General features: G+C 73.3%; 50 protein-coding genes (2 of these 50 running past the window's edge). 26 read left to right on the top strand and 24 right to left on the bottom strand.

Features of this window, described 5'->3' with window-relative positions; genetic code table 11:
* Both ACZ3ZE_RS11800 and ACZ3ZE_RS11795 read left to right on the top strand, forming a co-directional pair.
* Window positions 1-990: the 3' portion of an MFS transporter gene (locus ACZ3ZE_RS11800; protein WP_467258699.1), read on the top strand. It extends 285 nt beyond the left edge of the window; the window shows 990 of its 1,275 coding nt (coding positions 286-1,275); its start codon lies beyond the left edge, outside the window; its stop codon occupies window positions 988-990.
* Between the two features lie 29 nt (window positions 991-1,019).
* A complete protein-coding gene (locus ACZ3ZE_RS11795; protein WP_442305625.1) occupies window positions 1,020-2,486 on the top strand; it encodes a carboxylesterase/lipase family protein in 1,467 nt (488 codons plus the stop codon).
* 58 nt (window positions 2,487-2,544) lie between these two features.
* On the opposite strand, the gene ACZ3ZE_RS11790 is transcribed toward ACZ3ZE_RS11795, so the two are convergent.
* A complete protein-coding gene (locus ACZ3ZE_RS11790; RefSeq protein ID WP_467258696.1) occupies window positions 2,545-3,312 on the bottom strand; it encodes a metallophosphoesterase in 768 nt (255 codons plus the stop codon).
* 275 nt (window positions 3,313-3,587) lie between these two features.
* Between ACZ3ZE_RS11790 and ACZ3ZE_RS11785 the strand changes: the two genes are divergently transcribed.
* Window positions 3,588-4,280 carry an RraA family protein gene (locus ACZ3ZE_RS11785; protein ID WP_361167741.1) on the top strand — a complete coding sequence of 231 codons (693 nt, stop codon included), beginning with the start codon at window positions 3,588-3,590 and terminating at the stop codon, window positions 4,278-4,280.
* 32 nt (window positions 4,281-4,312) lie between these two features.
* On the opposite strand, the gene ACZ3ZE_RS11780 is transcribed toward ACZ3ZE_RS11785, so the two are convergent.
* Window positions 4,313-4,753 carry an OsmC family protein gene (locus tag ACZ3ZE_RS11780; RefSeq protein ID WP_361167381.1) on the bottom strand — a complete coding sequence of 147 codons (441 nt, stop codon included), beginning with the start codon at window positions 4,751-4,753 and terminating at the stop codon, window positions 4,313-4,315.
* 88 nt (window positions 4,754-4,841) lie between these two features.
* Window positions 4,842-5,597: a type 1 glutamine amidotransferase gene (locus tag ACZ3ZE_RS11775; protein WP_467258692.1), complete on the bottom strand. Its 756-nt coding sequence runs from the start codon at window positions 5,595-5,597 to the stop codon at window positions 4,842-4,844.
* A 265-nt stretch (window positions 5,598-5,862) separates the two neighbouring features.
* On the opposite strand from ACZ3ZE_RS11775, the gene ACZ3ZE_RS11770 reads away from it, so the two are divergent.
* From ACZ3ZE_RS11770 to ACZ3ZE_RS11750, 5 genes are all read left to right on the top strand, one after another.
* Window positions 5,863-6,174, top strand: a complete 312-nt coding sequence (locus ACZ3ZE_RS11770; RefSeq protein ID WP_467258689.1) for a hypothetical protein — start codon at window positions 5,863-5,865, stop codon at window positions 6,172-6,174.
* A gap of 226 nt (window positions 6,175-6,400) precedes the next feature.
* Window positions 6,401-9,490 (top strand): alpha/beta hydrolase, encoded by a 3,090-nt coding sequence (locus ACZ3ZE_RS11765; protein ID WP_361167389.1) that lies wholly within the window; start codon window positions 6,401-6,403, stop codon window positions 9,488-9,490.
* A gap of 119 nt (window positions 9,491-9,609) precedes the next feature.
* A complete protein-coding gene (locus ACZ3ZE_RS11760) occupies window positions 9,610-9,801 on the top strand; it encodes a hypothetical protein (protein WP_361167392.1) in 192 nt (63 codons plus the stop codon).
* A 44-nt stretch (window positions 9,802-9,845) separates the two neighbouring features.
* On the top strand, window positions 9,846-10,676 hold the full coding sequence (locus ACZ3ZE_RS11755; protein WP_361167395.1) for a 2OG-Fe(II)-dependent halogenase WelO5 family protein: 831 nt from the start codon (window positions 9,846-9,848) through the stop codon (window positions 10,674-10,676).
* 100 nt (window positions 10,677-10,776) lie between these two features.
* Complete coding sequence (locus ACZ3ZE_RS11750; protein WP_467258687.1) at window positions 10,777-11,616, top strand: PhzF family phenazine biosynthesis protein; 840 nt, start codon at window positions 10,777-10,779, stop codon at window positions 11,614-11,616.
* 55 nt (window positions 11,617-11,671) lie between these two features.
* Here the strand turns inward: ACZ3ZE_RS11750 and ACZ3ZE_RS11745 are convergent, their stop codons facing one another.
* Both ACZ3ZE_RS11745 and ACZ3ZE_RS11740 read right to left on the bottom strand, forming a co-directional pair.
* Window positions 11,672-12,148 (bottom strand): RidA family protein, encoded by a 477-nt coding sequence (locus tag ACZ3ZE_RS11745; RefSeq protein WP_361167401.1) that lies wholly within the window; start codon window positions 12,146-12,148, stop codon window positions 11,672-11,674.
* A 136-nt stretch (window positions 12,149-12,284) separates the two neighbouring features.
* The gene (locus ACZ3ZE_RS11740; RefSeq protein WP_442305629.1) at window positions 12,285-12,950 is read right to left on the bottom strand and encodes an NADPH-dependent F420 reductase; all 666 of its coding nucleotides are present in this window, start codon (window positions 12,948-12,950) and stop codon (window positions 12,285-12,287) included.
* Between the two features lie 337 nt (window positions 12,951-13,287).
* On the opposite strand from ACZ3ZE_RS11740, the gene ACZ3ZE_RS11735 reads away from it, so the two are divergent.
* The 7 genes from ACZ3ZE_RS11735 to ACZ3ZE_RS11705 all read left to right on the top strand — a co-directional run bounded on the left by ACZ3ZE_RS11735 (window position 13,288) and on the right by ACZ3ZE_RS11705 (window position 21,265).
* Window positions 13,288-15,642, top strand: a complete 2,355-nt coding sequence (locus tag ACZ3ZE_RS11735) for a molybdopterin cofactor-binding domain-containing protein (protein WP_363291745.1) — start codon at window positions 13,288-13,290, stop codon at window positions 15,640-15,642.
* Window positions 15,643-15,673: 31 nt separating this feature from the next.
* Complete coding sequence (locus ACZ3ZE_RS11730) at window positions 15,674-16,153, top strand: (2Fe-2S)-binding protein (protein ID WP_442305631.1); 480 nt, start codon at window positions 15,674-15,676, stop codon at window positions 16,151-16,153.
* 38 nt (window positions 16,154-16,191) lie between these two features.
* Window positions 16,192-16,776 carry a dihydrofolate reductase family protein gene (locus tag ACZ3ZE_RS11725; RefSeq protein ID WP_361167413.1) on the top strand — a complete coding sequence of 195 codons (585 nt, stop codon included), beginning with the start codon at window positions 16,192-16,194 and terminating at the stop codon, window positions 16,774-16,776.
* A gap of 165 nt (window positions 16,777-16,941) precedes the next feature.
* Window positions 16,942-17,934, top strand: coding sequence for an alpha/beta hydrolase (locus ACZ3ZE_RS11720; RefSeq protein ID WP_467258684.1), 993 nt, complete (start codon window positions 16,942-16,944; stop codon window positions 17,932-17,934).
* Entirely contained in the window at window positions 17,927-19,168 is a 1,242-nt protein-coding gene (locus ACZ3ZE_RS11715) for an acyltransferase family protein (protein ID WP_363291743.1), read from the top strand. The genes ACZ3ZE_RS11720 and ACZ3ZE_RS11715 overlap by 8 nt, the downstream gene beginning before the upstream one ends.
* Before the next feature lie 82 nt (window positions 19,169-19,250).
* Window positions 19,251-20,558 carry a sensor histidine kinase gene (locus tag ACZ3ZE_RS11710; RefSeq protein WP_361167423.1) on the top strand — a complete coding sequence of 436 codons (1,308 nt, stop codon included), beginning with the start codon at window positions 19,251-19,253 and terminating at the stop codon, window positions 20,556-20,558.
* On the top strand, window positions 20,555-21,265 hold the full coding sequence (locus ACZ3ZE_RS11705) for a response regulator transcription factor (RefSeq protein WP_361625817.1): 711 nt from the start codon (window positions 20,555-20,557) through the stop codon (window positions 21,263-21,265). Before ACZ3ZE_RS11710 ends, ACZ3ZE_RS11705 begins: the two co-directional genes overlap by 4 nt.
* Before the next feature lie 95 nt (window positions 21,266-21,360).
* Here the strand turns inward: ACZ3ZE_RS11705 and ACZ3ZE_RS11700 are convergent, their stop codons facing one another.
* The 3 genes from ACZ3ZE_RS11700 to ACZ3ZE_RS11690 all read right to left on the bottom strand — a co-directional run bounded on the left by ACZ3ZE_RS11700 (window position 21,361) and on the right by ACZ3ZE_RS11690 (window position 24,155).
* Complete coding sequence (locus ACZ3ZE_RS11700) at window positions 21,361-22,170, bottom strand: hypothetical protein (protein WP_361167429.1); 810 nt, start codon at window positions 22,168-22,170, stop codon at window positions 21,361-21,363.
* Window positions 22,170-23,468: a VWA domain-containing protein gene (locus tag ACZ3ZE_RS11695; protein WP_467258681.1), complete on the bottom strand. Its 1,299-nt coding sequence runs from the start codon at window positions 23,466-23,468 to the stop codon at window positions 22,170-22,172. The genes ACZ3ZE_RS11700 and ACZ3ZE_RS11695 overlap by 1 nt, the downstream gene beginning before the upstream one ends.
* Window positions 23,469-23,564: 96 nt before the next feature.
* The gene (locus ACZ3ZE_RS11690) at window positions 23,565-24,155 is read right to left on the bottom strand and encodes a hypothetical protein (RefSeq protein ID WP_467258678.1); all 591 of its coding nucleotides are present in this window, start codon (window positions 24,153-24,155) and stop codon (window positions 23,565-23,567) included.
* Between the two features lie 209 nt (window positions 24,156-24,364).
* Between ACZ3ZE_RS11690 and ACZ3ZE_RS11685 the strand changes: the two genes are divergently transcribed.
* Both ACZ3ZE_RS11685 and ACZ3ZE_RS11680 read left to right on the top strand, forming a co-directional pair.
* On the top strand, window positions 24,365-25,111 hold the full coding sequence (locus ACZ3ZE_RS11685; protein WP_467258676.1) for a GntR family transcriptional regulator: 747 nt from the start codon (window positions 24,365-24,367) through the stop codon (window positions 25,109-25,111).
* 354 nt (window positions 25,112-25,465) lie between these two features.
* A complete protein-coding gene (locus tag ACZ3ZE_RS11680; protein WP_361167441.1) occupies window positions 25,466-25,921 on the top strand; it encodes a hypothetical protein in 456 nt (151 codons plus the stop codon).
* Between the two features lie 35 nt (window positions 25,922-25,956).
* Here ACZ3ZE_RS11680 and ACZ3ZE_RS11675 read toward each other — a convergent pair whose 3' ends face one another.
* The 5 genes from ACZ3ZE_RS11675 to ACZ3ZE_RS11655 form a co-directional block, all read right to left on the bottom strand.
* Complete coding sequence (locus ACZ3ZE_RS11675) at window positions 25,957-26,688, bottom strand: flavodoxin family protein (protein ID WP_351854453.1); 732 nt, start codon at window positions 26,686-26,688, stop codon at window positions 25,957-25,959.
* 140 nt (window positions 26,689-26,828) lie between these two features.
* Window positions 26,829-28,172 (bottom strand): AMP-binding protein, encoded by a 1,344-nt coding sequence (locus ACZ3ZE_RS11670; RefSeq protein WP_467258674.1) that lies wholly within the window; start codon window positions 28,170-28,172, stop codon window positions 26,829-26,831.
* A 219-nt stretch (window positions 28,173-28,391) separates the two neighbouring features.
* A complete protein-coding gene (locus ACZ3ZE_RS11665; protein WP_363291740.1) occupies window positions 28,392-29,192 on the bottom strand; it encodes an endonuclease I family protein in 801 nt (266 codons plus the stop codon).
* A gap of 92 nt (window positions 29,193-29,284) precedes the next feature.
* On the bottom strand, window positions 29,285-30,814 hold the full coding sequence (locus ACZ3ZE_RS11660) for a hydrolase (protein ID WP_467258672.1): 1,530 nt from the start codon (window positions 30,812-30,814) through the stop codon (window positions 29,285-29,287).
* Between the two features lie 180 nt (window positions 30,815-30,994).
* Complete coding sequence (locus ACZ3ZE_RS11655) at window positions 30,995-31,450, bottom strand: Lrp/AsnC family transcriptional regulator (RefSeq protein WP_361167454.1); 456 nt, start codon at window positions 31,448-31,450, stop codon at window positions 30,995-30,997.
* 111 nt (window positions 31,451-31,561) lie between these two features.
* Between ACZ3ZE_RS11655 and ACZ3ZE_RS11650 the strand changes: the two genes are divergently transcribed.
* Window positions 31,562-32,605, top strand: coding sequence for an asparaginase (locus ACZ3ZE_RS11650; protein WP_361167457.1), 1,044 nt, complete (start codon window positions 31,562-31,564; stop codon window positions 32,603-32,605).
* A gap of 54 nt (window positions 32,606-32,659) precedes the next feature.
* On the top strand, window positions 32,660-34,087 hold the full coding sequence (locus ACZ3ZE_RS11645; protein ID WP_361167460.1) for an aspartate ammonia-lyase: 1,428 nt from the start codon (window positions 32,660-32,662) through the stop codon (window positions 34,085-34,087).
* Between the two features lie 10 nt (window positions 34,088-34,097).
* Here ACZ3ZE_RS11645 and ACZ3ZE_RS11640 read toward each other — a convergent pair whose 3' ends face one another.
* Entirely contained in the window at window positions 34,098-34,745 is a 648-nt protein-coding gene (locus tag ACZ3ZE_RS11640) for an NADPH-dependent F420 reductase (protein ID WP_361167463.1), read from the bottom strand.
* Between the two features lie 153 nt (window positions 34,746-34,898).
* Between ACZ3ZE_RS11640 and ACZ3ZE_RS11635 the strand changes: the two genes are divergently transcribed.
* Window positions 34,899-35,492 (top strand): DUF6197 family protein, encoded by a 594-nt coding sequence (locus ACZ3ZE_RS11635; RefSeq protein ID WP_361625838.1) that lies wholly within the window; start codon window positions 34,899-34,901, stop codon window positions 35,490-35,492.
* Window positions 35,493-35,509: 17 nt separating this feature from the next.
* Here the strand turns inward: ACZ3ZE_RS11635 and ACZ3ZE_RS11630 are convergent, their stop codons facing one another.
* On the bottom strand, window positions 35,510-36,829 hold the full coding sequence (locus ACZ3ZE_RS11630) for a serine hydrolase domain-containing protein (protein WP_361625841.1): 1,320 nt from the start codon (window positions 36,827-36,829) through the stop codon (window positions 35,510-35,512).
* Window positions 36,830-37,038: 209 nt separating this feature from the next.
* On the opposite strand from ACZ3ZE_RS11630, the gene ACZ3ZE_RS11625 reads away from it, so the two are divergent.
* A complete protein-coding gene (locus ACZ3ZE_RS11625) occupies window positions 37,039-38,307 on the top strand; it encodes a phosphoribosyltransferase family protein (RefSeq protein ID WP_467259276.1) in 1,269 nt (422 codons plus the stop codon).
* Between the two features lie 21 nt (window positions 38,308-38,328).
* Here ACZ3ZE_RS11625 and ACZ3ZE_RS11620 read toward each other — a convergent pair whose 3' ends face one another.
* Window positions 38,329-38,913 (bottom strand): TetR/AcrR family transcriptional regulator, encoded by a 585-nt coding sequence (locus ACZ3ZE_RS11620; RefSeq protein ID WP_361167477.1) that lies wholly within the window; start codon window positions 38,911-38,913, stop codon window positions 38,329-38,331.
* Between the two features lie 47 nt (window positions 38,914-38,960).
* Window positions 38,961-39,665, bottom strand: coding sequence for a TioE family transcriptional regulator (locus ACZ3ZE_RS11615; RefSeq protein ID WP_467258669.1), 705 nt, complete (start codon window positions 39,663-39,665; stop codon window positions 38,961-38,963).
* Window positions 39,666-39,766: 101 nt separating this feature from the next.
* On the opposite strand from ACZ3ZE_RS11615, the gene ACZ3ZE_RS11610 reads away from it, so the two are divergent.
* Window positions 39,767-40,939, top strand: coding sequence for an erythromycin esterase family protein (locus ACZ3ZE_RS11610; RefSeq protein ID WP_467258667.1), 1,173 nt, complete (start codon window positions 39,767-39,769; stop codon window positions 40,937-40,939).
* Between the two features lie 315 nt (window positions 40,940-41,254).
* Window positions 41,255-43,564 carry a glycosyl hydrolase family 18 protein gene (locus ACZ3ZE_RS11605; protein WP_442304976.1) on the top strand — a complete coding sequence of 770 codons (2,310 nt, stop codon included), beginning with the start codon at window positions 41,255-41,257 and terminating at the stop codon, window positions 43,562-43,564.
* 39 nt (window positions 43,565-43,603) lie between these two features.
* Here the strand turns inward: ACZ3ZE_RS11605 and ACZ3ZE_RS11600 are convergent, their stop codons facing one another.
* The gene (locus tag ACZ3ZE_RS11600) at window positions 43,604-44,014 is read right to left on the bottom strand and encodes a VOC family protein (protein ID WP_361167488.1); all 411 of its coding nucleotides are present in this window, start codon (window positions 44,012-44,014) and stop codon (window positions 43,604-43,606) included.
* A gap of 44 nt (window positions 44,015-44,058) precedes the next feature.
* On the bottom strand, window positions 44,059-46,830 hold the full coding sequence (locus ACZ3ZE_RS11595) for a SpoIIE family protein phosphatase (protein ID WP_361167491.1): 2,772 nt from the start codon (window positions 46,828-46,830) through the stop codon (window positions 44,059-44,061).
* A 209-nt stretch (window positions 46,831-47,039) separates the two neighbouring features.
* Here ACZ3ZE_RS11595 and ACZ3ZE_RS11590 point away from each other — a divergent pair, with 209 nt between their 5' ends.
* Both ACZ3ZE_RS11590 and helR read left to right on the top strand, forming a co-directional pair.
* On the top strand, window positions 47,040-48,104 hold the full coding sequence (locus ACZ3ZE_RS11590; protein WP_361167494.1) for an enoyl-CoA hydratase/isomerase family protein: 1,065 nt from the start codon (window positions 47,040-47,042) through the stop codon (window positions 48,102-48,104).
* A 163-nt stretch (window positions 48,105-48,267) separates the two neighbouring features.
* Window positions 48,268-50,436, top strand: a complete 2,169-nt coding sequence (gene helR / locus ACZ3ZE_RS11585; RefSeq protein ID WP_467258665.1) for an RNA polymerase recycling motor ATPase HelR — start codon at window positions 48,268-48,270, stop codon at window positions 50,434-50,436.
* Window positions 50,437-50,535: 99 nt separating this feature from the next.
* On the opposite strand, the gene ACZ3ZE_RS11580 is transcribed toward helR, so the two are convergent.
* Together ACZ3ZE_RS11580 and ACZ3ZE_RS11575 are read right to left on the bottom strand one after the other, a co-directional pair.
* A complete protein-coding gene (locus tag ACZ3ZE_RS11580; protein WP_361167501.1) occupies window positions 50,536-51,339 on the bottom strand; it encodes a VOC family protein in 804 nt (267 codons plus the stop codon).
* 127 nt (window positions 51,340-51,466) lie between these two features.
* Window positions 51,467-52,414 (bottom strand): endonuclease/exonuclease/phosphatase family protein, encoded by a 948-nt coding sequence (locus ACZ3ZE_RS11575; RefSeq protein WP_467258663.1) that lies wholly within the window; start codon window positions 52,412-52,414, stop codon window positions 51,467-51,469.
* 135 nt (window positions 52,415-52,549) lie between these two features.
* On the opposite strand from ACZ3ZE_RS11575, the gene ACZ3ZE_RS11570 reads away from it, so the two are divergent.
* Window positions 52,550-53,467, top strand: a complete 918-nt coding sequence (locus ACZ3ZE_RS11570) for a glutaminase (protein WP_361167507.1) — start codon at window positions 52,550-52,552, stop codon at window positions 53,465-53,467.
* 48 nt (window positions 53,468-53,515) lie between these two features.
* Here the strand turns inward: ACZ3ZE_RS11570 and ACZ3ZE_RS11565 are convergent, their stop codons facing one another.
* The 3 genes from ACZ3ZE_RS11565 to ACZ3ZE_RS11555 form a co-directional block, all read right to left on the bottom strand.
* The gene (locus ACZ3ZE_RS11565) at window positions 53,516-54,160 is read right to left on the bottom strand and encodes a maltokinase N-terminal cap-like domain-containing protein (RefSeq protein WP_467258661.1); all 645 of its coding nucleotides are present in this window, start codon (window positions 54,158-54,160) and stop codon (window positions 53,516-53,518) included.
* A 76-nt stretch (window positions 54,161-54,236) separates the two neighbouring features.
* Window positions 54,237-55,682, bottom strand: a complete 1,446-nt coding sequence (locus ACZ3ZE_RS11560; RefSeq protein WP_467258658.1) for a GH1 family beta-glucosidase — start codon at window positions 55,680-55,682, stop codon at window positions 54,237-54,239.
* A 76-nt stretch (window positions 55,683-55,758) separates the two neighbouring features.
* On the bottom strand, window positions 55,759-56,511 hold the 3' portion of the coding sequence (locus ACZ3ZE_RS11555) for a carbohydrate ABC transporter permease (protein ID WP_361167516.1). The gene runs 105 nt beyond the window's last position; 753 of the gene's 858 nt are visible here — the last part of the coding sequence; the start codon falls outside the window, past its right edge; it ends in the stop codon at window positions 55,759-55,761.

The following is a 56,511-nucleotide window of genomic DNA, read 5'->3' as shown; positions in this document are numbered from 1 at the left end:
TGGATGGCGCTCGGCGCCATCGCCTCGACGCTCGCCCTGCTCGCCATCGGGCAGGCCACCGGCCTGCTCTGGCTCACCCTCCTGTGGGTTGCCGTCCAGGTCCTGCTCAACGTGATCCAGGCCCCCATGACCGCGATCCTCGCCGACCGCGTCCCGGCCGAACGCCTCGGCATGTTCTCCGCGTTCATCGGCGTCGGCGGTCAGATCGGCATCACCCTCGGCATCGTCATCGGCGCCCGTTTCGCCGCGAACGTCGACATCGGCTACGCCGTCTTCGCCGCCTGCGTCCTCGTCGTCACCCTCGCCTTCGTCCTCCTGAACAAGGACACCCCGGTCACCGGGGAGCCCGAGCCGTTCGCCCTCGGCGCCTTCCTCAAGGGCTTCTGGGTCTCTCCGCGCAAGCACCCCGACTTCGCCTGGGCCTTCCTCGCCCGCGTCGTCTTCGTGCTCGGCTTCTGGGGCGTGCTCATGTACCAGCGCTACGCCCTCACCGACTACGTCGGCCTCGACGGCGCCGACGTCGACCGCGCCCAGTCGCTCATGGCCGTACTGACCCTCGTCGGCACCTTCGCCGGATCCCTCCCGGCCGCCAGGCTGTCGGACCGCACCGGCCGCCGCAAGATCTTCGTCGGCGGCGCCGCGATCGTCCTCGCCGCCTCCATGGTCGCCCCGCTGATCAGCCCCACGACCACCGCCATGTACGTGTACGCGCTGCTCGCCGGCATCGGCTTCGGCACCTACATGTCCCTCGACATGGCCCTCATGACCGAGGTCCTGCCGGCCGGCGACAGCGCGGGCCGCGACCTCGGCATCCTCAACATCGCCACCAACGTCCCGCAGGCCCTCGGCCCCCTGGTCGCCGCCGGGATCATCGGCCTCTTCTCCGACGGCGCCGACAAGGCCCCCGGCTACCGGGCGCTGTTCCTCGTCGCGATCGGCGTCGTCTTCGTCGGCGCGCTCGCCATCAAGCCCATCAAGAGCGTCAAGTGAACCGTTCCGAGCCCCGACAGGAGCCCTCCATGACCGGCACCCACCCGCCCCTCGTCACCACCACCCGCGGCCCGGTCCGCGGCGAACGCCGGGCCGACGGGAGCCGCCGCTTCCTCGGCATCCCGTACGCCCAACCGCCCGTCGGCCCGCTCCGCTTCGCCGCACCCGTGCCGCCCGAGCCGTGGACCGAGCCGCTCGACGCCACCGCGTACGGGCCGACCGCGCAGCGCCGCCCCTTCGCGGACGTCACCACCATCCCCGAGCCGTCCATCCCCGGCGACGGCGTCCTCAACCTCAACGTCTTCACCCCCGCCCCGGACGCCGACGCGGCCCTGCCGGTCCTCGTCTGGATCCACGGCGGCGGCTACGTCGCCGGCTCCGCCGCGAGCCCCTGGTACGACGGCGCCGCCTTCAACCGCGACGGCGTCGTGTTCGTTTCCCTCGGCTACCGGCTCGGCATCGAGGGCTTCCTCCACCTCGACGACGCCCCCGACAACCGCGGCGTACGGGACTGGATCGCCGCCCTGGAGTGGGTCCGCGACAACATCGCACGCTTCGGCGGCGACCCCGCCAAGGTCACCATCGCCGGCCAGTCGGCGGGCGGCGGGGCCGTCCAGACCCTCCTCGCGGTCCCCTCCGCCCGCGACCTCTTCCGCGGCGTGATCTCCGTGTCCGGCGCCGTCACGCGCCCCGACGGCCCTGAGATCGCCCGCGCCGTCTCGCGCCTCTTCACCGCCCGTACGGGCCTCCCGGCCACCGCCGCCGCCCTCCAGGACCTCGGCGACGACGAGATCCTCGACCTCCAGGACCGCCTCGGCGAGCCGGGGCCGGACCGCGAGGGCCTCCCGCCGATGCTCTCGCTCGTGCCCTTCGCCGACGGCGAGCTGATCCCCGAGCCCGTCCTCGACGCTCTCACCACCGGCGACGGCGGAGCCGGGGTGCCCCTGATGCTCGGCTTCACCGCCCACGAGTTCAACATGATCCCCACACCCGAAGCGGGCCCCGACGGCGCGCCCGTGCCGCTGCCGCTGCTGCTCGGCGGACTCGGCCTCGACGAGGTCCGGGCGGGTGCCTTCGCGGAGACCTACGCGGACACCGACCCGGCCGCCCACTTCGGCCAGGCCCTGACCGACGCGACCTTCCGCGCCCCGTCCCTCGCGGTCGCCGACGCCCGCGCCGAGCGCGGCGAGCCCACCTGGCTCTACCAGTTCGACTGGACCTCGCCGCTCAACGGGCAGTCGTTCCACTGCCTCGACCTGCCCTACGCCTTCGACCTGCTCGACGCGGAGGGCGTCACGGCCGCCGCGGGCGACAACCCGCCGCAGGCACTGGCCGACGCCATGCACCGCGCCTGGGTTTCGTTCGTCTCGGAGCGGAACCCGGGGGAGGGGTGGCCCCCGTACACCTCCGCCGGGCGCACGACGATGCTCTGGAACACCACGCCGGAGGTGGCGGAGGACCCGCTGAAGACGGTCCGCGAGATCTGGCTGGGCTGAGGGGCCCGGCAGGCAGGCGCGCGCCGGTACGCCCGTGTACGGGTGTGCCGGCGCGCCGTCAGCGCACCGGCACGCTCCGGTAGTGCGTCGTCAGCCGGCCGGCGTCGAACACGTGGAAGGCCAGCGCCGGCACCGACTCGTCCCGGTACACGTAGTCGCGCGGGCCGCCGTTCTGCTCCCAGGGCAGCTTGGACGTCGAGACCACGCCGGGCGCGACGAGCAGCGGCCGGCCGGCGAACGTGGTGGCCGCGCCGGTGTGGGCGTGCCCGCACAGCAGCGCGACGACGTTCGGGTGCCGGCGCACCAGCGCGGCGAGCCGCTCCTCGCCGAACTGGCGGAGCCCGTCCACGAACGGGATGCCGAGCGTGGCCGGCGGATGGTGGAACCCCACGAACACGGGGACGTCCTCGGGCGTCCGCGCCAGCTCCTCCGCCAGCCAGTCCAGCGTCTCCTCCTCCAGGAACCCCTCGTCCTTGCCCGGCACCGACGAGTCGCACAGCGCCAGGACGAAACCGTCCGTGCGCAGCACCTGGTTCACCGGCGCCTCCGGAGCCGCGGGCTCCACACCGAGCAGCACGCGCCGGAACACGTCCCTGCGGTCGTGGTTGCCCGGACAGGCCAGCACAGCATGCCGGGAGCCCAGCACGTGCTCACGGATCCACGTGTACTCCGCCTCCGCGCCGTGATCGGCCAGGTCACCGGTGGCGATGACCGCGTCGAACGCGTACGGGAGCGAGTCCAGGAACTCCATCACGGCCGACGTCCGCTCCCTGCTGCGCGGCGAGGCGTCGACGTGGATGTCGCTGAAGTGCGCTATCACGATCACGGTGGCTCCTCTGGTCCTCTGGTCCTCTGGTCCTCTGGTCCTCTGGTCGTCAGGTCCGGTGTTCCCCTGGCCCCCGTCAGTCCTCGTCGCCGGGCGGTCCCGTGGGACCGTATCTCGCCCGCCCAAGGCCCGGCGCGGGCCAACACCCGGTCAATGGCCCTTTCCCGGCCCGCCCGCTCGGCTAGCATCCGGACCGCCCACCCCGCCGAAGGGAGCATCCCGTGAACGAGCCCGCAGAGCCCGCGGAGCCCGCCGACGCTGCCGGCCTCGCCGCGCTGGACAAGCGCTTCGCCGCGCTCGCCACCCCGCTGATCGCCGACGCCTGTGTACGGCTCGGGGAGCCGCTGCGGGCCGCGCCCGCCGGCATCCTGCCCGTGCTGCCCGGCCGCCGGGTGGCGGGCCGCGCGCTGCCCGTACGGCACTACGGCAGTGTCGACGTCTTCCTGGAGGCCTACACCCGCGCTGCCCCCGGCGACGTGCTCGTCATCGACAACGAGGGCCGCAGGGACGAGGCCTGCGTCGGGGACCTCGCCGTCCTGGAGGCCGGGACGGTCGGGATCGCGGCCGTCGTCGTGTGGGGGCTGCACCGGGACACGCCCGATCTGGTGGAGATCGGGCTGCCGGTGTTCTCGTACGGGGCGCACGCGCCCGGCCCGGTGCGCCTCGACCCGCGCGGGCCGGAGGCGCTGAGCAGCGCCCGCGTCGGCGAGCACACGGTCGGCGCGGACGACGTGGTGTTCGCCGACGACGACGGCGTGCTGTTCGTGGCGGCGGACCGCGCCGAGGCGGTACTGGAGACCGCCGAGGGAATCTTCCGCACCGAGCGGAATCAAGCCCGGCTGATCAGGGCCGGGCAGACCCTGCGCGACCAGACCCGCTTCGACGCCTACCTGGAACAGCGCGCCCAGGACCCGGCGTACACCTTCCGCCGGCACCTGCGGGCGATCGGCGGCGCCATCGAGGAGTAGCGGGGCCGGGCGGTGCCGGTGTCCGGCGGGGCTCAGCCGGCCCGGAAGCCGACGGTGCCGTCCGGGAGGATCGCCTCGACCTCCGCGCCGTGCTCCACGGTCCGGCTCACCGTGCAGAACTTCTCGTGCGTGAGCCGCACCCCGCGGGCGAACACGTCCGCCGCCCGCGGGTTGTTGTCGGGCAGCTCGAACTCGTAGCTGACCCGGATCCGCCCGACCCGCCCGTCGTCCTCGGGCCCGGCCACGCCCTCGACCACGATCCGCAGGTCGTCGTGGTCGACGGCCCGCGCCGTACGGTCGATCACCATGCCGCCGCATCCGCCCATCGCCGCGAGCAGCAGCTCGACGGGCGTGAACGAGGGCTGGGCGTCCGCGTCGTCGGCGGCCCCGATGCTCACCTCCGCGCCCCGGTCGTTGCGGGCGGTCCAGGTGCGGTATCCGGTGCGGACGGTCTCGATCCGGTACTCGGCCATGGGCGGCACTGCTCCTCACTGCGGTCCGTGCGCGCGCGTTCGCGTGCGCACGGACCATCCCATCATTCCCGCGCCCCCGGTCACGCCCTCACGCGCGCTCGTGCTCGCGCGCGCCGGGCCCCGGAACGCGCACGCCCTCCGCTTCCGCCGCCTCCCGCACGACGGCGCCCCACGCCTCGGCCATCGCGCCCCAGACCGCGCGCAGCTCGGGCTCGGCTGCCCGTACGGAGGCGATCGCACCGTCCGGGTCCCCGCCCGCCGCTCGTACGGCGGGCCCGTCCGAGCCCGCCCAGTCGGCGATCGCGTCCGACAGGACCTCGGGGTGGAACTGCACGCCCCACGCCCGGCGCCCGACGCGGAAGGCCTGGTAGGGGCAGTCGTCCCCGGTCAGCAGCGGCACCGCGCCGGCCGGCAGGGCCTCGGCCTCGTCCCAGTGCCACTGGGCCGCGAGCGCTCCCTCGGGGACCGCGCCGAGCACCGGATCGGCGTCGGCGGCGGGCAGCCGGCGCAGCGGTACGGCCCCGGCCTCGGGCCCCTGCGGGCGCCGGACGACCCGGCCGCCCAGGGCATGGGCCAGGATCTGCCCGCCGAGGCAGATGCCCAGGACCGGGACGCGGGCATCGACGGCCTCCCGTATCAGCTCCCGGACGCGCGGCAGCCAGGGCGCGGCCGTGTCGTCCTCGCAGTTGGGCGCGCCGCCGAGGACGAGCAGCCCCGCCCAGCCGGCGAGCCCGGCGGGCAACTCCTCGCCGCGCCAGGGGTGATGGACCCGGAGGTCGAGCCCGGCCGCGCGGAGCCGCTCGCCGACCAGGCCGGGGCCGGTGTCGGCCTCGTGCTGGACCACCAGGACAGGGTGTGCGGACAGATGAGTCACGGGCGTCCCGCCTCCACGAGGTGTCGAAGGAACGCCCTTGGCGCGTTCCGTCCTGCCGAGGGTCACCGAAAACGCGTTCCGATGCACCCCGTTCATTCGAGCACGCCGTCCCCCCTCCGCACCGGGCACGGTACGAGGAAGAGGCGTCGCACGCCCGAGGATGAGTACCCGACGCCCGTCCGCCTGAGTACTCCGCACGGTGCTCCACACCCCACGCCGCTGGTGAACTGTCGCCATGAACACGCACACCCCGCGCCGCGCCGCCCAGGACCCCCGCCCCCTGCGCCATGTCACCGCCACGGCCACCGCCACCGGTTCGGCCCTCGCGGTGGCGCTGCTGCCGCTCGTGGTCGGGGCGCTCGTGGCGCGGACCGCCGGGGGTGACCCGATGGTGTCGGTGAACGCCCTGATCGCGGGCGGCGGCCAGCGGGCGCGCCTGTCCCGCACGCAGCTGCGGGGGTGCGGGGGCCGGGCGCTCGCGACGGCGCGGAACACGTGGGGTCAGTCCGCCCGGTGGGCGAGCAGGAAGCCCTGGGACGCGGCGTAACCAGGCGAAGACGGAGGGGAGGTCCGCCCGGCCGCCCCGGTCCGCAGGGCAGGACGGGCGGCCTCGGTCCGCCGGGCAGGACGGGCTGTCTCGGTCCGCCGGGCAGGACGGGCTGTCTCGATATGGCCCTATCAGTCGCCCCTCATGCATCATTGATACGGCAACTGATTCATCTGCGATCGTACTGACTCTCTTTCAGCACCTTTTCTGATTGCGGAGGTTCGCGATGGCGTCCACGCGCGTCCACCTCGTGCTGGTGCACGGGCTGTTCTCCTCCGCGAAGGTGTGGCAGGCGTTCGAGACCCTTCTCGCGGACGACCCGGAACTCGCGGGCTGGGTGAGCGTCCACCCCTTCCAGTACGACTCCCCGTTCGTCCGCCTGCGGCCCGACCGCAGGGTCGCCGAGACCGACGACGTGGCCGACCAGCTGGGCACCTTCCTGGAGACCGAACTGGCCGACGCCGAACGGATCGTGCTGGTCACGCACAGCCAGGGCGGGCTGGTCGTGCAGCGGTTCCTGGCGCGGAAGCTCTGGAACGGGGAGGGCCGCGAGCTCGCGCGGATCAAGCACTTCACCATGTTCGCCTGCCCCAATACGGGGTCCGGTTTCTTCCTCACCGTGCGCAAAGCCCTCCCGCTGTGGCGCAACCCGCAAGAGCGGCAGCTGCGCCCGTTCGACCGGGCGGTGACCGAGGCCCAGCGGACCGTGCTGAGTTCGGTGGTCCACGCCCGCGCGTACTCCGACCAGGAATGCCCCATCCCGGTGCTGGCCTACGGAGGGACCGCCGACGAGGTCGTGCCGCCGATCGTGGCCCGCGGCGTCTTTCCCAAGGGCGGTGTGGTCACCGCCGACCACTTCAGCATCGTCCAGCCCGCGGACCGCAAGGCCTCCGCCTACCAGGCCGTCCAGCGCGCCCTCCTCAAGGTGGCCTGGGAAGCACGGGAGGAGCAGCGGGAGCAGCGGGAGCGGGCGGAGCGGGAGCTCCAGGACACCGAGGAGCGTCGTCGCGCCCAGGGCACCGCTGCCGGAGCGCTCCCCGCCCCCACCACCGCGTCCGCCACCGGAACCGGCACCGCTGCCGGCACCCGCTCCCTCCCTGTCGACGGCTCCGCCCCCGGCCCCGGAGCGCCGGGCACCCCGCGCCCCCCGGCCGCCCTCGCCGTCCCCCCGACGCCGCCGCCCCCGGACCTCACCGTCTTTCCTCCGCCGCCGTTCGGGCAGCTGGCCGACGGGCAGCTGAAGGGCAAGGACCGGCTCGGCCTGGTCGCCCATCTGCTGTCCGAGGAGGCCCGTCGGCAGGTGCACGTGGTGGCCGGGCTCGGCGGTTCGGGGAAGAGCCGGATCGCCCTGGAGGCCGCCGACCGGGCCCGGCGCGCCGGCCACCGCGTCTGGTGGGTGTCGACGCCCGAACTCAGCCTGCGGATGCGGATGATCGCCGGCGATCTGGGCGCCCCGTCGATCACCGTGGAACGGGCCTGGCTCGTGGGCACGGCCATGGACCTGGTCTGGACCCTCCTCGACGACTGCCCCGACCCATGGCTCCTGATCTTCGACAACGCCGACGACCCGGAACGCCTCGGTCCGGCCGACGGTCCGGTGTCCCGGGGCACCGGATGGCTGCGCACCCCGAAGAACGCCAAGGGGACGGTCCTCGTCACCAGCCGGGTGCGCAGCCGGAACGCCTGGGGCGCCGCCAGCCGCATCCACCAGGTCCTGCCGCTGGACGAGAACGACGGCGCCTCCATGCTGCTCGAACGCACCGGCGGCCTCGGCGGCACGAACGAGGACGCGCGCCGTCTGTCACGGCAGCTGGGCGGGCTGCCGCTGGCCCTCCGCCAGGCCGCCGACGTGATCAAGGCCGTCCACGAGAGCCGGATCCGGCTGGACAGCGACATCAGGGACTTCGAGAGCTTCCGCCGCGCGGTCGAGCCCGGCGTCGACACCGCCGCCGGCCAGGACGGACCCCAGCTCGGCGAACTCCTCGGCCGGGAGATCGTGGAGAAGGTCTGCGGGATCGGCCTGGACCTGCTCACGCAGCACGAGCTGCCGCAGGCCCCGACCCTGCTCAAGGTGTTCGCCTGCCTGAGCACCGCCCCGATCCCCTACCGCTGCCTGCTCTCCGGCCCCGCACTCGCCGAATCGCCGCTCTTCCCCGGCACCGGCACCGCCGGTTCGCTGAGCCAGGCGCTGAAGGGCCTGGAGGAGCTCGGCCTCGTGGACGCCTACGAGCGCGAGGACGTCGCCGACCACGACCTGGCCGGCCTGCTCACCCTGCACCCCGTCGTGCACGGCGTGCTGCGCGAGGACGAAGAGGTCCGCAAGCGGCCGGCCGACCACTACGGCCTGGCCCTGCGCATGCTCCTGGCCGCCACGCACCTGCGGAACCCCGACCACCCCGCCAACTGGCCGCTGTGGGCCGCGCTCTCCCCGCACGCCCTGGAGGTCGCGCGGACCTGCCTGCTCGGCGACCTCAAGCTGAACGACCGCACCGTACGCACCGAGGCCCTCGAACTCGCCCGCCTGACCGCCCGCTACCTCATCGCCGCCGGACTGCTCGGTCCGGCGTACACCCTGGTGCTGCCGCTGATCGAGCGCTGCGCCTCGTACGGTTTCCACCGCGACGACCGCGAGATCCTCGGCCTGCGCCACGAACAGGGCCGCATCCACCTCGACCGGGAACAGCTGAGCCAGGCCGAGGAGGTCCTCGCCCTGGTCGTGGCGGCGCGGACCGCGATCCTGGGCGAGGACCACGCCGACACCCTCGCCAGCCGCCACAAACTGGCCCGCGCGATCAACGAGCAGGCAGGGCGGGAGGGCGAGGCGGAGGTCCTGCTGCGCTCCATCGTCGAGGCGGAGAACCAGGTCCGCGGACCCGAGCACTACGACACCCTCGTGGTGCGCCACACCCTGGCCCGGACGATGCTGGCTCGCGGCACGCACCGCGAGGCCGAGGCGGAGGCGCGGGAGATCCTCGCCGTCAGCCGCCGCAACCACTGGCCGCCCGCCACCCCGGAGACCCTCCGCGTCCGCGAGACGCTGACGCACGCGCTGCTCGCGCAGGCCCGCGCGGAGGAGGCCGAGGAGGTCATCGGCGGGGCGTTGGGCGACGCCTCCCAGGCACCGGACTCCAACCTCGTGATGCGACTGCGCTACACGCACGTGCTCGTCCTCCTGGGGATGCGGGGGCGTACCCCCGAAGCGGTGAACACGCTGCGCGCGCTGGTGCGCGACCTCGACCGCGCGGTGACCTCGGACCATCCGCTGTCGGTGCAGGCCAGGGCGCTGCTCGACCGGCTGCGGGAGATGCCGACCTGAAACCTCCGCGCTCCGGAGAACGTCGGGAAAGCCCGCCGGGCCCCGCGGGGTTGCGCGTAGCCTGACGGTGCCTCACGCTGAGTGACGCGTCCCTTGCCGAAACGTTCGGAGGTCCGCCGATGACTTCTCGCCCCGCCGACTCCTACGACGACCAGTCCCCGACGTGGGGTGCACCGGGGAGCGAGCTGGAGGAGATGCAGGCCGAGTTCGGCCGGCAGGTCGCGATGGAAGCCCTGGAAGCCGGACGTCAGGCACTCGAACTCGACGCGAAGACCGCGTTCCGCACCACCAGCGGAGCACATCCCGGATAGGCGCCGTCGTTTCCGTTGTCTTCAGAAAGTCGGGGGGCCGACGCATGACCACAGGGAACTTCACGCAGGACCTGCCGTCCACCGCGTCGCACGATCCGTTCTTCCGCGCCGCCACCACGCCCGCGTTCACCCGTGACCTGCTCGCGGGCCTCGCCGCCGGCCGGTACGCGGCTGTCCGGGTGCCCGGTTTCCTGTCGGAGGAACGGTGCGCGGAGGTGCTCGCGGCACTGGAGGAGAGGGCCTTCGACTCGTACGGCAGCGCCCGCGTCCAGCCGCGGGTGATGCGCTTCGGCGTGGGCATCAGCGACCACATGGCGGCCGGCGGGGTGGCCGACAGCTACTGGGAGGCGCTGGAGCGCCATCACGACGCCTGGCGGGGGCTCGGGCTCTCCTTCGATCCCTTCGCCCTCTGCCGGGAGGGGCTCGGCGCGCACTGGCCGGGCGGGGTGGCGGTCGGTCGCCGGGGCGGGCGGGAGCTCGGCGACGGGGTGGCCAGGGAGCCCAACCAGGGCTTCCGGGTGCACTTCGACGACTCGCTGCGCGAGTACGAGCACGATCTGCTCGACGTACCCCTGATCGGCCAGTTCGCGTTCAACCTCTACCTCAGCGTCCCTCCGTCGGGCGGCGAGACGGTCCTGTGGCGCCACCGCTGGCAGCCCGAGGACGAGACGTACCGGCTGCCGGCTTCGTACGGGTACGACGAGGCGGTGGTGCGGGACGCCGAGTCGCTGGAGATCACGCCGAACGTCGGCGAGGCGCTGCTCATCGACCCGCGCTACTTCCACGCGGTACGTCCGAGCCGGGGAGCCCGCAGAATCGCACTGGGATTCGCGGTGGGCCTCGCGGCGAACGGGCAGCTCCTCACGTGGGCCTGAACATGCCCCCCGACTGGCCTGTTGACAGCGGAGCGCCAGTCAATGCGACCTGCCTGCAAGGGCTTTGACGGTCGTGTGACGGAGCGGATACGTTCGGGCGATGGACATTCTGCGCTATGTGGCCTTCAGCACCGACCCGCTCGGCGGGAACCCGGCGGGTGTGGTGCTGGACGCCGCAGGCATCGACGAGGAGACGATGGCCGCCACCGCGGCGGAGGTCGGATACTCGGAGACGGCGTTCGCCGTTCCGCGCGCCGACGGCGAGATCGACATCCGCTACTTCAGTCCGGAGGCCGAGGTCCCGTTCTGTGGCCACGCGACCATCGCTACCGCCGTCGCCCACGCACACCGGCACGGCGTCGGCGAGCTGCTTCTGCACACCAAGGCCGGGCCGGTGCCCGTCGCCACGTCCACCCGGCCGGACGGCTCCGTCGTCGCCACCCTGGTCAGCGTCGCTCCGCGCACCGAGGAGATCGACGACGCGGACCTGGCCGAACTCCTCGCCGCACTGCGCTGGTCCGCCGCCGACCTCGACCCCGCCCTGCCGCCCCGGGCCGCGTACGCCGGCGCCTGGCATCCGGTGATCGCGGCCGCCACCCGTGCCCGGCTCGGCGACCTCGCCTACGACATGACGGCGCTCGGTGCCCTGATGGCGCGCCGGGACTGGGTCACCGTCGCCCTGGTCCACCGCGAGTCGGACACCGTCTTCCACGCCCGCAATCCGTTCCCGCCCGGCGGCGTCGTCGAGGACCCCGCGACCGGTGCGGCGGCCGCCGCACTCGGCGGCTATCTGCGGTCCCTCGGACTCGTCGACCTGCCCGCCGTCCTGACCGTTCACCAGGGCGTGGACATGGGGCGTCCGAGCCTGCTCACGGTCGGGGTCTCGAACGTTCCGTCGAGCGGCATCGAGGTGACGGGCACGGCCGTTCCCATTGGCTGAGTGGCCCGCCGCCCCCTCGGTCGTTCCCCTTGGCTGAGCGGGCCGCCGCCCCGCCTCACACGGTGCCGTCCTCCGCGACCTCCAGCACGATCTCGATCTCCACGGGCGCGTCGAGCGGCAGGACCGCCAGGCCGACCACGCTGCGCGCGTGCCCGCCCGCGTCGCCGAACACGTCGAGGAGCAGCTCGCTCGCCCCGTCCACCACCGACGCCTGCCCCAGGAAGCCGGGGGCGGAGGACACGTATCCGACCACCTTCGCCACCCCTGTCACCGCCTCCAGCGGCACCACCGCGTCGGCCGCCGCCAGCGCGGCCAGCGCGCACTGGCGGCTCAGCTCCTTCGCCAGCTCCGGCGACACCTCCGCGCCGACCCGTCCGACCGCGGTCAACTCGCCGCCCGTCAGCGGGATCTGGCCGGCGAGGAAGACCAGGGCGCCGCTGCGTACGGCGGGTACGTAGGCCCCCTTGGGGGCACTCGCTTCCGGCAACTTCAGACCGAGCCCGGCGAGCCGCTCGCGGATGTCCTTGCCCATGGCCCCTCCTGGTGGACGGTGACGACTCATCGTCGCACCGCACGGCACCCCGGGGGACCGCCTCGGCGGTTGTGGCGACGGGACCGGCACGATTCTGCTAGGGATCGATCCGCTGGGAGCCGACGGCGGCCTTTCGTCAGCCGCGGAAGGACTCCGGTCGTTCCGGCGACGCCTCCGCCAGGGCGCGTTCGACCGCCTCGACGCCGGCGCGCAGGCCGTACACGGGGGTGTCGGGCTGCTGGCGCCAGGAGTCGTCGATGCCGCCCGCGTCGACCGTGTCGAAGCCGAGCTCGTCGATGAGTTCGCGGATCGTCTTCTTCGCCTGCTCGTCGTCGCCCGCGACCGGCAGCGCGATGCGCTCGGGGTCGCCGGCCGGGCGATGACGGTCGAGGATGTCCTGGGCGTACGTGCCGTTGAAGGCCTTGATCACCGGGTGGCCCAGGTGACGTTCGGTCCAGCGGCTCTCGGTCAGGCCCTCGTCCTCGATGGCGGCGATGCGGCCGTCGCGCTCGCGCGGGTAGTAGTTGCCGGTGTCGAGGACGACGAAGCCGTCCGCCGCCCCGTCGAACAGGCCGGTCGCCGGGAGGTCGGGGATCGCCTTCAGCGGGATCGTGACGACGACGATCTGCGCGCCCCGGGCCGCCTCCGAGACCCGGACGGGGGTCGCCCCGGTCTCCTCGGCGAGGGCGGCGAGCGTCTGCGGGCCGCGGGAGTTGGCGACGGACACCTCGTGCCCGAGGGCCGTGAGTCGGCGGGTGAGGTTGCCGCCGATGTTGCCTGCCCCGATGATGCCGATCTTCATGAGCGTCTTCCTTTCGAGCGGGTGGCGCGGTTCGCCGCTATGGGAGTGCGCAACTGGGCGACCCCGCCCGCTATTCCCCGCCGAGGGCGTGAGAACTTGGCGTGCCCCGGGTGAAGCCGGGCCGTTCGGGCCCCGCCGCTGGCCCGAACGGGTGATGATCCACCGGGCGGCGCGCAGCGTCATCCGCACCCTTCGCATCATCCGCACCCTCCGCGCCCGCCCACTCCGCAGCACGCAGCACGCAGCACGCAGCACGCAGCACGCAGCACGCAGCACCCCGTACCGCATCACCCCTCATCACCCCTCACCCGTCACCCCCATCGAAAGGGCAGCGCCGATGACAGCGCAGGACCGCGCCGCACAGCACGGGCAGGAGGCCGCGCCGCCCCGCGGCATCGGCCGGCGTCGATTCCTCGGGTACGTACTGGCGGCGCCGACCCTCACCGTCGCCGCCCAGGTCGGCGCGGAGGTCCTCGCGCCCACGCCGGCCGAGGCCACCGTCCCGGCCGTCGTGCCCTCCCTTCCCGGGCCCGCCGACATCTACGACCTGAACGACATGCTCACGCACGCCGCCCTGCCGACGGCGAACCTCATCACCATCCGGATCGACCCCGACGGCACCGCCCACTTCGCGCTGCCCCGCGCCGAGGTCGGCCAGGGCATCACCACCTCCACCGCGATGATCATCGCCGAGGAGCTCGACCTGCCCGTCGAACGGATCAGGGTCACCCTCGCCGACGCCCGCCCCGAGCTGCTCTTCAACCAGCTCACCGGCGGCTCCAACACCACCATCTCGACCTTCACCCCGATCCGCGTCGCCGCCGCCGTCGCCCGTGGCCGGCTGCTGCGGGCCGCCGCGCTGGAACTCGGCGAGGTCGTCGGCACGCTCACCGCCAAGGCGGGCGTCATCACCTCCGCCGCCGGGGTGAGCCTCACCTACGGCGACCTCGCGGTGAAGGCCGCCGCGCTCACCGACACGCAGGTCTCCGTCACCCTCAAGGACCCGGAGAAGTTCAAGGTCATCGGCTCCGGACGGGGGAGGGTCGACGCGCTCGAAGCCGTCACCGGGCGCAAGAAGTTCGCGATGGACGTCCAGGTGCCGGGCGCCCTGCCCACGATGGTCTGCCGGCCGCCGACGATCAACGGCACCGTGCGCTCGGTGGACAACCTCGCCGAGGTGAAGGCCATGCCCGGCGTCACCGACGTCGTCGCGGTCTCCACCGGCGTCGCCGTCCGGGGCCGTACCTTCGGCCAGTGCATCGACGCCGTCCGTGCCCTGAAGGTCACCTGGGGGCCCGGCACCGCAGAGGGCGCCTCCGACGACACCGTCCTCCAGGAGCTCCGCAGGGCAGAACTGCCGCTCGTCGTACCACCGTTGGATCTGCTCACCAAGTCGGTCGACGCCCGCTTCACCTTCGCCTTCGCCAGCAACGGAGCCCTGGAGACGAACTGTGCCGTCGCCGACGTGCGCCCCGGCTCCGCCGAGATCTGGGCGAGCCTGAAGTCGCCGATCGTCGCCCAGGAGAAGATCGCCCTCCAGCTCGGCCTGCCCGTCGGCGCCGTCACCGTCCATGTCACCGAGGGCGGCGGCTCGTTCGGGCGCAAGCTGTTCCACGACGCGGCCGGGGAGGCGGCCGAGATCTCCCGGAAGATGGGCAAGCCCGTCCGGCTCATGTGGCACCGCACCGACGACTTCCGGCAGGGCCGTACGCACCCGATGGCCACCTCCCGGGTGCGCGCCACGTACGCGCTGGGCGAGGTCCTCACCTACGAGCAGCGGCACACCTCCGTCGCGACCGACTTCGGGCACGGCATCGGCGAGGTCATCACCTCCGAGGCCGCCCGACTGCCCGTCGCGAACCTGGCGTTCTCCGAGACGATGTTCCAGCTCACCCAGGCGAGCCCGTACCACCTCGGCGTCACCACCCAGCTCCTCAACGAGGTCGACCACGGCTTCAACACCGGCTCCATGCGCAACATCTACTCGCCCAACGTGCGCTGCGCGCAGGAGCTCGTCCTCGACGAGCTCGCCAAGAGGATGGGGCAGGACGCCCTCGCCTTCCGCCGGCGGCTCCTGAAGGACGAGCGGGCGCGCGCCGTGCTCGACAAGGTCGCCGAAGTGGGCGGCTGGGGGCGGCGGATGGAGCCCGGAACCGCGCAGGGCATCGCCGTCCACCCCGAGTACCACGCCTTCGTTGCCGTCCTCGCCGAGATCGACTGCCGGCCCGCCACCACCGGGCGGAAGGTGCGCGACGCCTACACGGGCCCGCGCGTCACCAAGGTCGTGTGCGCCGTCGACGTCGGCCTGGCCGTCAACCCGCGCGGCCTGGAGGCCCAGATGATGGGCGGCATCATCGACGGCATCGCCCTCACGCTCACCTCCGGACTCCACCTGAAGGACGGGCACTTCCAGGAGAGCAGCTGGGACAACTACTACTACACCCGGCAGTGGAACACCCCGCCCGAGCTGGAGATCATCGTCATGCCGCCGACGGGCGACAAGCCCGGCGGCGCCGGCGAGCTGGCCGTCGGAGCCGCCGCGGCCGCCGTCGCCTGCGCCTACGGCCGGGCCACCGGCACGATGCCGACCACCTTCCCGGTCAACCACGCCGAGCCGCTGCCCTTCACGCCGGCGCCGACCGTCCCGCCGATCCCCGCCTCCCCGACCGACGGCCGCGCCCGCGCCCTCTGACGCCGATCTCCGGCAGGAACCAGGAGCCACCGTGCCCCAGCACACCTTCATCCTCAACGGCAAGGCCGTCACCGCCGAGGTCGAGGACGACGTCCGCCTGCTCTGGGTGCTCCGGGACGTCCTCGGCGTCACCGGACCCAAGTACGGCTGCGGCGTCGGCGTCTGCCAGGCGTGTACGAGCCACCTCAACGGCCGCGCCTTCACGCCCTGCGCCGTCCCGGTGAAGGACCTCACGCCCGCCGACGAGGTCACCACCATCGAGGGCCTGCCCGCGACCGTCGGCAAGGAAATCCACCCGATGCAGGAGGCCTGGCTCGACATCGACGTGGCCCAGTGCGGCTACTGCCAGCCCGGCCAGATCATGACCGCCGTGGCGGCCGTACGCCGCGCCCACGAGGCCGGGCGCGAGGTCGACGAGGCCGATCTCGACCAGATCCGCAACATCTGCCGCTGCGGAACCTATAACCGTATCCGAGAGGCCATCAAGGAGGGCGCCCGCCGCATGGTCTGACACGGCCGGGGCCCTCGCCAACGAGAGGGCGTGCCCCAGTGCCGGGAAAGATCGTTCTGTTCGCCGGAGTGTCCCTGGACGGCTACATCGAGGGACCGGACCACGACATCGCGTGGCACCGCGTCGACGAGGAGCTGCACCTCCACTTCAACGAGCAACTCGCCGCCATGGGCCGGTTCCTCAGCGGACGCCGCACCCACCAGCTGATGGCCGACTTCTGGCCCACGGCCGACGCCGACCCGGCGGCCTCCCCCGCCACGCGGGAGTTCGCCGGGATCTGGCGCACGATGCCGAAGACCGTCTACTCCACCACCCTGGACCACGCCGACTGGGACACCACGGTGGTCCCGCGCGTCGACCCGGCCGAGGTCCGCGCCCTCGCCGCCGCGGCCGACGGCGACCTCACCCTCAGCGGCGCGAACCTGGCCGCCGCCTTCCGCGAGCACGACCTGATCGACGTGTACCAGATCTACGTCCACCCCGTCCTGATCGGCCGCGGCACCCCGCTCCTCACCCCGACGGACATCACCACCGACCTCCGCCTCGACGCCACCCGCGCCTTCCCCAACGGCGTGGTGATGCTGCGGTACGAGAGGGCGGACGCCGGGGCGGCGGGGGAGTGACCCGCTGACCCCGGGGCCCGGGCCAGTCCGAGGCGCCGTCCCCGAACGGACTACCCGTCATACCTGAGAGCTACCCCGAGGTTTGGCTCTCCGGCGGGACGCCGACCACAAGCCGCCCTTCGTACCTTCGGTGCCGGATCGACAACCGGTACGGAAGGAACACCCATGGCGCCCCTCCCGCGCGGCCCCCGCCGCGCACCCTCTCCCGGACGACTGCGCCGTACCCTGCTCGCCGCGCTCGTCACCGCCGCCGTCGCGCTGCCGGTCGCCGGGGCCGCGCGGCCCGTGGACGTGCCCGCCCCCGCCCCCGCGCCCGCCCGGCCGCTGGCCTCGGCGAGCTCCGCGGAGCTCGCCGCGCGGTACGCGAACGGGCGGGCGACGGTACGGGCGGCCGAGCGGAGCGCCGAGACGTACGGGGCGCGCAAGCGGGCCGCCTCGCTGCACGCCATGGCCGCGCCGGGGCGCCAGTTCCTCTCCTTCGACGGCCGCGACGGCGGCCGCGCCGCCGAGGTCGTCGGCGACCTCGCCGCGGCCGACCGGATCGCGGTGCTCGTCCCCGGGGCCGACACCGACCTCGACCGCTACGGACGCTTCCGCGCCGGCGCCGTCGCCCTGCACGACGCGCTCGGCGCCCGCCCCGGCGCCCGCGCCGCCGTCGTCGCCTGGCTCGGCTACCGCACCCCCGCCACCGGCAGCACCGCCTCCCTCACCCCCGGCCGCGCCGACCAGGCGGCACCCGCGCTCCACGCCTTCGTCGACGAACTGCGGCGGGCGAAACCCGGCGCCCGCATCACCCTGCTGTGCCACTCGTACGGCTCCGTCGTCTGCGCCCGCGCGGCCTCCGGGCTCCCCGCCGACGCCCTCGTCCTCTACGGCAGCCCCGGCACCGGCTCCGACACCGTCGCCGACCTGCACACGCGGGCCGCCGTCTGGGCCGGGTGCGGCGCCGCCGACTGGATCGGCGACGTCCCGCACGTCCGGCTCCCGCTGCTGCCGGGCTCCGAACTCGGTTTCGGCGAGGACCCCGTGGCCGCCGGCTTCGGTGCCCGCACCTTCGACGCCGGCGACGGCGGCCACAGCGACTACCTCGTCCCCGGCTCCGTACCGCTGGAGAACATCGCGAGGATCGCCGACGGACAGGAGCCCCACCATGCCTGAGCGCACCCGCCGGATCGGCAGCTCCCTCCGCACCGTCGTCGACCGCGTCGAAGCCGCCACCCCGCCCGGGCGCGACCGCGCCCTCGACGCGCTGCGCGGACTCGCCATCCTCGGGGTGGTCCTCGGGCACTGGCTCGTCACCGCCCTCGTCAGCGACAGCGGCACCCTCCGCGCCGAGAGCCCGCTCGGGCACCTCCCCGAATTCACCCCCGTCTCCTGGGTGTTCCAGACCCTCGCCGTCTTCTTCCTCGTCGGCGGATACGTGGCGGCGCGCGGTCACGCCGCCGCCCGGGCCCGCGGCGAGAGCCACGGCCGCTGGATCTCCGGCCGACTGCGCCGCCTGTTCCGGCCGGTCGTCCCGCTGCTCGGCGTCTGGACGGTCGCGACGGGCGTCATGCTGGCCTGCGGGGTGCCCTGGCAGACCCTCCACACGCTCGGCAAGCTGGTGCTCTCCCCGCTGTGGTTCCTGCTGGTCCTCGCCGCGCTGACCGCCGCCACCCCGCTCGTGGCCCGGATCCACCCCCTGTGGCCGCTCGCCGTCGTCCTCCATGTCGACCTGGTCCGCTTCGGGTTCGACGGACCCGACGCGCTCGGCTGGCTCAACCTGCCCGCGGGCTGGCTCGTCCCGTACTGCCTCGGCACCCTCCTCGCCCGCCGCGGCCCGCTCAGCCCCGGCGCGGCCTGGGGCCTGCTGCTCGGCGGCGCCGCCGCCACCGGGCTGCTCGTCGCCTTCGCGGGCTATCCAGGCTCCATGGTCGGCGTGCCCGGCGCCCCCGTCTCGAACCTCAACCCGCCCACCCTCGCCGCCGTCACCTTCGGCCTCGCCCAGTCCGGTGGCGCCGTGCTGCTGCTCGGCCCGCTCCGCCGCGTCCTGCGCCGCCCCGCCGCCTGGGCGGCCGTCGCCCTGCTCAACCTGTGCGCCATGACCGTCTTCCTCTGGCACCAGACCGCGATGATCGCCGTCACCGCCGGCGGACTCCTCACCGCCGGATTCCTCGGCCACGGACCGCTGACCGGACTCCACACCGTCCCCGACGGCTACGTGTGGGTCCTCGCGCGGCTCGCCTGGATACCCGTCTTCGTGTGCGCCCTGCTGGTCTGCGGGGCCGCCTTCCACGCGTACGAGCGCACCACGCGGCGCCCGGGCCGTCCACCCCGCCCGAGCCGGGAACCCCGACCGCCCCACCGGGCCGAACAGCGGACCGACGTCCGGACGGGGGCGGCACATGCCTAGGCTGGGGCAGCACCATGATCATCCGAACGGCCACGAGCACGTGTACGGCGGCCACGACCACACACACGCCAGGGGGAGCACAGTGAAGGACGCGACACGGTGGGAGGGCGCGCTGCGGGCCGTGCCGGTCATCCTGCGCGCGGACCTGTGGACCGCGCGCCGCGATCCGCTGCCCCGCAACCGCTGGCTCAACTGGCTCCCGCACGCCCATCTCGTCCTCCTCGCCGCGCTGCTGGGGATGTGGAACCTGAACCTCAACGCGCGGGGGTACATGGACCAGGTCCCCGGCAGCGTCCCGATGATCGTCGTCGCCCAGACCGCCGCCCCCGTCCTCGCCCTCACCCGGCCCGCCGCAGGCTGGTGGCTCTCCACGGCCGCGCTGATGGTGTCGGTGACGCTCACCTCCTCCGTCTTCGGCGCCGAGTGGCCCTGGAACGCGGGCGCCATCGCCCTGCACACCCTCGTGCTGCTGCTCCTCTCCCTGCGCGTGCGGCCCGTCGCCGCCGCCACGGCCCTCGGCGTCACCCTGCTCACCGGCCTCGGGGCGCTCACCCCCGGCGGCGTCCCGCATCTGCCGACGCTGTGGTCGGGCACCGTCGCCTTCGCCAGCGCGACCGTCGTCGGCGCCTCCCTGCGCGCGACCCGTGTCTCGCGCACCCGGCTCGTCGAGCAGGAGGAGCTGACCGCGGAGGAACGCGCCCGGCGCGCCCTGCTCGAAGAGCGCGGCCGGATCGCCCGCGAGCTCCACGACGTCGTCGCCCACCACATGTCCGTCATCTCCATCCAGGCCCAGGTCGCCCCGCACCTGGTGGAGAACCCGTCCCCGGAGCTGCGCGAGAACCTGGCCGGCATCCGGCAGAACGCCGTCGATGCCCTCACCGAACTGCGCCGCGTCCTCGGTGTCCTGCGCGGCGACGGGGCGGCGGGCGACGCCGCGGCGGGCGTACGGCACGCCCCGCAGCCCACGCTGGAGCGGCTGGGCGACCTCCTCGCCAACGTCCGCGCCACCGGCCTGGACGTCACCGAGGAGACCCTCGGAGAGGCCCGGCCGCTCTCCCCGGGCACCGAACTCTCCGCGTACCGCATCGTCCAGGAGGCCCTGAGCAACGCCATGCGGCACGCGCCAGGCGCCCGGGCCGCCGTGGCCACGCACTACCACGCCGACGGACTGACCGTACGGATCACCAACACGGCTGCCACCCGTCCGGCCGGCCCCGTACCCTCGGGCGGGGGCAGGGAGCCCGGGCACGGGCTGCTCGGCATGCGGGAACGCACCGCCATGCTGGGCGGCGAACTCGCGGCCGGACCCACCCCCGACGGCGGCTGGGACGTCACCGTCACCCTGCCCGCACCTCTCCACGACCCACCCCGCACGAAGGACGCTTCATGACTGACGGCAGCGGCGGCAGCGCCCCCGGCGGCTCCGGCCGCGACATCCGGGTGCTCATCGCCGACGACCAGGTGATGGTCAGGCAGGGCTTCACCGTCCTCCTGAACGCGGAGCCCGGCCTCCACGTCGTCGGCCAGGCCGTCGACGGCGCCGACGCCGTCGCCAAGACCGCCGAACTCGCCCCCGACGTGGTCCTGATGGACATCCGGATGCCCGGCACCGGCGGCCTCGAAGCCACCCGCATCCTCACCGCGCCCGCCGACGCCACCGTCAAGGTCCTCGTCCTCACCACCTTCGACCTGGACGAGTACGTGTACGAGGCACTGCGCGCCGGCGCGTCCGGCTTCCTCCTGAAGGACGCCTCCGCCGAGGAACTCGCCCAGGCGGTACGGGTCGTGGCGCGCGGCGACGCGCTGCTCGCCCCCAACGTGACCAAGCGGCTCATCGCCGAGTTCTCGCGGCTCAGCCCCACGCCCCGCTCCCCGCTCATGGACCGGGTCGGCGCGCTGACCGAGCGCGAGACCGAGGTGCTCACGCTCATCGCGCAGGGCCTGTCCAACGCCGAGATCGCCGGACGGCTCGTGGTCGCCGAGCAGACCGTCAAGACGTACGTGAGCCGGATCCTCACCAAGCTGTCGCTGCGCGACCGTACGCAGGCCGCCGTCCACGCGTACGAGACGGGCCTGGTCCGTCCCGGCGGACTCTGACGACGGCCCCGGGGCTCGCCCACGGTACGGACAGCACTCGGCCCCCGCCGCTCGTACAGGTACGAGCGGCGGGGGCCGAAGCGCGAACGGGAACGTCAGGCCGTCGGAGGGACGTGGCCCGGGCGGCCCGAGCCACGGGTCAGGACGTAGCCGCCGATCCCCGCGAGGGCGGCCAGCACACCACCGGCGGCCGTCCAGATCCAGCGGTCCGACCACCAGCCCGAGGACCAGCCGTCCTCGGGCGCGCGGGCCTCGACCGTCTCCGGCGTGCTCGCCCCCTGCACCAGCGGCACGGCGAGCGCGCCGTCCGTCGCGTACGCCCCGCCCTTGTCGAGCGAGGTCGCGGCGAGCCGCGCCGAGAACGGCTGGCCCAGGTCCTCCTCGGGGAGCCCGGTCACCGTCAGGCGGACGAAGTAGCTGCCCGGCAGCGCGTCGTTCGACCAGGTGTCCGCGGCGGCCCGGACGGGGCGCAGCACGCAGGTCAGCTTGACCGTGGCCGTCTCCTTGGCCGCGAGCCGGCTCTGCATCCCGTACATGCACGGCTGGCGCCTGCGCAGCCCGTCGTACACGTCGATCCGCCAGGCGGAGGAGCCGTGCCGCAGAGCGGCCTCGGGCAGGGTGACCGTCGCGTCGACGGTCGGCCGCTCGCCGGTGTCGGCGGGGAACACCCAGTACAGGTAGTCACCCGTGGACGCCTGCGCCGTGGCCTCCTGGCCCTGCCGGAAGAAGGCGGCGGTACGGAAGGAGGTGCCGGCCTCGGTGGGCCCGGCGTCCGTCGCCGAGGCGCTCGGGCTGGGCGTCGCCGTGTCGGCGGACCCGGCCGGGGCGGCCGGGCCGAGCAGGGCGGCGCCCGCGAGCGCGAGGCCCGCCGTCAGCCGGCCGAGGGTGCGCGGGGTGATCGGCATCAGTGGGTCCTCCAGACCGCGAGGCGCCAACGGGACAGCCAGCCCCAGAGCAGGCCGCCGAGGAAGCCGGCGAGCGCGAGCGCGCCGAGCAGCCACCAGCCGCGGCCGAGGCCGAACGAGGCCACGTCGGAAGCCGAGGCGGGGCCGTCGACGACGTCGATGGCGAGCTCGACCGGCATGCCCGGGGTGGTCTTCACCGACGGGGGAGCGGAGAAGGAGTTGCTGACCTGGAGGCAGACGACCTCGGCGGCCGGCTTCGCGTCGCCGTCGCCGAAGCCCTCGTCGAGTTCGGCCTTCGGGTAGCGCAGACCGGTCGAGACGACGTCGGTGCGCCCGTCGCCCGCCTCGGCGCCGCGGACGATCTCCCGGCCGTGCACGGTGACGGCCCGCATCAGCACGCCGTAGTCGTTGTTCACGGCCCGGTCGGCCGAGATGCTCACCGAGGCGCGCAGCTCCTGGCCGGGCAGGACGTCGACGCGGTACCAGCGGTGCCGGCCGATCGTCTGCCGGTCGGTGTACAGGCCCGGCTTGAGCGTCGGGGCGTCGGCGCACCGCTCGGCGCCGGTGGTGGCGACGGGGGTGACGACCGGGTCGGCCGCGCGGTCGACCAGCTGCCGTACGCGTCCGGAGAGTTCCTCGGTGCGGTGCACGGAGGTGTAGGTGCCGCCGGTGGCCTCCGCGATGCACATCAGCTGGCGGCGGGTCTTGGCGTCGGGGACCAGACCCAGGGTGTCGATGACCAGGTGGATGCCCTTGGCGGCGATGTCCCGGGCGACCACGCACGGGTCGAGCGGGGCGCAGGTGTCCTCGCCGTCGGTGATGAGCACGATCCGCTTGGTCGCCTCGCCGCCCTTGAGGTCCTCGGCGGCGCCGAGCAGCGCCGGACCGATGGGCGTCCATCCGGTGGGGGCGAGGGTGGCGACCGCAGTCTTGGCCTCGGTGCGGTCCAGCGGGCCGACCGGGTAGAGCTGGCGGGTGTCCTTGCAGCCGCGCTTGCGGTCCTGGCCGGGGTAGTCGGCGCCGAGGGTGCGTATGCCGAGCCGGACCTCCTCGGGGACCGCGTCCAGGACCTCGTTGAAGGCCTGCTTCGCGGCGGTCATACGGGACTGCCCGTCGATGTCGCGCTGGCGCATCGAGCCGCTGACGTCGAGCACCAGCTCGACCTTGGGGGATTCCTTGGGGGAGTCCGTCGCCGCCGGGCCGTCGTCGGCGGCGGCACTCGTCGGGAGGAGCCCGACGGCCAGGGCGGCGAGCAGCGCGCCGCAGGCCCCGGAGGCCAGCCGTTTTCTCGTGATCATCGCAGGATCGTATGGACGATCGTCCGACAATCCAAAACCGGGCCGGAGCGAGGCCGGTGAAAGGGGGTCAGGACCGGTCGAAGGGGTCAGGCCGGGTCAGGACTGGCTGTTGAGGAAACCGATGAAGGTCGCGCCCCACCAGCCCACCTGGCTCACCGTCGCGGCGCCGGCCGAGCGGACGAGCAGACGGCGCGGCACGGCGCCGTCCCCGCGGAACCGTTCCAGGAGCTGGCCGAGGCGGTGCGCGTACAGGCCGTTGAGGGTGACGGCGAGGACCAGGCCCAGCTTGACCAGGGTGAGCGGGGAGCCGAGGTCGGGCCGGAGGAAGAGGCCGGTGACGGTGAGACCGCCGAGCCCGGCCCAGATCGGGGTCTGGAGCGTGCAGGCGGTGTCGAGGACCCCGGCGAGCGGTCGCCGCCCGGTCAGCCACAGCACCGCGAACCAGTCGACCGCGAGCACCGAACCGAGCCCGACGACGAGGCTCGCCACGTGCAGGAAGCGGGCGGCGGTCTGGAACGTGACACCCGCGTGGACATGCCCGGAGGTCCAGCAGGAGGCGGCGAGGAAGGCGGCGGCGAGCGCGCCGACCGCCGCGAGGAGCCAGCCGGGGGTGAGCTCGTGGGGCGCAGCCGCGTCCGCCGTCGCAGTGGGGCTGGTGCGGGGTGGGCGCGGCAGGGTTCTCGGCACGGCGGGAGTCTTTCGGGTGGGGGACGCCAGGGGGCGTCGATCCGGAGGTTAGGTAAGGCGAAGCTAAGTGTCTTCATTGTGCACGTCAAGTGGATCAGGGGAGGTCAGAGCGGGGACGGGGGTGGGGCCGGCGGTGAGGCCGAGGCCGGGGTCGTGCCGGAGAGAGCGCGCGGGTGGCATACGGTAAGGGCTGAACACCGGGAGGACATATGACCGGGGCGGGATCAGGGGCGGGGCCGGGATCGAGGCGAGGAGCGGGGCGAGGACCGGGGCCGGGCGCACGGAAGAGCGACTCGGCCGGCGCCCCCGCCGACGCCACCGTCCCCTCCGGGGGCTGGCTTCGCGACCAGGTCTGCGAGGGGCTGCGCGACCGCATCATCACGGGCCGGCTCAAGCCGGGCGACCGGCTCGTCGAACGCGAGGTGGCCGAGGACTTCGGCGTCTCACGGGTCCCGGTGCGGGAGGCGATCCGCATCCTCATCGGCGAGGGCTTCCTGCGGACCGCCTCGCAACGCCGGATCGTGGTCCGCGAGATGACCCGGCAGGACGTCGACAACCTCTTCGACATGCGCGAGGCGCTGGAGGTCCTGGCCGTCCGCCGCGCCGCCGAACGCCGCACCCTCACCGAGCTCGACGCACTCGCCCGGCTGCTCGCGCGGGCCCGCGCCGCCACCGACTCCGGGGGCCCCGAGGACCTGTCCCGCGCGAACGCCGCCTTCCACGCCGAGATCGTGCGCATGTCGCGCAACGACCTGCTCGTCACCGCGCTTGAGTCCCTGGAGGGCCGGCTGCGCTGGCTGTTCCAGCAGGTGGACGAGCCGGGGGCGCTGTGGGAGGAGCACCGTCTGCTGTTCGAAGCGATCGCCGCGGCGGACGCGGACGCGGCGGCCGCCTACGCGCTCCACCACGTACGCCACTACCGCGAGGTGGCGGTGCGCCTCCTCTTCACTCCCTGAGACCGGCGGAGTCGAGCCCTGCCTTGTTCGCGGAGCGCCCTGTACGTCTCTGGCGCCGACCGGCCACGGCCCCGGCCCGGCGCTTACTCGCTCGACCCGGCTTGACATCTCACTCACCGCATTCGCATTCATTGACCGATCCACTGTGGATCGCATTCATCATTGAATCGTGCGCGAAATGCGCGATCCTGCCGACTTGCGATCAGGATTACGGAGTGCTGCTCTGGAATAGGCAGGGGGTGAAGGGCGAAATGACTCGGGCCCGAATGGGTGGCGTTCAGCCGGAGCAGGGGGGACACCGCGTCGGGTGACGACGGGACGCCCCGCGCTGCGGCCCGCTTTCGGAGGTTCACGATGACACAGGTCTCTTCTGCCCGCATTCCACTACGCCAGCTCATGGCCGTGCTCTTGACGGCCGCTCTGACGCTCTCCCTCTCGGTGGTGCTCAGCGTCACCTCGGCGAAGGAAGCAGTCGCCTCATGCTCCGCCAACCGCTTCGACGGAACATGGCGCTCGTCCGACGCGAGGCTGAAGCGTATCGACATATGGCAGGGAGAGGACTGCCACCTGTACGCCAGAGCCTGGTCCGTCTGCGAGAACGACGCGTCGCGTATCTGCAGCTGGGGAAACAGGAGAATGGGAGACAGCCCCGATCCGAACTTCCAGTTCGTCGGATACAACTGGAGCGACGCCGATGAGGTGCTGCAACTGCGAATGCAGGACACGTCTCAGATCTCGGTGTGGGACAACACCGACTACCACAGTGGTCAGAACGTCAACTTCACGGTACCGATGCACAGGAGCAGCTGACGTCCACCGGTCCTTCGACCCGTTCCGGCCCGCGCTCAACGGTGCTCGGGATTCTCGAAGTCGAACCGGCAGCCGGCGTCCCACTCGGAGCGCTGGTTTCCGTGGGCGGGGATGCCGCCAGCGTCCTTGAGCATCCTCGCCAGGTGGAGCTGGTTCCACGTCATGAAGGTCGTGTTGCGGTTCGTGAAGTCGTTGTCCGGCCCGCCGGAGCCGGGGTCGAGGTACGACGGTCCAGGGCCGGCCTCGCCGACCCAACCCGCGTCCGCCTGCGGCGGAATGACGTATCCGAGGTGCTGGAGGCTGTAGAGGACGTTCATCGCGCAGTGCTTGGCGCCGTCCTCGTTGCCGGTGATCAGGCAGCCGCCCACGCGGCCGTAGTAGGCGTACTGACCGCGCTCGTTGAGGATCGACGAGCAGGCGTACAGACGCTCGATCACCTTCTTCATGACCGAGGAGTTGTCTCCCAGCCACACAGGCCCCGCCAGGGTCAGGATGTCGGCGGCCATCACCTGCGAGTAGATCACCGGCCACTCGTCCGTCTCCCACCCGTGCTCCGTCATGTCCGGCCAGACACCGGTCGCGATGTCGATGTCCACCGCCCTGAGCACCTCGACCCGCACGCCCTGGCGCTCCATGATCCCGGTGCTGATGTCGATCAGCCCCTGTGTATGGCTGCGCTCCGGGGAACGTTTCAGGGTGCAGTTGATCACCAGGGCGCGCAGGTCGGCGTACGACGTCGTTGAGTCCGGCACGGAATCCTCCTCCATACGCTCCGGCAGTCCGGATGCGAAGGCACCGGAGACCTCCCGGCACAGCTCACCAGGCCTTCGCCCCGGGCGCTCGTGGAGCTGGGCCGGTTGCCTGACAGCCTGCCCTCCGGTCCGCCGGCGAGGGGGCGGGAGCCAGGTCACCCCTCGCTCTCCGGCGCCTCCCCGACCTGGCCCGTCACCAGCAGGCTGCCGTCCGGGGCGCGTCGGGCGAGGGTGCCGGTGCGGAGGTAGCCGTTGGGGGTGAAGGTGGGGGAGGTGGGGGTGCGGTAGTGGCCGCGGGGGGTGTAGGGGCCGCGGGCCAGGAGGTGGCCGGGGGTGCCGTCGGGGACGTCCTCGCCGGCGGCGTCGACGATGCGGAGCTGGTCGTCGGGGGAGAGCGGGTGGCCGTGGGAGGTCGGCGCGGTCGTGGTGGGGCGGGTGAGGGTGAGGACGCCCTCGGGCAGGGCGAAGACCTGTTGCAGGCGGCACGCCAGTGCGGTGGCGACACGGTCGGCGGTCGCCGGGGGGAGTGGGGCGCCGTCGATCTGCAGGAGGCGCAGGCTGCTCAGGTCGGCGGGCTCGGTCGTGGGGTGTGCGGCGAGCCAGGTCTCGGCGATCGCCGGAGTCACCGAGGTGAGGGTGACGCGCTCGCGTGCGATGGCCGGCAGGCACTCGGCCGGGTCCGGGGCGTCGGCCAGCACCACGGTGCCGCCCGCGATGAGGGTGCCCAGGATGCCGGGGCAGCCGAAGGCGAAGGCGGAATCGGCCGGCAGCGCGGCGAGGTACACGTCGTCCTCGGTGAGCGAGACCAGCTCGGCGGCGGCCCGCGCCTGGTAGGCGTAGTCGTCGTGGGTGCGCGGGACGAGCCGGGTGCCGGCGGGCATCAGCAGTGCCACCTGGCCGGCGCTCTGGGCGAGTGCCGGCTCGGGCGGGGCGTCGATCGAGTCCAGCGGGCTGTAATGGCAGCCCGCCGGGTCGGTCGTCAGACCGCCGCCGAACGGGGAGGCGGTGCCCGGCGGCTCGTACGTGAACACCCGGCGCAGGAACGGCCCCTGGGCGGCGATCTCCGCCACCATGGCCGTGTGGTCGAAGCCCGCGTGCGTCGCCGGGCCGACGTAGCCGGTGGCCTGCGTCAGCTGGACCAGGTCGGAGACCTCGGGCTCGCGGTGGGTCATCGGGCAGAACACCGGGACCACACCGGCGCGCATCAGCGCGAACACCGTGACGACGAACTCCGGCACGTTCGGCAGCTGCACGACCACCCGCTGACCGCGCCGCAGCCCCCGCAGCCGGAACCCGGCGGCCATCCGGTCCGCGCGCCGGTTCAGCGCCGCGTACGTGACGCGCGTGTCACCGTGGACGAGCGCGGTGCGAGGGCCGTGGTCCAGGGCCCAGCCGCGCAGCAGGTTGTCGAGCGTGTTGCCACGCCAATGCCCGGCCGCCCAGTAGTGGTCGACGAACTCCTCGGGCCAGGGCGTACAGCCGTCAAGCAGGGTGGTCATGTGCTTCCTTCGGTGCCGGTCCCTCGACCGGACGCGTGGACACGTGCTGACCTTGGCATTTCAGGCTGTCCTCGCCCCTCGGGGCAATGCGTCGTCCCGACCATGGATGCCGGATGCCCTCGGCGGAACGTCCAAGCGCCCTTCGGAAAGGGGCTGCTCGGCATCGGCTCCCCGGACCGGAGGCGCGCCGGATCGGCGCGCCTCCGGTCCGGGTCCGCTCTACCAGATCGCCTCGACCCACTCCGGGTGGTCGATGAACGGGTTCCGGTTTCCCTGGTAGCTGTTGAAGATGACGTCGTTGCGACGCTCCTCGAACGCGCTTGGCGGGTCCTGCTCGTTCCACTGCTTCAGGACCGACAGGCGGCCCATGAACGGGACGCTGCCGTTCGTCGTCGAGTCGTTGGGCTCCAGGTCCGCCCACGCGTCGTCGCCCTCGTAACGGACGGCCATGTAGAGGATCATGCGGGCGACGTCGCCCTTGTCGGCGTCGCGCGGCTCGAACGAGTTGCTGTCCGTGTAGCTGCCCGGCGCGCCGCTGACCGCGGTGCCGCCGTTGTCGAAGTCCTTGTTGCCGCGGGTGCTGTTGACCTGGACGTCCGCCGCGCGCAGATGGTGCAGGTCGGTGCCCGGGCCGGCCGAGGTGCCGAAGTTGCCGTGCGACTGGGCCCACACGTGCTCGCGGTTCCAATTGCCCACGGCGCCGCCGTTGAGGGTCTTGCTGCGCGAGGTGCCGCTGTAGAGCAGGATCACGTTGGCGGTGTTGTTGGGGTCCTGGTCCGTGACCTTCAGCGCGTTCCAGACCGCGTCGTACGAGATCTTGCTCTGGCTGCTGATGATGGTGTGCAGCGAGGACTTCAGGCTCGTGCCGGTCTTGCCGACCGCGTTCTGGTAGTACGTGGCGTCGTACGCGGTGGTCGTGGCGCTCGCGGGGGTCGCGGTGAGCGTGGGGAACGTGAGGCCGACGACGGCGGCGGACAGCGCTGCCCACACCTTCCATCTGCCTATGGACGCGACGGACATGGGGGGTCCTCTCTGGGGGCGGGGGGTGGTGGTGTGCGTGGTGCGTCGTGCGTGGTGGCGTGGTGCGGTGTGACTCGTGCGGGGCGGGTGGGTCAGCCCACGGTCAGCGCGGTGTCGTCGATGACGAACGAGGTCTGGAGGGTGGAGCCCTCCGTGCCGGTGAACTTCAGCGTCACCGTCTGGCCCGCGTACGCCGCCAGGTCGAAGGAGCGCTGGACGTAGCCGCTCGACGCGTTGAGGTTCGAGTAGGTCGCGAGCGTGGACAGCACCGTGCCGCCGCTGTTCAGGACCTGGACCTTCAGCGTGTCGTACGCGGTGGTCGTGGTGGTCTCCGCCGTGTCGATGCGCGTGAAGAAGCCGAGCGTGGCCGTCGTGCAGCCCGCGGGGATCGTCACCGTCTGGGCGAGGGTGTCGGTGTGGGCGGAGCCGTAGCCGCTCAGCCACGCCTTGTACGAGCCGGTACGGGCCGGGCGCCCGGTGTCGTTCGTGATGACCCCGGCCGAGCCGGTCCAGGAGGTGTCGCCCGACTCGAAGCCCGGGTTGGCGAGCAGCTGGCCGGTGGTGCAGGTGCCGCCCCCGCCTCCGCCGCCCCCGCCGGTGGTCGCCTTGGAGAGCCAGTCGGTGGCGTTGAGGGCGAGCGCCGCGTTGGTGCCGGCGGTGTCGTTCCAGCCGTCGTACAGCGTGTTGCCGGACTGGCCGGTGCCGTCGTCGATCGGCGAGCTGTCGCCCCACACGGCGACGCGCCCGCTGCCGAAGGTGCTCGTCGCGAAGAACGCGCCGGTGTTGCCCGAGGAGCCGGTGCGGTAGACGAGACCCTTGACGCTGGGGTTGTCGGCCGGCTTGAGGGTGGCCGTGGTGCCGCTGCGGATGATGCTGCCGGTCACCTTGCCGAAGCCGCCGTTCAGGACGGGGTCGGTGGTGTCGGCGATCGCGCGCGGGTTGTCCGTCTGCACCGTTCCGGTGTCGAGCGTGAAGCCGAACGGGTCAGTGTTGTCGACGCCGTTGTCGGACATCAGGTCGTTGATGATCTCCAGCGCGTCCCAGCCGTCGTTGTTGCGGTCGGCGTCCGCGTGGTCGGAGACCAGGAACAGACCGCCCCCGTTCTGGACGAACGTCAGAACCGCGGTCTTCTCGCTCGCGCTGAGCCGCACATTGGGCTCGGGCAGCACGAAGGTGTCGAAGTTCCGCAGGTCGGTGGCGGCCGTGGTGCCGTACGTGATGGTGCCGCCCGAGGGCAGCGTCTTGAGCGCGTAGCGGCCGGTCCTCTGCAGCGCCACGCCCCAGGCCGAGAGGGCCCCGGTCCAGTCCTTCTCGGTCGTGGGCGAGGCGTTCTGGGTGAGCGGGTCGGGCTGGCCGGTGCCGATGATCCAGTCGGCGTTTCCGGCGGTCTCCGCCTTGGAGTTGTCGAACAGGACGCGCAGCGGGGCGGCGGCGGTCGCGGTCGCGGTCGCCTGCGAGGCGGTGTCCGCCGCGGGCGCCGCCGACGCGGGGGCGGCAGCGGCGGCGAGGAGGGCGCTGAGCGCGCCGAGGGCGGTCAGGGTGGCGAGGCGTGCGGTCGCGGGGCGTGCGGTCGCGGTGCGGTTCGTCGCGGTGTGGCGGGTGGACCTTCTGAGTCCGAGCATCCGTCAGACCTCCGTGAGGGGAAGGGGCGATGTGGCGGAAAGGCGGTGCGGGCGCCCACTCTGCGCGCGTAGAACGTCGGGGATCGGACGCCCAGATCACGCGCGGTTGAACCGTACATGACCAGATCCCGCCCATGGAATGCCTTGCTCCACCCGGAGATCGACGTTTCCGGCGGCGGATCAGCGCTCGACCGGGAGGCCCCTGGGCTCCTTGACCCGCTTCATGATGATCTGCGAGTTCACCTCCGTGACCCCCGCCAGCGTCGTCAGCCGCTCGATCCACAGCCGCTCGTACGCGGCGAGGTCCGCGACCGCGATCCGCAGCAGACAGCCGGGGCTGCCGAAGAGGCGGTATGCCTCGATGACGTCCGGGATGTCCTGGAGGGCCTCCTCGAAGGCCTCGACCGTCTCCCGGTCACGCTTCACCTCGACCGAGACCAGCACCTCGAAGCTCCGGCCGACCGCCGCCGGGTCGATGACCGCCCGGTACCCCTGGATCACGCCGTCCTGTTCCAGCTGACGGACCCGGCGCATGCACGGGGAGGGGCTGAGGCCGATGCGCTGGGCCAGCTCCTGGTTGCTCAGGCGGCCGTCCTCCTGAAGCTCACGCAAGATCTGGAGATCGATTCTGTCCATGGCGCAATTATCCCCTAAGGAGTTCATGATTCCGGGGAGAAATCGCAATCGCCTTGCGGGCGGATTGACCTATCGTTGCGGCGTACTTTTCAGGGAAAGGGATGTTCGGGTATGAAGTGGACGCGCGACGCCAGGCCTCGCCGCATCGTGGTGATCAGCACCGGCGGCACCATCGCGAGCCGCTGGACGGGCAGCGGCTACGCCGCCGACGCCTCCGGTGACGACGTCGTCGCCACCGCGGCCGTCCCCGACGGCGTGCACGTCGAGGTCCTCGACCTCTTCAACGTCAACAGCTCCCGGATGACCACCGACCGTCAGCTGGGCCTGCTGCGCGCCGTCCACGAGACGCTCGCCGACCCCGGCGTCGACGGCATCGTCGTCACCCACGGCACCGACACCCTCGAGGAGTCGGCCTTCTTCCTGGACCTGCACCACTCCGACCCGCGCACCGTGGTCTTCACCGGCGCCCAGCGGCCCTTCGGTACGGGCGACGGCGACGGCCCCGGGAACCTGTACGACGCGCTCCAGGTCGCCGCCACCGTGCACGGCCTCGGCGTCCTCGTCGTCTTCGACGGCCTGGTCCACGCGGCCCGCGGCACGGTCAAGACCAAGACCCTCGCCGCCGACCCCTTCGCCGACCCCTCCGGCGACCGGGTGGGCCGGCTCGGCTTCGGGCAGGTCGACATCGAGCGCGAGCCCGTACGGCCGGCGCCCCTGCCCGTGCCCGCCGCCGGGGCGGCCGCCGTGCCCCGCGTCGACATCGTGATGCACCACTCCGACGGGGATCCGGTGCTCCTCAACGCGGCCGTCGCCGCCGGGGCGCGGGGTGTCGTCCTCGTCGGCACCGGCGCCGGCAACGCCACTCCCGAGATAGCCGAGGCCGTCGCCGACGCGGTGTCCCAGGGTGTCCTCGTCGTCCTGTCCACGCGGGTCGCCTCCGGGCCGGTCGCCGAGGTCTACACGGGCGGCGGGGCCGTCGATCTGGCCGCCGCCGGCGCGGTTCTCGCCGGGACGCTGCGGCCCGGTCAGGCGCGGATCGCGCTCCTGTCCGCCCTGCTGGCCGACGTGGCGTCCCCCGAGCGGCGGGTCTCCCTGCTCCGGACCCTGCTGGAAGGGCCCGTACGCCCCGAGCCCGCGCTGGCCGCCGCGCACTGACCCACCCCCCGCCGTCGTCCGCTCTCCCGCCTCCACGCGTAAGGTCCTGCCACCGTGATCCCCGCACAGTCGTCGTCCGTCCGTCGTGAGCATGATCTGCTCGGTGACCGGGATGTTCCCGCCGACGCGTACTGGGGGGTGCACACGCTGCGCGCCCGGGAGAACTTCGCCATCACCGGTGTGCCGATCTCCGTCTACCCGCAGCTCATCGACGCGCTCGCCGCCGTCAAGGAGGCCGCCGCCCTCGCCAACGAGGAGCTCGGTCTGCTCCCGGCGGAGAAGGCCGGCGCCATCGTCGCCGCCTGCCGCGAGATCCGGGGCGGCGCGCTGCACGAGGAGTTCGTCGTGGACGTCGTCCAGGGCGGGGCCGGCACCTCGACCAACATGAACGCCAACGAGGTCGTCGCCAACCGTGCGCTGGAGCTGCTCGGGCACCCCAAGGGGGCGTACGCGTTCGTGCATCCCAACGAGGACGTCAACCTCGGGCAGTCCACCAACGACGTCTACCCGACGGCCATCCGCATCGCCGCCATCGGTGCCGCGCGTGAGCTGCTGGTCGCCATGGCCGTGCTCCAGGACGCCTTCGCCGAGAAGGCCGTCGAGTTCGGCGGTGTCGTGAAGATGGGGCGCACCCAGCTCCAGGACGCGGTGCCCATGACGCTGGGCCAGGAGTTCTCCACGTACGCCGTGATGCTGGAGGAGGACCGGGGGCGGCTGGCCGAGGCGATCGAGCTCATCCACGAGATCAACCTCGGCGCCACCGCCATCGGCACCGGCCTCAACGCGGCCCCCGGCTACGCCGAGACCGCCCGGCGGCACCTGGCCGAGCTGACGGGCCTGCCCCTGGTGACCTCGGCCAACCTGGTCGAGGCCACCCAGGACTGCGGCGCGTTCGTGCAGCTCTCCGGGGTGCTCAAGCGGATCGCCGTGAAGCTCTCCAAGACCTGCAACGACCTGCGGCTGCTGTCCTCCGGGCCGCGCGCGGGGTTCGGCGAGATCAACCTGCCGGCCGTGCAGGCCGGTTCCAGCATCATGCCGGGCAAGGTGAACCCGGTCATCCCCGAGGTCGTCAACCAGGTCGCCTTCGAGGTGATCGGCAACGACATGACCATCACGATGGCGGCGGAGGGCGGCCAGCTCCAGCTCAACGCCTTCGAGCCGGTCATCTTCCACGCGCTGTCCAAGAGCATGACCTCGCTGCGGGCGGCCTGTCTGACCCTCGCCGAGCGTTGCGTCACCGGCATCACCGCCAACGTCGAGACCCTGCGCGCGAGCGTCGAGAACTCCATCGGCCTCGCCACCGCCCTCAACCCGCACCTGGGCTACACCGCGGCCACGGCGATCGCCCAGGAGGCGCTGGCCACCGGCCGCTCGGTCGCGGAGCTGACCCTGGAGAAGGGGCTGCTCCCGCCCGAGCGGCTCGCCGAGCTCCTCACCACCGAGTACCTGACGGGGACGACCGGCGGCGTGCTGGAGCTCTGATCCCGGGCCGTCAGGCCTTGAGGATCCCGAAGTTGAAGTCCGCGGTGCCCAGCGTGCCCATCAGGCGCAGCCACAGCGGCAGCAGCAGTTCGGTGCCCCGGGCGCCCGACAGGTCGCCGAGGTCGACGATCCGGGCGTCCGGCCAGCCGAAGGACTTCAGGAGGCCGGTGACGGCCTCCTTGGCGGCCGGGTCGTCGCCGCAGACGAAGACGACGTGGTCGCCGGGGACCCGGGACGGGTCCACCATCACCGTGTTCGTCATGGTGTTGAGGGTCTTCACGACCCGCGCGTCGGGGAACGTGCGCTGGATCTGCTCGGCCAGGCTGGTGCCGTCCGGGGTCGCCACCTTCGGCGGGAAGCCCGCCGAGAAGTCCAGCGGGTTCGACACGTCGACGAGGACCTTGCCCGCCAGGTTCTCCGCGCCCGCCGCCTCCAGCGCGGCCAACGACACCAGCCCTCCGGTGGCGTTCACCACCAGCTCGGCCCCGGCCGCCGCCGCGGCGAACGTGCCGTGCGCGGCGTCGTGTTCCGCCGCCCAGGCCGTCGCACCCTCGTGGTCCGCGGACCTGGAGCCGAGCGTCACCTGGTGTCCCAGTGCGACCAGCTTGCTCGCGAGGCGGCGGCCCACATCACCGGTACCGAGGACGGCGATCTTCATGCGCGTGTGCTCCTTCGTGCTGTCGGGGAACTCGGCACGACCGTAAGCCCTCGTGAGCGCGGTGTGGGGATCTTCGGCGTCCGGATTCAAGGAGGGGATGCGCAAAGCCGACATTCATATCAATATCGGTATGAATGTGGATGGAGTTGATGTATGCAGGCCGTCACCGACCTCGATGTCCTCGACCGTGAGGCCGCCGCCCTCCTCGACACCGCCGCCTGGCAGGAGATCGTGGCGCGCTGGCCCCAGGCACCGCCGGTTCCGGAGGAGGCCGGCGACTGGCGGCGGCTGCTGTCCGTCCCGGTGGACCGGCTCGTCGCGGACGCCCTCGACGCGCTGCCGCCCGCCGCGCCCGCCGAACGGGCGCTCCCGGGCAGACTCGGCGCGATCCTGCCCGACCGGCTGCACGTCTGGCGCCGGATCGGCAGCCCCGACGTCCGGCCCTCGGTCCATCTCGCCCACGCCCGGCGCGTCCTGACGGAATGGGGCTGGCAGAACACCCCGTACAAGCTCCGCGACGTGCGGGGCGCGCGGTGCGTCTGCGGCGCCATGCTCGCCGCCCACCGGCTCGGATACGGCAGCGCCCCCACCATGAACGAGGCGGGGGCGTGGATGCTCGAAGAGCTCCGCTCGCGCGGCTGGACCGAGCTCATCGGCCCCTGGAACCGCGCCCCGGGCCGTACCGCGGCGGACGCGCTCGCCCTGGTGGACGCCACGATCCGCCGCGCGGCCCGGGTGGGCCGTTAGGGCCTGTCACCCGGCGTTCAGCGCACCGGCCACCGGTCGACCAGCGGCGGCACCACCGGTGCCGCCGGGGCGGCGCTCCGCAGCCCCGCCGGGGCCGGGGCGCCGCTCAGGGCGCCGTCCACGTACCCGTACAGCGCCGGCGTGATCAGGTCCGGCAGCGGCTGCCCCTGCTCGTCGAAGCGCTGGTATTTCATCAGGTTGTACGCGATGGAGACCTGGCGGCGTCCGTCCTCGGTGGAGAGCGCCCAGGTGCCCGCGCCGAAGACCGCGCCGTCGTGGCCCCAGTACCAGTTGCCGCTCGGCATCCTGAGCGTGTAGATCCCGAGGCCGTACCGCATCAGGGCCTCCTCGCCCGGCGCCGTGTCGTACCCGGGGACCGTCGTCCTCATCTCCCGCAGCGCCGCCGCGCCGAGCAGCTTGCCGCCGAGCAGCTTGCGGTAGAAGGTGTTGAGGTCGTCGGTGGTCGACACCATCGCCCCGGCCGTGCTCGCCCACGACATGTCGTACGTGCTGTAGTCCCGCGGCGGGTCGATCATGCCGAAGAACGACTCGTACATCCCCGCGTGCGGGCCCTTGAGGGACGGCGAGGACGGGTAGTACGTGTGGCGCAGGCCCGCCGGGCGGATCACGTGCCGGGTGATGTACGCCTCGGCGTCCTGCCCGGTGACCTTCTCCAGGATCAGCCCGGCCAGGATGTAGTTGGTGTTGGCGTAGCCGAACTTGCCGCGCTCCCGCACCGGCGGGGCGGCGAGGCCGAGCCGGGCCAGCTCCTCGGGCTCGATGTGCCGCAGCCGGTTGCGGTCGAGTGTGGCGCCCGGGTCCTCCAGGATGCCGGGGAAGGCCGGCAGGACGTAGTCGGCTATGCCGCTCGTGTGGTTGAGCAGCATCCGCACGGTGACCTTCTCGCCGCGCTCGCCGGTGACGAGTCCGGGGAGGTAGCGGCCGACGGGCGCGTCCAGGTCGATCCGGCCGCGCTCCACCTGCTGGAGGACGGCGACGGACGTGAAGCTCTTGCTGATGCTGCCGATCCGGTGTTCGAAGCCCGGGGCCATCGGGCGCCCGGTCGCCGTGTCGGCGACGCCGGTGGCGCCCCGCCACCGCTCCGGGCCGTTACGGACCGAGGTGAACGCCCCGTACATCCCGGCGTCGCGGAAGGCGTCGAGCGACGCGCGCAGCGCCTCGCGGTCCAGGGCCGGCGTGTGGCGGGCCGTCGCCGTGGCCCGCGGAGTCCCGGAGCTGTCGGCCGCCTGGGCCGGCAGCACCCCCAGGGACAGGGTCAGCAGGGCGGTCGCGGCCACGGCCGCCGTCCGTGCCGGGTGCGTCACGCGTAAACGCATGGAAAGAGTCCCCTCCGTCGTTCCGTCCGCACCCGGGATCCGGGCGCGGGCCGTCCATCCTCGCCGCCCGCCGCCGGGACCGCGTCCGCCCCCGGGACGAGCACGATCATCGGAACGCATGACGCCGAAAGGGCTAGCCTGGGTGTATGGGCGGGGCTCTGACCAGGCTGTTCCTCCGCGGAGACGCGGACCGGGAAGGCGGGCAGGACATGTACTTCACCGACCGCACCGACGCCGGCAGGCAGCTCGCCGCCCGGCTCACCGGCCTCAAGGGGCAGGACCTGGTCGTCCTGGGACTGCCCCGTGGGGGAGTGCCCGTCGCCGCCCAGGTCGCCGACGCGCTCGACGCGCCCCTCGACATCTGCCTCGTACGGAAACTCGGCGTGCCCTACCAGCCGGAGCTCGCCATGGGGGCGATCGGCGAGAACGGCGTCCGCGTCCTCAACGACCGGGTCCTCTCCGACGCCGGGGTCTCCGCCGCCGCGCTCGCCGAGGTCGAGACCCGCGAACGCGCCGTCCTGGAGGAGCGTGCCAGGCGCTACGGGACGGCCCGCGGCTTCGCCGACCCGAGGGGCCGCACCGCCGTCGTCGTGGACGACGGCCTCGCCACCGGCGCCACCGCGCTCGCCGCCTGCCAGGTGGTACGGGCCCGGGGCGCCGCCCGGATCGTGCTCGCCGTGCCGGTGGCGCCGCACGACTGGGCCGCGCGGGTCGCGGGAGCGGCGGACGAGACGTACAGCGTGCGCGAGCCCGAGTCGTTCTACGCGATCGGGCAGTTCTACGACGACTTCACGCAGACCACGGACGAGGAGGTCGTCGCCTGCCTGCTGACCCGCCGGGGCGGGCGCGCCGAGGCGGCCGAGGTACGGATCCCGCTCGGCGGCACCGAGGTCGGCGGGCGGCTCACCCTGCCCGAACGGGCCACCGGGATCGTGCTGTTCGCGCACGGCAGCGGCAGCAGCCGGCACAGCCCGCGCAACCTGGCCGTCGCCGACACCCTCGACCGGGCCGGCCTCGGCACCCTCCTCTTCGACCTGCTCACCGAGGCCGAGGCGGCGGACCGCGCCAACGTCTTCGACACCCCGCTGCTCGCCCACCGCCTGCGCCAGGCGAGCCACTGGCTGACCGGCCGGTTCGGCGCCGGCGCCCTGAGCACCGGCTATTTCGGGGCCAGTACGGGCGCCGCCGCCGCCCTGTGGGCCGCCGCCGAGCCGGACAGCGGGGTCGCGGCGATCGTCGCCCGGGGCGGGCGCCCCGACCTCGCGGACGAGCGGCTGCCCGAGGTGACGGCGCCCACGCTGCTGATCGTCGGCGGCGCGGACCCCCTGGTCCTCGACCTCAACGAGCGGGCCCAGCGGCGCCTGCGCTGCGAGCACCGGCTCGTCACCGTGCCCGGCGCGGGACATCTCTTCGAGGAGCCGGGGGCGTTGGAGCGGGTGGGCGAGCTGGCGGCGTCCTGGTTCGCCGAACGGCTCTGAGACCGGCCTCCTGCCCGCGGGTCAGGCTGCCGAGCCGCCGACGATACGGTCGACGGCCGCCGCGATCAGGGTGTCGCGCTCCTCCTCCGAGAAGACGTCGGGGAGCGTGAGCTGTTCGACGATCAGCCAGTTGAAGGCCAGCATCAGCAGCTTGACGGCGGTTCCGTCGCCGGGCAGCCCCGAGGCCTCGTGGTAGGCGACGTTGGCCTCGACGTCGGCGCGCACCCGCTCGGTGAGCACCTGACGCAGCTCCGGGCGCCGGGTCGCCTCCAGGCGCAGCTCCAGGAGGGCGAGATAGCCGGTGCGGAAGCCGCTGACCCGGCCGACGAGCTCCTTCATGAGCACGGTGTACGTGGCGAGGTCGGGGCTCGCCGTCCGCTGCCGCTCGATGGTCGCCTCGTCCGGCTGGAGCCGCTCGTAGACCCGGGCGCCCGCCTGGGTGAGCAGGTCGTCGCGGTTGGCGAAGTAGTTGGACGCGGTGCCGGGGGGCACGGCGGCCTCGGTGTCCACCGCGCGGAAGGTGAGGCCCCTGGCCCCGTCCCGGGCGAGCACCTCGATGGCGGCGTCGACGAGCGCCGCCCGGCGCTCGGGGTTGCTGCGGGCCACCGGCGTCACTCCTGTTCCTCGGCATGGCTTGTACTCCGGGGAGAGTACTACGGCTGGAGTGGAAGGCGTTCCAGGTAGCGGCCGAGGCGCGCGGCCGCGTCCAGCATGGCGAGCCGCCGCGCCGTGAGCCGCGCCTCCCAGCCCTCCAGGGTGGCGGCGAGCGCCCGCGTGCCGCCCGCCGTGCGGATCTGCCGGACCACCTCGGCGATCCCGTCCAGCGGGTAGCCGCCGCGCCGCAGGAGGTGCGCCAGCTCGGCGTCCCGGACGTCCTCCGGCCCGTACGCGCGGTGCCCGGTGGCGGGGTCCCGCGCGGGGGCGAGGATCCCGGCGGCCTCCCAGTTGCGCAGGGTCGCCCGGGTGACCTGGAGCCGGTGCGCGAGCTCCCCGACGGTACGGGCTCCGGTCGCGGCCCCGGGGTGCTCGGGCGGGTGTTCCAGGAGGTGTTCCACCGCGCCGCGCACCGCGTCGAGGGTCTCCCGGTCGCGGAGCGACTGGGCGTGGCCGCGGTCCACGGCGGTCAGGGCGGCGTCGAGCGCGCCCGCGTGCAGCGCGTTCATGATCCGGCCGCCGGTGGCGTGCCCGTACGCCCGGACGAGGGCGAGATAGGCGTCCAGCGCCGCCGCGTGCGCCTCGGTGTAGATCCGGTAGCCGCTGGGCGTGCGCGCGGCGGGCGGGAGGCAGCCGTCGGCCTCGTAATTGCGGACCGCCTGGGTCGAGATGCCGTGCCGACGGGCCAGGTCGGTGGGTCTCACGATGCTCCTCGATTCGAGACTTCGCGGCGTGACCGGCGCCGGATGGAAGGGATGAGCCGCACAAAGTCTCCACCGGGCTTTCAAGGATACGGTGGAGGTTCATGAGCCACGACATCCAAGACCTCGTCACCCCCTCCTGCACCCTCCTGGGACTCGGTGAACCGACCCACCAGGAACCCGCCTTCGGCCGGGTGCGCAACGCCCTCCTCGCCCGCCTCGCGGACCGCGGCTTCCGGTCCGTCGCCCTGGAGACCGACCGCGTGGCCGCGCTCCGCGTCGACGCCTACGTCCAGGGCGGCCCGGGAAGCCTCGACTCCGTCATGGCCGAGGGCTTCTCGCACGGCTTCGGCGAGCAGGCGCCCCACCGCGAGCTCGTCGCCTGGATGAGGGACCACAACGCCGCCCGCCCGGCGGCCGAGCGGCTGGCCTTCCACGGCTTCGACACCCCGACCGAGAACTACAGTGCCCCCAGCCCGCGCGCGGCCCTGGAGCACGTCCTCGACTACCTCGGGCTCGCCCCCGGCCTCGGTGACACCCTCGCCGGGTTCCTCGGCGAGGACGAGCGCTGGAGCCGTCAGGAGGCCGTCCTGGACGCCGCGCAGTCGCCGGGCGCGACCGTCGGGGCGGCGCGGGCGCGGGCCCTCGCCGACGACCTGGTCACCGCGCTCCACTCGCGCGCGCCCGAGCTGATCGCGGCGACCTCGCTCGCCGCCTGGCGGCGCGCCCGGACGCACCTCACCGCCGGGATCGGCCTGCTGCGCTACCACCGGCAGTGCGCCGAGCCCGGCGACCGCAACGCGCGCATCACCCGCCTGCTCGCCACCCGGGACGCGCTCATGGCCGAGAACCTCCTCGCGATCCGGGACGCCGAGGAACTCAGGGGCCCGACCGTCGTCTTCGCCCACAACCTGCATCTGCGGCGTACCCCGAGCACGTGGAGCACGGGCGGGACCGGCGCGACCTGGACCTGCGCGGGCGGGATCGTGGGGGCGCTCCTGGGGGACCGGTACGTGTGCGTCGCCGGGAGCGTGGGCCGCAGCGAGGCCCTCGGGCTCACGGACCCCGAGCCGGACACGTACGAAGCCTTCCTCCAGGGCCGGGTGGACGGCCGGGGGCCGATCGTCCGCGCCGACGAGGTGGGCGGCGGGCGCGAGCGGACCGGGACCGACCCGGCCAAGGGCTACTTCCCGCTCGACCGGGCGACCCTCGACGGCTTCGACGCGGTCCTGCACCTGCCCGACGCCGGGGCCGTCGCCGCGCCCGCGCGGGTCTGACGGGCGCCCGCCCGGCAACCGGCCGCCCCCGCGAGAGGGGCGGCCGGGCCGTGCGGACACGGTCCTGCGTGGAACGGCGGTGCCGAGCCGGGGGCGGGGCCGGCCCACACCGGCACTGTCCCCGACCCGCCTCCACGGTGGAGTAGACCACTGGGCGACGTCAAGCGTCCCGCGCCGCGTTGACGCAATGGTCCGTACCAACTACGGTGCGGTTGGCTCCCGTTCGGCGGTCCCACAACCGCAAGGCCGCACCCGAGCCCCCACACGGTCCCGCGACGCGCTCCCGTTCCCCACACACGCGTCCAGGGAGACCCGATGGACACAGACCGGAGAAGCCGCCGCAGACGGCCGCACCACGGCAGAGGACTCCTGGTCCTGCTCGCCGCGCTCCTCCTCCCGATCGCCGCACTCGCCGGCCCGGCTGCCGCCCCCGCGCACGCCGCCGGCGCCCTCACCGCCGGCTTCACCTCCGAGAACAACGGCAGCTGGTGGCGCGGCATCCTCGTCATCCGCAACGGCACCACCACCCCCGTGAACGGCTGGACCCTGGAGTTCGACCTGCCCGCCGGGGTCAGCATCAGCTCCCACTACAACGGCGAGGCCACCGTCACCGGCCGCCACGTCACCGTCCGCAACGCCCACTACAACGGCACCGTCGCGGCCGGCGGCTCCACCGAGCCGTACAGCTACTGGTTCGTCGCCACCGGCCCGCAGACCGCGCCCACCGGCTGCACCGTCAACGGCGGCAAATGCGACGGCAGCCCCGACGTGCCGCCCACCGCGCCCGGCACCCCGCACGCCACCGCCGTCACCGTACGGACCGTGAGCCTCGACTGGACGGCCGCCTCGCCCGGCGACCACACCGTCACCGGCTACGAGATCCTCTCCCGGGGCGCCGTCGTCGCCACCACGAGCTCCACCTCGGCCACCGTCACCGGCCTGACCCCGGCCACCGCGTACACCTTCACCGTCCGCGCCAAGGACACCCGCGGCAACACCGGACCCGAGAGCCCGCCCCTCACCGTCACCACCGTGGACCCGGCGAGCGACCCGAACCCGCCCACCGCCCCCGGCGCGCTGCGCTCCACCGCCACCACCGCGTCCAGCGTGAGCCTCGCCTGGAACGCGTCCGCCGACGACAAGGGCGTGGTCGGCTACGACGTCTACCGCGACGGCACCCTCGTCCGTACGGTCCCGGGCACCGCCCTCACGGCCACCGTCAGCGGCCTCGGCCCGGCCAACCGGTACACCTTCACCGTCCGCGCCCGCGACGCCGCCGACAACGCCTCGCCGCCGTCGAACGCCCTCGCCGTCACCACCGCGGACCTGGCCCAGGGCCGCCACCTCAAGGTCGGCTACTTCGCCCAGTGGGGCATCTACGGGCGCCAGTACTTCGTGAAGAACCTCGACACCTCCGGCGCCGCCGCCTCCCTCGACGTCGTCAACTACGCCTTCGAGAACATCGACCCCGTCAACCTCACCTGCCTCGCCGGAGTGACCAAGGGCGTCGGCTCCAACCCCCAGGACCCCGACCAGGGCACCGGCGCGGGCGACGCCGACGCCGACTACGCCCGGCCCTTCAGTGCCGCCCAGTCCGTCGACGGGGTCGCCGACGACGGCTGGGGCAAGCTGCGCGGCAACTTCAACCAGCTGAAGAAGCTCAAGGCCAAGCACCCGAACCTGAAGGTGGTCGTCTCCCTCGGAGGCTGGACCTACTCGAAGTACTTCTCCGACGTCGCCGCCACCGAAGCCTCCCGGCAGAAGTTCGTCCGCTCCTGCGTCGACGTGTGGATCAAGGGCAATCTGCCCCTCTACAACGGCGCGGGCGGCGAAGGGGTGGCCGCGGGCGTCTTCGACGGCATCGACCTCGACTGGGAGTGGCCCGGCTCGCCCGACGGGCACCCCGGCAACCACTACGGGCCGCAGGACAAGGCGAACAACGCCGCCCTCGTCGCCGAGTTCCGCAAGCAGCTCGACGAACTCGGCGGCGAACACCGCCTGCTGACCGCCTTCACCCCCGCCGACCCGGTCAAGATCGGGCAGGGCTGGGACCTCACCACGGCCGCCACCGCCCTCGACTACGCGATGGTCCAGGGCTACGACTTCCACGGCGCCGGCAGCGACAACTCCTGGGAACCGAACCGCACCGGACACCAGGCCAACCTGTACACCGACACCCAGGACCCCTACGGCTTCCACTTCAGCGTCGACGAGGCGATCAAGCCCTACCTCGCCGCCGGGTTCAACCCCCGCAAGCTCACCCTCGGGATCCCCTTCTACGGCCGCGGCTGGCAGGGCGTCACCGACGGCGGCGCCGCGGGCGAATGGCAGAGCGCGACCGGAGCCGCCCCCGGACAGTTCGCCGAGGAGGCCGGGGTACGCGGCTACGCCAACCTGCTCGCCTCGGTCCCCGGGCTCACCGTCCGCCACGACGAACAGTCCGGCGCCACGTACGGCTACACCGGCGCCGGCGGCCAGTGGTGGAGCTTCGACGACGCCTGGTCCATCGGACGCAAGACGACCTACCTGAAGTCCAAGGGCCTGCTCGGGGTCTTCATCTGGGAGATGTCGGGCGACACCCCCGACGGCACCCTGATGACCGCCCTGCGCACGGGACTCGGCTGACCGCCCCGCGCACCGGACACGGCCGACCCGGCGGGCGGGTCAGGACTCCGTGACGACGAGCTCCACCTCGAACCCGTCCGCGTTCTCCAGATAGGCCGCACAGGTCTGTTCCCCGCCGGCATGCGGATGCCGGTCGGGGAACAGCAGCCGCCAGCCGCCCCGGACGGCCTCCTCGACGAGCCGGTCGAACTCCGGCCGCGCCGCCACATGGAACGCCAGATGGTTCAGCCCCGGCCGCAGCCGGTCGTGCGCGTCCGCGCTGAGCGCCGGCGACTCCTCCACGACGAGGTACGTGGCCCCCAGCCGCCAGCTGCGGCCCCCCTCCCAGCTCTGGAACGGCACGTAACCGAGCGAGCCGAGCAGCGGCCCGAAGGAGGCGACGGCCCGGCCGATGTCGGGCACCCAGAGCTCGACGTGGTGCAGGGTTCCGGTGGCGACGGGGCCGGTCACGCGTTCCTCCAGAAGGCGGGGTCAGCCCGCACCGTACCCCGCCCTCACCAGGCCAGATCCTCCAGGGCGTCCGGGTCGAGCAGCGGGGCCACGATCTCGCCGCCCGGCTGGTCGGGAGCGATCGGCAGCTCGGCCCAGATGGTCTTGCCGCGGCGCGCGTAACGGGTGCCCCAGCGCTGCGCGAACTGGGCCACCAGGAACAGGCCGCGGCCGCCCTCGTCCGTGTCCGTCGCGTGCCGCAGATGCGGCGAGGTGCTGCTGCCGTCCGACACCTCGCAGATCAGCGCCCGGTCGTACACCAGCCGCACGCGGACCGGCGGCTTGCCGTACCGGATCGCGTTGGTGATCAGCTCGCTGAGCACCAGCTCCGCCGTGAACCCGACCTCCTCCAGACCCCACGAGGCGAGCCGCGCCGCGGCCTGGTTGCGGACCGGGGAGACCGCCGACGGATCGCCCGGCACCTCCCACTCGGCGATCCGGTCCGCGGGGATCCGCCGGGTGCTCGCCACGAGCAGCGCGATGTCGTCCGCCGGCACCGGGAACAGCATCGCCGCCAGCACGTCCGCACAGGTCTGCTCGGCGGAGCGGTCCGGGCGCGACAAGGTCTTCCGCAGCAGCGCGAGACCGGTGTCGAAGTCCCGCGACCGGTCCTCCACGAGACCGTCCGTGAACATCACCAGCTTGCTGCCCGGTTCCAGCCGCAGCCGGGCCGACTCGAACGGACGCTCCCCGAGCCCGAGGCCCAGCGGCAGCCCGGCCGGCAGCGCCGGGAACTCCACACTGCCGTCGGGCCGCACGAGCGCGGGCCCCGGATGCCCGGCGCTGGACATCGTGCAGGCCCCGGTGGTCGGGTCGTAGATCACATACAGACAGGTCGCGCCCGTGCTGCCCTCCGCCGTGCCGTCCCCGTCCGGCTCACGGCCGTCCTCCGGCCCTGACTCGTTCTCCTCGCCGAGCCGGTCGATCAGCTCGTCCAGATGCCCCAGCAACTCCTCCGGCGGCAGATCGAGCGTCGAGAAGTTGGCCACCGCCGTCCGCAGCCGCCCCATCGTCGCCGCCGCGTGCACCCCGTGCCCCACCACGTCGCCCACCACCAGCGCCACCCGCGCCCCCGGCAGCGGGATCACGTCGAACCAGTCGCCGCCCACCCCGGCCGTCGCCGGCAGATAGCGGTGCGCGACCGTCACCGCGCTCTGGTCGGGCAGCACCCGCGGCAGCAGACTCCGCTGCAACGCCACCGCCATCGTGTGCTCCCGCGTGAACCGGCGCGCGTTGTCGATCGCGAGCGCCGCCCGCGCCGCCAGCTCCTCCGCGAACGACAGGTCCTCCTCGCCGAACGGCTCCGCGGTGTCCGCGGCGCGCCAGAAGTTCGCCATCCCCAGCACCACCCCGCGCGCCAGCAGCGGCACCGTGAGCAGCGAGTGCAGCCCGTACGCCAAGGCCTGCGCCGCGCCCTCCGGGTCCTGCTCCCGCCAGCCCTGCGCCGACGCCAGATCCGCCTGGAGCACCGCACGCCCCTCGTCCAGGGCCGACGCCATCGGCGTGCTCGGCACCACGAACCGGATCAGGTCGCCCACCGGCTGCAACGGCGACTCGGCGTGGATCCCGGTGAGCGCGGTGCGGCGCATCTCGGTGAACGCCCCCGAGGGCTCCTCGCCCCGCACCACCGGGTCCAGCAGCTCCACCGTCACGTAGTCGGCGAACCGCGGCACCGCCACCTCCGACAGCTCCTCCGCCGTCCGCACCACGTCCAGCGTCGTGCCGATCCGCGTCCCCGCCTCGTACAGCAGCCGCAGCCGGCCCCGCGCGACCTCGGCGCGGCCGGTCAGCGCCGCCAGCTCGGTCGTGTCGCGCATGGTCATGACGGAGCCGCCGTCGGCCGCGCCGTTCCCGGTCGGGCGGACGTTCACCGCGAGCAGCCGGTCCCCGGCGGGGTGCACCTCGTCCGTCGCCGCCTCCCCGGACAGCAGCAGCGCCGCCGTACGGGGCTCCAGACCGAGCTCCGTCACATGGCGCCGCTCCGCGTCCTCGGGCAGCTTGAGCAGCCGGCGGGCCTCGTCGTTGGCGAGCAGCAGCCGCCCGTCGGCCGCGACGATGACGACACCCTCCTTCACCGAGTGCAGGACCGCCTCGTGATGCTCCTTGAGCCGGGTCATCTCGGCCGGGCCCAGGCCGTGCGTCTGGCGCCGCAGCCGGGCACTCACCAGACCGGCGCCTCCCACCGCGATCGCCAGACCGCCCGCCGCCGCGCCCAGCAGCACCGGCAGCCTGCCCTGCACGGCGTTCCCGACGGTCTCCACCTCGACGCCGCTGGTCACCATGCCGACCACGGTCCCGTCGGCGGCCCGGACCGGCACCACCGCCCGCACCGCGTCGTGCGGCGCCCCGTGGAAGATCTCCGTGAACGACTCCCCGGCCCTGGCCCGCGCGATGTCCCCCTGCGCCCGCTGCCCGATGAGGCTGGGATCGGAGTCGGTGTACCGGGCCCCGTCCGGCGCCAGCACCGCGACGAAGTCGACGCCGGAGCCGCGCCGCGCGGCCTCGGCACGGGACTGGAGGACCGCGGTGGGATCGGGGGAGTGGAGCGCTTCGGCGAGCCCCGGCGCGTGCGCGAAGGCCTCGGCGACGGCCAGCGAGCGGTTGCGGGCCTCGCGCTCGCTGTCGTACCGCCCCTGCAGGACGAGCGCCAGCGCGGCCGCCGCGATGATCAGCAGCGCGATGAGGGCCTGCAGGGCGAAGACCTGGCCCGCTACGCTCCGCAGCCCCGTGGGCCGTCCCTTGGGGCCGCCGGCGGACCGGTCAGCGCCTCCCGTCACGGTGCGCTCCTTCCCGCCCTTTCCATGGGGCGCCTCCTTCCATGCTGCCCCCGCTGTGACCGGCAGGGGAAACGGACGGGCCGAGAGGCCCTGTGCGCGGGCCGGGCGGGCCGTTACGGTGGGTGGAAGATCGTTTCGCCCCTTGGCGTACCGGCCACCCGGCGGGACCGATCGCCCACCGCCCGTCACCGGCAGGAAGCAGCGACACCATGTCCCACGGCACCGCCGACCCCCGTGAGCCGGACGTGCTCGTGCACACCGAGGGCCGCGCAGGCTTCCTCACCCTCAACCGGCCCCGGGCGATCAACGCCCTCACCCACGCCATGGTCCGCGCCGTCGACGAGGCCCTGACCGCCTGGGAGCACGACCCCGCCGTCGAGACCGTCGTCATCCGGGGCGCGGGGGAGCGCGGACTGTGCGCCGGCGGGGACATCCGGGCCATCCACGACGACGCCCGCGCCGGCGGCACCGCCACGCCCGCCTTCTGGCGCGACGAGTACCGGCTCAACGCCCGCATCGCCCGCTACCCCAAGCCGTACGTGGCGTTCATGGACGGCATCGTGATGGGCGGCGGCGTCGGCGTCTCCGCGCACGGATCGGTACGGATCGTCACCGAACGCTCCCGCGTCGCCATGCCCGAGACCGGCATCGGCTTCGTCCCCGACGTCGGCGGCACCCACCTCCTCGGCCGCGCGCCCGGCGAACTCGGCACCCACCTCGCCCTCACCGGCACGCAGGCCGGCGCCGCCGACGCGATCCTGGCCGGTCTCGCCGACCACTTCGTACCCGCCGCCGAACTCCCGGCCCTCGCCGCCGCGCTCACCCGGCTCCCCGCCGCCGAGGCCGTCGCCCGCTTCGCCCGCCCCGTACCGCCCGGCGAGCTCGCCGCCCGGCGCCCCTGGATCGACGCCTGCTACGCCGCCGACACCGTCGAGGGCATCGTGGAGCGCCTCTCCGACTCCGGCGTGCCCGAGGCCAAGGAGACGGCCACCGTACTGCTCGGCCGCTCGCCCACGGCCCTCAAGGCCGCCCTGGAGGCGGTCCGCCGGGCCCGCCGGCTGGACTCCCTGGAGGCCGCCCTGAACATGGAGTACCGCCTCTCCTGCGCGGCGCTCGCCTCGCCCGACCTGGTCGAGGGCATCCGCGCCCAGGTCGTCGACAAGGACCGCGACCCGCACTGGACGCCGGCCACCCTCGCCGAGGTCACGGAGCAGGACACCGCCCGCTGGTTCGCCCCGCGGGCGGGCGGCGAACTGGGCCTGACGGAGCACTGACCCGGACCCGGGCGACCTCGGGGCAAAAAAGAAAGGCAAGGAGGTGAACGCTCTCCTTGCCACTCTCAACTTATAGCGCACAGGGGGGCTTGCGGCAAGGCCCCCTGCGTACCGCAGAATCGCCCATCGAGGCCAGGACCTGCGGAAATGGGAGATCCACTCAGTGCAAGCGTCGTCATCCGTCCATGACCACCCCCTGAACACCAGCGCGTTCGCCCTTCCCGAGAACCTGTCGGCCAAGGCCGACCCGGGGCTCATCGCCGCCGACGAGCGGCACTTCGCCGCCGTCGCACGAAGCCTTGAGGCGTCGATCGCCGAACTGTCCGACAGCCTCGACGAGCTCCGCAGGGCGCCCGGCGGCCTGGGCCGGGAGGCGATGGACCGGGACGCCGAGATCCACCGGCTCACCGCCCGGCTGCGCGCCCTGCGCCGCTTCGGACTCGACCTGTGCCTCGGCAGGATCGTCACCGCCGACGACGCCGAACCCGTGTACGTGGGACGGCTCGGCCTCACCGACGCCGAGGGCCGCAGGCTCCTCATCGACTGGCGCTCGCCCGCCGCCGAGCCGTTCTTCGCCGCCACCCACGCCCACCCCATGGGCCTGGCCAGCCGCCGCAGGTACCGCTGGACCGCCGGCCGGATCGCCGACTACTGGGACGAGGTGTTCACGGCGGACGGCTTCGAGGGACACGCCGCCCTCGACGACCAGTCCGCGTTCATCGCCAGCCTCGGCGGCAACCGCTCGTCCCGCATGCGCGACGTGCTCGGCACCATCCAGGCCGACCAGGACGCCATCATCCGCGCCGGGTCGCGCGGCGCCCTCGTCGTCGACGGCGGCCCCGGCACCGGCAAGACCGTCGTCGCCCTGCACCGGTCCGCCTACCTCCTCTACTCCGACCCGCGCCTGAGCCAGCGCAGGGGCGGCGTCCTCTTCGTCGGCCCGCACCAGCCCTACCTCACCTACGTCTCCGACGTCCTGCCCAGCCTCGGCGAGGAGGGCGTCCGCACCTGCACCCTGCGCGACCTGGTCGCCGAGGGAGCCACCGCGCCGCCCGAGAACGACCCCGAGGTGGCCCGCCTGAAGGCGTCCGCGGAGCTCGTGAAGGCGATCGAGAAGGCCGTCCGGTTCTACGAGGAGCCGCCCACCGAGGGCCTGCGGGTCTCGACCGACTGGTCCGACCTCTGGCTCGGCGCCGGCGACTGGGCGGAGGCCTTCGAGGCCGCGGGGCGGGGCACGCCGCACAACGAGGCGCGCGAGCAGATCTGGGACGAGCTCGTCTCCATCCTCCTGGACAAGCTGGACGAGGACGTCCCCGAGGAGCTGTTCCGCAAGGCGCTCCGGGCCGACCAGGAGCTCGTCGGCACCCTCGACCGGGCCTGGCCGATGCTGGAGGCGGCCGACATCGTCGGGGACCTGTGGTCGGTCCCCGCCTATCTGCGCCTGTGCGCGCCCTGGCTCACCCCCGACGAGGTCCGCACCCTGCGGCGCGCCGACGCCCAGGCCTGGACCGCCTCCGACCTGCCGTTCCTGGACGCGGCCCGGCAGCGGCTCGGCGACCCGGGGTCCTCGCTGCGCAAGCGCCGCCACGACGCCGCCCTGGCCGCCGAACGCGAGCGGATGGCCGGGGTCATCGACAACATCCTCGCCGCCGACGACGACGGCGAGGGCGCGGTGACCATGCTGAACGGGCGGGACCTGCGGGACAGCCTGATCGACGAGAGCGCCCTGCCCGGCGCCGAAGTGGACCGGCTCGCCGGACCGTTCGCGCACATCGTGGTCGACGAGGCCCAGGAACTGACCGACGCCGAATGGCAGATGCTGCTGCTCCGCTGCCCCTCCGGCAGCTTCACCCTGGTCGGCGACCGCGCCCAGGCGCGGCACGGCTTCACCGAGAGCTGGCAGGAACGGCTGGAGCGGATCGGCCTCGACCGGATCACCATGGCCTCCCTGAGCATCAACTACCGGACGCCGGAAGAGGTCATGACGGAGGCCGAGCCGGTGATCCGAGCCGCGCTGCCCGACGCCAACGTGCCGACCTCCGTGCGCAGCAGCGGCATCCCCGTCGTCCACGGCTCCGTCGCGGAACGCGACGCGATCCTCGACGCCTGGCTCGCCGCCCACGCCGACGGGATCGCCTGCGTCATCGGGGACCCCGCCTTCGAGGCGACGTCCCGGGTTCGTTCGCTCACCCCGACACTGGCGAAGGGGCTCGAGTTCGACCTGGTCGTCCTCGTCGACCCGGACGCGTTCGGCGAGGGGGTGGAGGGCGCCGTCGACCGCTATGTGGCGATGACCCGGGCCACCCGGCAGCTGGTCGTCCTCACGAGCTGACCCGTACGGCGGCCGATCCGTACGGCGGCCGATCCGTCCGTCGGACCGGTCGGCCGTACGTACGGCCGACCGTTAGGCCGCCCCGTACGGCCGACGCCGTCACGGTTCCGTTGCCGCCGGGTTCTCGTCCAGGGTGAACAGGCCGCCCTGCGGGTCCCGTACGGTGGTCTGCCGGGCGGACAGGGACCGCCAGCCGTCGTCGGCCTCGGGGACGAGCGAGCCGCCGTGTTCGAGGACCGCGGCGACCGCCCGTTCCAGGTCCGGCACCCAGAAGTGGACCAGCCAGCGCGGGCGGCGCTGCGGCTGCTCGGCGGTGGCGTCCGCCGGGCCGCTGTTCAGACGGGCGACGGCGTCACCCTGGCGGCGCAGGACGACCTGGTCGTCCTCGTAGGACACCTCGAAGCGTTCCGTGCCGTCGTCGAGCCAGTCCAGCACCCCGCCGTAGAAGACGGCGGCGTCGAAGGCGTTGCGGGTGTGCAGCTCCAGCCAGGCGGGGGCGTGCTGCTCGCCCACCCGCCAGCGGGAGGAGATCCGGCCCTCCCAGACGCCGAAGGCCGCGCCCTCCGCGTCGGTGGCGAGCGCCGCCCGGCCGCGCGGCGGGAAGGCCACCGGGCCGACCCCGACGGTGCCGCCGCGCTCGCGGATGCGGGCCACCGCCGCGTCGGCGTCGGCCACCGCGAAGAACGCCGCCCAGGCCACCGACACCGCCATCCGGTCCGCCACCTCGCCGATCCCGGCGACCGGTGTGCCGTCCCGCTCGCCGACGGAGAAGCCCTCGCCGAGGGGGCCGTGCCGGAAGGTCCAGCCGAGGACCGCCCCGTAGAACCGCTCGGCGGCTTCGAGGTCGCGTACCGCCAGGCTCAGCCAGCACGGCGCTCCCGGCTCGTCCGCGGTCAGCGGCACCCGGCTCACCTCACTCTCGGTCCGTCCCCCCAAGCCACCCTCGCCCGGACCTTCCGGCTTCGCCACTCGGTCGGGCGGGCGTGCGGGGACCGGGAGGCCGCCGGGCCGCGGCAGACGGGTGACGCCGCTACGCGACCGTCACCGTACCGACGAGTATCCGGTGGTCGGAGCAGGCCGTGACCCCGGTGCAGGTCGTCGAGATCGCGAGCGAGTCCGCGCTGTACGGCCCGGCCAGCGCGCTCTCCCGCACGAAGATGTGGTCGATCTTCGCGTTCCCGCCGCACGGCGGCGTCGTCCCCGGCGTGCCGTCGGCCGTCCACTCCCCGTACCCGAGGCAGTGGTCCGCGTCGTTGTCGTCGAGCTCCCGGTACTGGCCGGTGTTGTTCGCGTTGTTCGGGGTGTCCACGCTCGCCGAGTAGTACGAGTTCAGCCGGCCGTAGCTCGGCTGGGCGTTGAAGTCGCCCGCGATCAGGGTCGTCTCCCCGGCCGCGTCGTAGTCCTCCAGCTTCTGGCGCACGAACTCCAGCTGGGCCACGTTCGTCGACTGGCTCGTCGTGATGTGCGTGGTGCAGAACCGCGTCGCCGTGCCGTCGGTCAGCGGCGCGCACAGCAGGTTGCGCTTCTCCGCCGTCCCGTCGTCCGGCAGGGCGAAGCGGGCCGCGCCGCCCAGCGGGCGCTTGCTGAACAGCGCGTTCCCGAACGCCTCGCCCTTGCACACCGAGGCGTTGCCCGCCGGGCGGCTCGGCTCGAAGCGGGCGAAGTTCTGCGGGTCCTGCGGCCAGCCCTTGGCCCGCAGCTCCTCCACCAGGGCGCTGTACTGCCCCTGACACAGCTCGTTGAAGGCCGCGAAATCGGCCGAACGGCTCACCACCGACGCGGCGGCCTGCGTGACCATGCCGTCGGTCGTGGAACCGTTGTGGATCGTGTTCCCCGCCACGTTCCACTGCCAGACCGTGTACGTGCGCGGGGCCGGCGTCTCCGCCTGGGCCGCCGTCGCCGGCAGCAGCACGGCCGCCAGCGCCCCCGCCAGAGCCAGCCGCGCACCTCGTCGCCGTACCGCCGAACCGCGTCTCATGGAACCGCGCGTCACGGAACTCCCCCTCCTGTGACCGGCCACGTCGCGGCCGGGCGCCGCTCCGAGCGGCATCGGGAACGATCATAGGCAGGGGTGGTGACAGCACCCGAGGGCCGCCCGGCGCATGATGTGAACATGCTGTTGACGTTCGCACCCGTCCTGGACCGGATCGCCGAGGAGATCACGGGCCTCACCGACCGCGGCCGGCCCGCCGACTACATCCCCGCGCTCGCCTCCGCCGACCCGCGCCGCTTCGGGATGGCCGTCGCCGAACTCGACGGGACCGTGTACGGCGTCGGGGAGTGGCAGCAGCCCTTCTCCACCCAGTCCGTCACCAAGGTCTTCACCCTCGCCCTCGCGCTGGCCCGCAAGGGCGACCCGCTCTGGGACCACGTCGGCCGCGAACCCTCCGGCAACCCGTTCAACTCGCTCGTCCAGCTGGAGTACGAGAACGGCATCCCGCGCAACCCGTTCATCAACGCCGGCGCCCTGGTCGTCACCGACCAGCTCCACCGGATGACCGGCGACGCCTCCGGCGTCCTCCTCGACTTCCTGCGCGCCGAGAGCGGCAACCACGACCTCGACTTCGACCGCGACGTCGCCGCCTCCGAGACCGCGCACGGCGACCGCAACGCCGCCCTCGCCCACTTCATGGCGAGCTACGACAACATCGCCAACCCCGTGCCGACCCTGCTGCGCGAGTACTTCCGCCAGTGCTCCGTCGAGGCCTCCTGCGCCGACCTCGCCCTCGCCACCGGCTTCCTCGCCCGCCACGGCATCCGCGCCGACGGCTCCCGGCTGCTCACCCGCAGCCAGGCCAAGCAGGTCAACGCGGTCATGCTCACCTGCGGGACCTACGACGCCGCCGGTGACTTCGCGTACCGGGTCGGACTGCCCGGCAAGAGCGGCGTCGGCGGCGCGATCATCGCCGTCGTCCCGGGCCGCTGCACCCTCTGCGTGTGGAGCCCCGGCCTCGACGAACGCGGCAACTCCGTCGCCGGAGTCGCCGCGCTCGACCGCTTCACCACCATCACCGGCCTGTCCGTCTTCTGACCGGCGAAGACCCCACCGGACACGACGGCACGCCGCCGGACACGCCCGTCAGGCCGCGTCGAACACCACGACGTACGCCCCGCGCAGCTCCTCGCCGTCCGGCAGGTGCCAGTCGGCGGTCACCTCGCCCCGCGACCCGGACACCTCGGGGCCGAGGACCCGCACGACCCGCAGCAGCGGCGCGCCCGCGCCGAGCCGTACATCGGTGCCGTACGTCCCGTCCTCGACGCCCGGCGCGGCGCTCGTGTCCCAGGTGCCCGACCCGTCGAAGGAGGCCGTGACGGTCGGGTCCTGGACGTCGGTGAGGCTCTGCGCCTGCGGGACCGCCCGGCCTTCGAGCAGGGCCGTCAACTCGCCCAGCAGGACCGGGTCGTGCGTCCCGTCGTACACCCACCGGGTCCCCAGCACGCCGTGCTCGGACGTCCCGATCAGCGCGCCCTCCGCGCCCTCCAGCGGCGCCCCCCGGTAGGTCAGCGGCACCAGATAGGCGTGGGTCTGCGCGCCCGAGGTGTCCGCGACCACCATGAACTCGATGCCCACCTCGCCCTCCGGGTCGTCGAGCCGGAAGCCGCCCGCCTTCTCCAGGACGGGCACGGCGCCCTCGCGGCCCAGGTACCAGGGCCGGGTCGGGAGCCAGCTCTCCAGGAGCTCCAGCTTGGTCGGCTGCATCGTGGTCTTGTGAATGACGGCCATTCCTCGTGCACTTCCTCCGAGACGGTACGGTTCCGGGCGTGCGCCCCCGCCCCGAACCGTACCTCCCACCCCGGACTCAGCCCTCCGCCCCCGGCGCGAGCAGCTCCCCGGAGCGGGCCACCCGCGCGTACCAGCGGGCGCTGGACTTCGGCGTCCTGCGCAGCGTCCCGTAGTCGACGTGCACCGCACCGAACCGCTTCGCGTAGCCGTACGCCCACTCGAAGTTGTCGAGCAGCGACCACAGGAAGTACCCGGCCACCTCGGCCCCGTCCGCCACCGCTCGGTGCACCGCCTCCAGATGGGCGTGGACGTACGCCGCGCGCTCCGGGTCGTGCACCGAACCGTCCGGGCCGACCACGTCCTCGTACGCGGCACCGTTCTCGCTGACCACCAGCGGCAGGCCCGGGTAGCGCGCCGAGATCCGGGTGAGCAGGTCGTAGAGCCCGTCCGGGTCCACGGGCCAGCCCATCGCCGTGCGCTCGCCGTCCGCCTGGTGGAACGCGACGTCGTCGGCGCCCGGCCAGGGGGAGTGGGCGCTGTTGCCGTGCCCGTCGTCCTGCGGCTTCGCCTCGCCCTCGGCGACCCGCGACACCACCGTCGGCGTGTAGTAGTTGACGCCCAGCCAGTCCAGCGGCTGCCCGGCCGTCGCCGTGTCCCCGTCCCGTACGAACGCCCAGTCGGTCAGGTGTGCCGTGTCGGCGAACAGCTCCTCGGGATACGCGCCTTCCAGCATGGGGCCCAGCCACACCCCGTTGCCTACGGTGCCGATCCGGCGGGCCGCCTCCCGGTCCGCGGCCGACGGGGTCAGCGGGCGCACCTCGTGCAGGTTGAGCGAGACCGCCAGCTTCGCCCCGGCCGGCAGCGCCGCCCGCAGCGCCCGCACCGCGAGCCCGTGCCCCAGGTTGAGATGGTGGGCGGCCCGCAGGGCGGCCACCGGATCGGTGCGGCCCGGGGCGTGCACGCCGGAACCGTAGCCCAGGAAGGCCGAGCACCAGGGCTCGTTGAGCGTGGTCCAGCGGGTCACCCGGTCGCCCAGGGCGTCGGCCATCAGGCCCGCGTACGCGGCGAACCGCTCCGCCGTCGCCCGCTCCGGCCAGCCCCCGGCGTCCTCCAGCTCCTGCGGCAGGTCCCAGTGGTAGAGCGTGAGCGCCGGCTCGATCCCCGCCGCGAGCAGCTCGTCGACGAGCCGCCGGTAGAAGTCGAGGCCCTTCTGGACGGCCGGCCCCCGCCCGGTCGGCTGGACCCGCGACCAGGAGACGGAGAACCGGTAGGCGTTCAGGCCGAGTTCGCCCATCAGCCGGACGTCCTCGCGGAAGCGGTGGTAGTGGTCGACGGCCACATCGCCGGTGTGGCCCTGGAAGACCTTCCCCGGGGTGTGCGAGAAGGTGTCCCAGATGGACGGTGTGCGCCCGTCCTCCGCCGCGGCGCCCTCGATCTGGTACGCGGCGGTGGCGGCGCCCCACAGGAAGTCGGACGGGAAACGGCGGACGGCGGTGAGCGGCCGGGTTTCGGACGCGGTCATAGGAGAGCGCTCCCAACGCAGAGGAGGACAGGAGGAACGGAGAACCCGAGAAGCCGGGGTACAGGGGGGTGGGGGGTCAGCTCTTGACCGCGCCCGCGGTGATCCCGCCGACGATGTGCTTGCCGAGCACGGCGAACACCAGCAGCAGCGGCACCGTGGAGATCAGGGCGCCGGTCAGCACCACGGCCTGGTCGACCGTGTGGTTGCCCGAGCCCAGTCCGGCGAGCGCCACCTGGAGGGTGGGGCTGCCGTCCGGGGTGAGCGCGATGAACGGCCAGAAGAAGTCGTTCCACGCCTGCACGAACACCAGCATGCCGAGGACCGCCATCGCGGGCCGGGCCACCGGGAAGACCACGTGCCAGACGATCCGCAGCGAGTGCGCGCCGTCCATCCGGGCCGCCTCGACCAGCTCGACGGGCAGCGCCTCGACGAGGTACTGGCGCATGAAGAACACGCCGAACGCGGCCACCAGCGAGGGCAGGACCACCGACTGGAGCTGGTCGACCCAGCCCAGGTCGGTGATGATCCGGTACAGCGGGATCACACTGAGCTGCGGCGGGATCGTCATCGTCGCCACGACCAGGGTCAGCAGCGCGCCCCGCCCCTTGAAGCGCAGCTTGGCGAAGGCGAAGCCGGCGAGCGTGGCGAACAGCACCGTCGACAGGGCGACCAGCGAGGCGACCACCGTCGTGTTGACGAGGGCCTCGCCCATGTCGACCTGGTTCCAGGCGAAGGACAGGTTGTCGAAGAGGCGCGGCCCGGGCAGCAGCGGCGCGGGCGCCTCCACCACGCGCTCGCCGCTGTGCGAGGCGGCGACGAGGTTCCAGTA

Source organism: Streptomyces sp. NPDC023157, from assembly GCF_055560575.1.
Note: the sequence above shows the minus strand (reverse complement) of the source record. Positions and strands in the feature narration are given on the sequence as shown.

Coding starts and splice junctions, on each gene's coding strand:
- ACZ3ZE_RS11795 (WP_442305625.1), top strand. CDS start 1,020: ATGACCGGCACCCACCCGCCCCTCGTCACCACCACCCGCGGCCCGGTC.
- ACZ3ZE_RS11780 (WP_361167381.1), bottom strand. CDS start 4,753: ATGGCCGAGTACCGGATCGAGACCGTCCGCACCGGATACCGCACCTGG.
- ACZ3ZE_RS11770 (WP_467258689.1), top strand. CDS start 5,863: ATGAACACGCACACCCCGCGCCGCGCCGCCCAGGACCCCCGCCCCCTG.
- ACZ3ZE_RS11765 (WP_361167389.1), top strand. CDS start 6,401: ATGGCGTCCACGCGCGTCCACCTCGTGCTGGTGCACGGGCTGTTCTCC.
- ACZ3ZE_RS11760 (WP_361167392.1), top strand. CDS start 9,610: ATGACTTCTCGCCCCGCCGACTCCTACGACGACCAGTCCCCGACGTGG.
- ACZ3ZE_RS11755 (WP_361167395.1), top strand. CDS start 9,846: ATGACCACAGGGAACTTCACGCAGGACCTGCCGTCCACCGCGTCGCAC.
- ACZ3ZE_RS11750 (WP_467258687.1), top strand. CDS start 10,777: ATGGACATTCTGCGCTATGTGGCCTTCAGCACCGACCCGCTCGGCGGG.
- ACZ3ZE_RS11745 (WP_361167401.1), bottom strand. CDS start 12,148: ATGGGCAAGGACATCCGCGAGCGGCTCGCCGGGCTCGGTCTGAAGTTG.
- ACZ3ZE_RS11740 (WP_442305629.1), bottom strand. CDS start 12,950: ATGAAGATCGGCATCATCGGGGCAGGCAACATCGGCGGCAACCTCACC.
- ACZ3ZE_RS11735 (WP_363291745.1), top strand. CDS start 13,288: ATGACAGCGCAGGACCGCGCCGCACAGCACGGGCAGGAGGCCGCGCCG.
- ACZ3ZE_RS11720 (WP_467258684.1), top strand. CDS start 16,942: ATGGCGCCCCTCCCGCGCGGCCCCCGCCGCGCACCCTCTCCCGGACGA.
- ACZ3ZE_RS11715 (WP_363291743.1), top strand. CDS start 17,927: ATGCCTGAGCGCACCCGCCGGATCGGCAGCTCCCTCCGCACCGTCGTC.
- ACZ3ZE_RS11705 (WP_361625817.1), top strand. CDS start 20,555: ATGACTGACGGCAGCGGCGGCAGCGCCCCCGGCGGCTCCGGCCGCGAC.
- ACZ3ZE_RS11700 (WP_361167429.1), bottom strand. CDS start 22,170: ATGCCGATCACCCCGCGCACCCTCGGCCGGCTGACGGCGGGCCTCGCG.
- ACZ3ZE_RS11695 (WP_467258681.1), bottom strand. CDS start 23,468: ATGATCACGAGAAAACGGCTGGCCTCCGGGGCCTGCGGCGCGCTGCTC.
- ACZ3ZE_RS11685 (WP_467258676.1), top strand. CDS start 24,365: ATGACCGGGGCGGGATCAGGGGCGGGGCCGGGATCGAGGCGAGGAGCG.
- ACZ3ZE_RS11680 (WP_361167441.1), top strand. CDS start 25,466: ATGACACAGGTCTCTTCTGCCCGCATTCCACTACGCCAGCTCATGGCC.
- ACZ3ZE_RS11675 (WP_351854453.1), bottom strand. CDS start 26,688: ATGGAGGAGGATTCCGTGCCGGACTCAACGACGTCGTACGCCGACCTG.
- ACZ3ZE_RS11670 (WP_467258674.1), bottom strand. CDS start 28,172: ATGACCACCCTGCTTGACGGCTGTACGCCCTGGCCCGAGGAGTTCGTC.
- ACZ3ZE_RS11665 (WP_363291740.1), bottom strand. CDS start 29,192: ATGTCCGTCGCGTCCATAGGCAGATGGAAGGTGTGGGCAGCGCTGTCC.
- ACZ3ZE_RS11660 (WP_467258672.1), bottom strand. CDS start 30,814: ATGCTCGGACTCAGAAGGTCCACCCGCCACACCGCGACGAACCGCACC.
- ACZ3ZE_RS11655 (WP_361167454.1), bottom strand. CDS start 31,450: ATGGACAGAATCGATCTCCAGATCTTGCGTGAGCTTCAGGAGGACGGC.
- ACZ3ZE_RS11650 (WP_361167457.1), top strand. CDS start 31,562: ATGAAGTGGACGCGCGACGCCAGGCCTCGCCGCATCGTGGTGATCAGC.
- ACZ3ZE_RS11640 (WP_361167463.1), bottom strand. CDS start 34,745: ATGAAGATCGCCGTCCTCGGTACCGGTGATGTGGGCCGCCGCCTCGCG.
- ACZ3ZE_RS11635 (WP_361625838.1), top strand. CDS start 34,899: ATGCAGGCCGTCACCGACCTCGATGTCCTCGACCGTGAGGCCGCCGCC.
- ACZ3ZE_RS11630 (WP_361625841.1), bottom strand. CDS start 36,829: ATGCGTTTACGCGTGACGCACCCGGCACGGACGGCGGCCGTGGCCGCG.
- ACZ3ZE_RS11625 (WP_467259276.1), top strand. CDS start 37,039: ATGTACTTCACCGACCGCACCGACGCCGGCAGGCAGCTCGCCGCCCGG.
- ACZ3ZE_RS11610 (WP_467258667.1), top strand. CDS start 39,767: ATGAGCCACGACATCCAAGACCTCGTCACCCCCTCCTGCACCCTCCTG.
- ACZ3ZE_RS11605 (WP_442304976.1), top strand. CDS start 41,255: ATGGACACAGACCGGAGAAGCCGCCGCAGACGGCCGCACCACGGCAGA.
- ACZ3ZE_RS11590 (WP_361167494.1), top strand. CDS start 47,040: ATGTCCCACGGCACCGCCGACCCCCGTGAGCCGGACGTGCTCGTGCAC.
- ACZ3ZE_RS11575 (WP_467258663.1), bottom strand. CDS start 52,414: ATGAGACGCGGTTCGGCGGTACGGCGACGAGGTGCGCGGCTGGCTCTG.
- ACZ3ZE_RS11570 (WP_361167507.1), top strand. CDS start 52,550: ATGCTGTTGACGTTCGCACCCGTCCTGGACCGGATCGCCGAGGAGATC.
- ACZ3ZE_RS11565 (WP_467258661.1), bottom strand. CDS start 54,160: ATGGCCGTCATTCACAAGACCACGATGCAGCCGACCAAGCTGGAGCTC.
- ACZ3ZE_RS11560 (WP_467258658.1), bottom strand. CDS start 55,682: ATGACCGCGTCCGAAACCCGGCCGCTCACCGCCGTCCGCCGTTTCCCG.